This window comes from Bradyrhizobium sp. USDA 3256 (genome assembly GCF_054058275.1).
Map to the genome: position 1 here is coordinate 3,726,569 of NZ_JBSSAE010000002.1, position 55,334 is coordinate 3,781,902.

At 65.3% G+C, this 55,334-nt stretch carries 54 protein-coding genes and 1 pseudogene (1 of these 55 cut by a window edge); 28 read left to right on the forward strand and 27 right to left on the reverse strand.

The window, feature by feature from the left end:
* The first annotated feature begins 61 nt into the window (after positions 1–61).
* Positions 62–850, forward strand: coding sequence for an AraC family transcriptional regulator (locus ACVWY5_RS19280; protein ID WP_038377415.1), 789 nt, complete (start codon positions 62–64; stop codon positions 848–850).
* Here the strand turns inward: ACVWY5_RS19280 and gcvA are convergent.
* Positions 841–1,767 carry a transcriptional regulator GcvA gene (gcvA, locus tag ACVWY5_RS19285; protein ID WP_028333828.1) on the reverse strand — a complete coding sequence of 309 codons (927 nt, stop codon included), beginning with the start codon at positions 1,765–1,767 and terminating at the stop codon, positions 841–843. The two genes, ACVWY5_RS19280 and gcvA, sit on opposite strands and share 10 nt — an antisense overlap.
* Before the next feature lie 185 nt (positions 1,768–1,952).
* Between gcvA and ACVWY5_RS19290 the strand changes: the two genes are divergently transcribed.
* From ACVWY5_RS19290 to ACVWY5_RS19305, 4 genes are all read left to right on the forward strand, one after another.
* Entirely contained in the window at positions 1,953–2,459 is a 507-nt protein-coding gene (locus ACVWY5_RS19290; protein WP_028333827.1) for a PaaI family thioesterase, read from the forward strand.
* The gene (locus ACVWY5_RS19295; RefSeq protein ID WP_080667059.1) at positions 2,456–3,718 is read left to right on the forward strand and encodes an MFS transporter; all 1,263 of its coding nucleotides are present in this window, start codon (positions 2,456–2,458) and stop codon (positions 3,716–3,718) included. Before ACVWY5_RS19290 ends, ACVWY5_RS19295 begins: the two co-directional genes overlap by 4 nt.
* 68 nt (positions 3,719–3,786) lie before the next feature.
* On the forward strand, positions 3,787–4,509 hold the full coding sequence (locus ACVWY5_RS19300) for an AraC family transcriptional regulator (RefSeq protein ID WP_028333825.1): 723 nt from the start codon (positions 3,787–3,789) through the stop codon (positions 4,507–4,509).
* A 170-nt stretch (positions 4,510–4,679) separates the two neighbouring features.
* Positions 4,680–5,345 carry a sulfite exporter TauE/SafE family protein gene (locus tag ACVWY5_RS19305; RefSeq protein ID WP_321176752.1) on the forward strand — a complete coding sequence of 222 codons (666 nt, stop codon included), beginning with the start codon at positions 4,680–4,682 and terminating at the stop codon, positions 5,343–5,345.
* A gap of 41 nt (positions 5,346–5,386) precedes the next feature.
* On the opposite strand, the gene ACVWY5_RS19310 is transcribed toward ACVWY5_RS19305, so the two are convergent.
* The 10 genes from ACVWY5_RS19310 to ACVWY5_RS19355 form a co-directional block, all read right to left on the reverse strand.
* Positions 5,387–5,653, reverse strand: a complete 267-nt coding sequence (locus ACVWY5_RS19310) for a hypothetical protein (RefSeq protein ID WP_021078341.1) — start codon at positions 5,651–5,653, stop codon at positions 5,387–5,389.
* A gap of 1,099 nt (positions 5,654–6,752) precedes the next feature.
* On the reverse strand, positions 6,753–7,175 hold the full coding sequence (locus ACVWY5_RS19315) for a hypothetical protein (RefSeq protein WP_028333824.1): 423 nt from the start codon (positions 7,173–7,175) through the stop codon (positions 6,753–6,755).
* A gap of 30 nt (positions 7,176–7,205) precedes the next feature.
* Complete coding sequence (gene gatB / locus ACVWY5_RS19320; protein WP_028333823.1) at positions 7,206–8,693, reverse strand: Asp-tRNA(Asn)/Glu-tRNA(Gln) amidotransferase subunit GatB; 1,488 nt, start codon at positions 8,691–8,693, stop codon at positions 7,206–7,208.
* 118 nt (positions 8,694–8,811) lie between these two features.
* A complete protein-coding gene (locus tag ACVWY5_RS19325; protein ID WP_028333822.1) occupies positions 8,812–10,173 on the reverse strand; it encodes a patatin-like phospholipase family protein in 1,362 nt (453 codons plus the stop codon).
* A gap of 156 nt (positions 10,174–10,329) precedes the next feature.
* Positions 10,330–10,620 carry a hypothetical protein gene (locus tag ACVWY5_RS19330; protein WP_028333821.1) on the reverse strand — a complete coding sequence of 97 codons (291 nt, stop codon included), beginning with the start codon at positions 10,618–10,620 and terminating at the stop codon, positions 10,330–10,332.
* Positions 10,621–10,623: 3 nt separating this feature from the next.
* Entirely contained in the window at positions 10,624–12,099 is a 1,476-nt protein-coding gene (gene gatA / locus ACVWY5_RS19335; RefSeq protein ID WP_028333820.1) for an Asp-tRNA(Asn)/Glu-tRNA(Gln) amidotransferase subunit GatA, read from the reverse strand.
* Positions 12,096–12,338 carry a hypothetical protein gene (locus ACVWY5_RS19340; RefSeq protein WP_028333819.1) on the reverse strand — a complete coding sequence of 81 codons (243 nt, stop codon included), beginning with the start codon at positions 12,336–12,338 and terminating at the stop codon, positions 12,096–12,098. The genes gatA and ACVWY5_RS19340 overlap by 4 nt, the downstream gene beginning before the upstream one ends.
* Positions 12,339–12,416: 78 nt before the next feature.
* Complete coding sequence (gene gatC, locus ACVWY5_RS19345) at positions 12,417–12,704, reverse strand: Asp-tRNA(Asn)/Glu-tRNA(Gln) amidotransferase subunit GatC (protein ID WP_028333818.1); 288 nt, start codon at positions 12,702–12,704, stop codon at positions 12,417–12,419.
* Positions 12,705–13,065: 361 nt separating this feature from the next.
* Positions 13,066–14,145 (reverse strand): NAD(P)H-dependent flavin oxidoreductase, encoded by a 1,080-nt coding sequence (locus tag ACVWY5_RS19350; RefSeq protein WP_028333817.1) that lies wholly within the window; start codon positions 14,143–14,145, stop codon positions 13,066–13,068.
* An 18-nt stretch (positions 14,146–14,163) separates the two neighbouring features.
* The gene (locus ACVWY5_RS19355) at positions 14,164–15,144 is read right to left on the reverse strand and encodes a nitronate monooxygenase (RefSeq protein WP_028333816.1); all 981 of its coding nucleotides are present in this window, start codon (positions 15,142–15,144) and stop codon (positions 14,164–14,166) included.
* A gap of 118 nt (positions 15,145–15,262) precedes the next feature.
* On the opposite strand from ACVWY5_RS19355, the gene ACVWY5_RS19360 reads away from it, so the two are divergent.
* The 4 genes and pseudogenes from ACVWY5_RS19360 (at position 15,263) to ACVWY5_RS19375 (ending at position 18,634) form a co-directional block, all read left to right on the forward strand.
* On the forward strand, positions 15,263–16,153 hold the full coding sequence (locus tag ACVWY5_RS19360) for a LysR family transcriptional regulator (protein ID WP_028333815.1): 891 nt from the start codon (positions 15,263–15,265) through the stop codon (positions 16,151–16,153).
* A 237-nt stretch (positions 16,154–16,390) separates the two neighbouring features.
* Positions 16,391–16,873 (forward strand): Holliday junction resolvase RuvX, encoded by a 483-nt coding sequence (gene ruvX / locus ACVWY5_RS19365; protein ID WP_028333814.1) that lies wholly within the window; start codon positions 16,391–16,393, stop codon positions 16,871–16,873.
* 2 nt (positions 16,874–16,875) lie between these two features.
* Complete coding sequence (locus ACVWY5_RS19370) at positions 16,876–17,802, forward strand: AEC family transporter (protein ID WP_028333813.1); 927 nt, start codon at positions 16,876–16,878, stop codon at positions 17,800–17,802.
* A gap of 116 nt (positions 17,803–17,918) precedes the next feature.
* Positions 17,919–18,634: pseudogene (locus ACVWY5_RS19375) on the forward strand (IS5 family transposase).
* A 78-nt stretch (positions 18,635–18,712) separates the two neighbouring features.
* Here ACVWY5_RS19375 and ACVWY5_RS19380 read toward each other — a convergent pair.
* From ACVWY5_RS19380 to ACVWY5_RS19410, 7 genes are all read right to left on the reverse strand, one after another.
* Positions 18,713–19,831: a GNAT family N-acetyltransferase gene (locus tag ACVWY5_RS19380; protein WP_283087586.1), complete on the reverse strand. Its 1,119-nt coding sequence runs from the start codon at positions 19,829–19,831 to the stop codon at positions 18,713–18,715.
* Between the two features lie 351 nt (positions 19,832–20,182).
* On the reverse strand, positions 20,183–21,394 hold the full coding sequence (locus tag ACVWY5_RS19385; protein WP_028336366.1) for an ABC transporter substrate-binding protein: 1,212 nt from the start codon (positions 21,392–21,394) through the stop codon (positions 20,183–20,185).
* Between the two features lie 245 nt (positions 21,395–21,639).
* On the reverse strand, positions 21,640–22,413 hold the full coding sequence (locus tag ACVWY5_RS19390) for a CPBP family intramembrane glutamic endopeptidase (protein ID WP_028336367.1): 774 nt from the start codon (positions 22,411–22,413) through the stop codon (positions 21,640–21,642).
* Between the two features lie 10 nt (positions 22,414–22,423).
* Positions 22,424–24,067, reverse strand: coding sequence for an isovaleryl-CoA dehydrogenase (locus tag ACVWY5_RS19395; protein WP_028336368.1), 1,644 nt, complete (start codon positions 24,065–24,067; stop codon positions 22,424–22,426).
* A gap of 160 nt (positions 24,068–24,227) precedes the next feature.
* Positions 24,228–24,680, reverse strand: a complete 453-nt coding sequence (locus tag ACVWY5_RS19400) for a hypothetical protein (protein WP_028336369.1) — start codon at positions 24,678–24,680, stop codon at positions 24,228–24,230.
* Positions 24,681–24,712: 32 nt separating this feature from the next.
* Positions 24,713–25,126 (reverse strand): hypothetical protein, encoded by a 414-nt coding sequence (locus ACVWY5_RS19405; protein ID WP_028336370.1) that lies wholly within the window; start codon positions 25,124–25,126, stop codon positions 24,713–24,715.
* A 229-nt stretch (positions 25,127–25,355) separates the two neighbouring features.
* Positions 25,356–26,090: a M15 family metallopeptidase gene (locus ACVWY5_RS19410; protein WP_028336371.1), complete on the reverse strand. Its 735-nt coding sequence runs from the start codon at positions 26,088–26,090 to the stop codon at positions 25,356–25,358.
* A 268-nt stretch (positions 26,091–26,358) separates the two neighbouring features.
* Between ACVWY5_RS19410 and ACVWY5_RS19415 the strand changes: the two genes are divergently transcribed.
* From ACVWY5_RS19415 to plsY, 3 genes are all read left to right on the forward strand, one after another.
* Entirely contained in the window at positions 26,359–27,312 is a 954-nt protein-coding gene (locus ACVWY5_RS19415; protein ID WP_026192854.1) for an aspartate carbamoyltransferase catalytic subunit, read from the forward strand.
* A 5-nt stretch (positions 27,313–27,317) separates the two neighbouring features.
* On the forward strand, positions 27,318–28,619 hold the full coding sequence (locus tag ACVWY5_RS19420; RefSeq protein WP_028336372.1) for a dihydroorotase: 1,302 nt from the start codon (positions 27,318–27,320) through the stop codon (positions 28,617–28,619).
* Between the two features lie 224 nt (positions 28,620–28,843).
* The gene (plsY, locus tag ACVWY5_RS19425) at positions 28,844–29,440 is read left to right on the forward strand and encodes a glycerol-3-phosphate 1-O-acyltransferase PlsY (RefSeq protein WP_028336373.1); all 597 of its coding nucleotides are present in this window, start codon (positions 28,844–28,846) and stop codon (positions 29,438–29,440) included.
* Between the two features lie 103 nt (positions 29,441–29,543).
* Here plsY and ACVWY5_RS19430 read toward each other — a convergent pair whose 3' ends face one another.
* Positions 29,544–30,782, reverse strand: coding sequence for an amidase (locus ACVWY5_RS19430; protein WP_028336374.1), 1,239 nt, complete (start codon positions 30,780–30,782; stop codon positions 29,544–29,546).
* 136 nt (positions 30,783–30,918) lie between these two features.
* Here ACVWY5_RS19430 and dprA point away from each other — a divergent pair, with 136 nt between their 5' ends.
* Positions 30,919–32,034: a DNA-processing protein DprA gene (gene dprA / locus ACVWY5_RS19435; RefSeq protein ID WP_028336375.1), complete on the forward strand. Its 1,116-nt coding sequence runs from the start codon at positions 30,919–30,921 to the stop codon at positions 32,032–32,034.
* A 151-nt stretch (positions 32,035–32,185) separates the two neighbouring features.
* On the opposite strand, the gene ACVWY5_RS19440 is transcribed toward dprA, so the two are convergent.
* Complete coding sequence (locus ACVWY5_RS19440) at positions 32,186–32,590, reverse strand: winged helix-turn-helix transcriptional regulator (protein WP_028336376.1); 405 nt, start codon at positions 32,588–32,590, stop codon at positions 32,186–32,188.
* Positions 32,591–32,689: 99 nt separating this feature from the next.
* On the opposite strand from ACVWY5_RS19440, the gene ACVWY5_RS19445 reads away from it, so the two are divergent.
* Positions 32,690–33,298 (forward strand): FMN-dependent NADH-azoreductase, encoded by a 609-nt coding sequence (locus ACVWY5_RS19445; RefSeq protein ID WP_028336377.1) that lies wholly within the window; start codon positions 32,690–32,692, stop codon positions 33,296–33,298.
* Between the two features lie 57 nt (positions 33,299–33,355).
* Here the strand turns inward: ACVWY5_RS19445 and ACVWY5_RS19450 are convergent, their stop codons facing one another.
* On the reverse strand, positions 33,356–33,514 hold the full coding sequence (locus ACVWY5_RS19450) for a hypothetical protein (protein WP_092078167.1): 159 nt from the start codon (positions 33,512–33,514) through the stop codon (positions 33,356–33,358).
* A 214-nt stretch (positions 33,515–33,728) separates the two neighbouring features.
* Positions 33,729–34,502 carry an SDR family NAD(P)-dependent oxidoreductase gene (locus ACVWY5_RS19455; RefSeq protein ID WP_028336378.1) on the reverse strand — a complete coding sequence of 258 codons (774 nt, stop codon included), beginning with the start codon at positions 34,500–34,502 and terminating at the stop codon, positions 33,729–33,731.
* Between the two features lie 109 nt (positions 34,503–34,611).
* On the opposite strand from ACVWY5_RS19455, the gene ACVWY5_RS19460 reads away from it, so the two are divergent.
* The 7 genes from ACVWY5_RS19460 (at position 34,612) to rpmG (ending at position 44,174) form a co-directional block, all read left to right on the forward strand.
* The gene (locus tag ACVWY5_RS19460; protein ID WP_028336379.1) at positions 34,612–35,088 is read left to right on the forward strand and encodes a winged helix-turn-helix transcriptional regulator; all 477 of its coding nucleotides are present in this window, start codon (positions 34,612–34,614) and stop codon (positions 35,086–35,088) included.
* 865 nt (positions 35,089–35,953) lie between these two features.
* On the forward strand, positions 35,954–38,725 hold the full coding sequence (gene topA, locus ACVWY5_RS19465; protein WP_028336381.1) for a type I DNA topoisomerase: 2,772 nt from the start codon (positions 35,954–35,956) through the stop codon (positions 38,723–38,725).
* Positions 38,726–41,083: a ribonuclease R gene (gene rnr, locus ACVWY5_RS19470; RefSeq protein WP_028336382.1), complete on the forward strand. Its 2,358-nt coding sequence runs from the start codon at positions 38,726–38,728 to the stop codon at positions 41,081–41,083.
* Positions 41,074–41,511, forward strand: coding sequence for a DUF983 domain-containing protein (locus ACVWY5_RS19475; RefSeq protein WP_028336383.1), 438 nt, complete (start codon positions 41,074–41,076; stop codon positions 41,509–41,511). The genes rnr and ACVWY5_RS19475 overlap by 10 nt, the downstream gene beginning before the upstream one ends.
* A 36-nt stretch (positions 41,512–41,547) precedes the next feature.
* Complete coding sequence (locus ACVWY5_RS19480; RefSeq protein WP_028336384.1) at positions 41,548–42,297, forward strand: NUDIX hydrolase; 750 nt, start codon at positions 41,548–41,550, stop codon at positions 42,295–42,297.
* Between the two features lie 256 nt (positions 42,298–42,553).
* Entirely contained in the window at positions 42,554–43,879 is a 1,326-nt protein-coding gene (locus ACVWY5_RS19485; RefSeq protein WP_028336385.1) for an LLM class flavin-dependent oxidoreductase, read from the forward strand.
* 127 nt (positions 43,880–44,006) lie between these two features.
* The gene (rpmG, locus tag ACVWY5_RS19490; protein ID WP_018271988.1) at positions 44,007–44,174 is read left to right on the forward strand and encodes a 50S ribosomal protein L33; all 168 of its coding nucleotides are present in this window, start codon (positions 44,007–44,009) and stop codon (positions 44,172–44,174) included.
* 53 nt (positions 44,175–44,227) lie between these two features.
* Here the strand turns inward: rpmG and ACVWY5_RS19495 are convergent, their stop codons facing one another.
* A complete protein-coding gene (locus ACVWY5_RS19495; protein WP_028336386.1) occupies positions 44,228–45,460 on the reverse strand; it encodes an MFS transporter in 1,233 nt (410 codons plus the stop codon).
* 133 nt (positions 45,461–45,593) lie between these two features.
* Here ACVWY5_RS19495 and ACVWY5_RS19500 point away from each other — a divergent pair, with 133 nt between their 5' ends.
* Together ACVWY5_RS19500 and ACVWY5_RS19505 are read left to right on the forward strand one after the other, a co-directional pair.
* Complete coding sequence (locus tag ACVWY5_RS19500; RefSeq protein ID WP_028336387.1) at positions 45,594–46,196, forward strand: TetR/AcrR family transcriptional regulator; 603 nt, start codon at positions 45,594–45,596, stop codon at positions 46,194–46,196.
* 147 nt (positions 46,197–46,343) lie between these two features.
* Complete coding sequence (locus ACVWY5_RS19505) at positions 46,344–47,549, forward strand: serine hydrolase (protein WP_028336388.1); 1,206 nt, start codon at positions 46,344–46,346, stop codon at positions 47,547–47,549.
* A gap of 139 nt (positions 47,550–47,688) precedes the next feature.
* On the opposite strand, the gene ACVWY5_RS19510 is transcribed toward ACVWY5_RS19505, so the two are convergent.
* Both ACVWY5_RS19510 and ACVWY5_RS19515 read right to left on the reverse strand, forming a co-directional pair.
* Positions 47,689–49,062, reverse strand: a complete 1,374-nt coding sequence (locus ACVWY5_RS19510; RefSeq protein WP_028336389.1) for a PleD family two-component system response regulator — start codon at positions 49,060–49,062, stop codon at positions 47,689–47,691.
* Between the two features lie 15 nt (positions 49,063–49,077).
* Positions 49,078–49,443: a response regulator gene (locus tag ACVWY5_RS19515; RefSeq protein WP_028336390.1), complete on the reverse strand. Its 366-nt coding sequence runs from the start codon at positions 49,441–49,443 to the stop codon at positions 49,078–49,080.
* A gap of 228 nt (positions 49,444–49,671) precedes the next feature.
* Between ACVWY5_RS19515 and ACVWY5_RS19520 the strand changes: the two genes are divergently transcribed.
* Both ACVWY5_RS19520 and ACVWY5_RS19525 read left to right on the forward strand, forming a co-directional pair.
* Positions 49,672–49,971, forward strand: coding sequence for a DUF3572 domain-containing protein (locus ACVWY5_RS19520; protein ID WP_028336391.1), 300 nt, complete (start codon positions 49,672–49,674; stop codon positions 49,969–49,971).
* Complete coding sequence (locus ACVWY5_RS19525) at positions 49,950–51,266, forward strand: DNA polymerase IV (protein ID WP_051376260.1); 1,317 nt, start codon at positions 49,950–49,952, stop codon at positions 51,264–51,266. The genes ACVWY5_RS19520 and ACVWY5_RS19525 overlap by 22 nt, the downstream gene beginning before the upstream one ends.
* Positions 51,267–51,369: 103 nt before the next feature.
* Here ACVWY5_RS19525 and ACVWY5_RS19530 read toward each other — a convergent pair whose 3' ends face one another.
* On the reverse strand, positions 51,370–51,771 hold the full coding sequence (locus ACVWY5_RS19530; RefSeq protein WP_028336393.1) for a RidA family protein: 402 nt from the start codon (positions 51,769–51,771) through the stop codon (positions 51,370–51,372).
* Positions 51,772–52,009: 238 nt separating this feature from the next.
* Positions 52,010–52,876, reverse strand: coding sequence for a cell envelope integrity EipB family protein (locus ACVWY5_RS19535; protein ID WP_028336394.1), 867 nt, complete (start codon positions 52,874–52,876; stop codon positions 52,010–52,012).
* 264 nt (positions 52,877–53,140) lie between these two features.
* Here ACVWY5_RS19535 and ACVWY5_RS19540 point away from each other — a divergent pair, with 264 nt between their 5' ends.
* From ACVWY5_RS19540 to ACVWY5_RS19550, 3 genes are all read left to right on the forward strand, one after another.
* Positions 53,141–53,608, forward strand: coding sequence for a RidA family protein (locus ACVWY5_RS19540; RefSeq protein WP_016845428.1), 468 nt, complete (start codon positions 53,141–53,143; stop codon positions 53,606–53,608).
* Positions 53,609–53,611: 3 nt separating this feature from the next.
* On the forward strand, positions 53,612–54,364 hold the full coding sequence (locus tag ACVWY5_RS19545; RefSeq protein WP_028336395.1) for a glycerophosphodiester phosphodiesterase: 753 nt from the start codon (positions 53,612–53,614) through the stop codon (positions 54,362–54,364).
* A gap of 165 nt (positions 54,365–54,529) precedes the next feature.
* Positions 54,530–55,334: the 5' portion of a GNAT family N-acetyltransferase gene (locus ACVWY5_RS19550; RefSeq protein ID WP_028336396.1), read on the forward strand. Its footprint extends 446 nt past the window's final position; only the first 805 of its 1,251 coding nucleotides appear in the window; the start codon lies at positions 54,530–54,532; its stop codon lies off the right edge, out of view.

The following is a 55,334-nucleotide window of genomic DNA, read 5'->3' on the forward strand; positions in this document are numbered from 1 at the left end:
ACTACCTGTCGCCCTAACGTCCGTCTCACGCTAGAATGACCTCACCTAGCGAGATTGGGACATGCGAGATGAAGACGTGTTGGACGAGCTGATCACACGGCACCTCGACTATCACGCCACGGCGCGGCCGATGGCGGCGATGGAGATCGACTATCCGAGCGGCGCGTCGACCGGCCTGCACGCGCATCCGCGCGGCCAGCTGCTCTATGCGATCGAAGGCGTGATGGTCGTGCGCTGCGCTGAAGGCACCTGGGTGGTACCGCCCAACCGGGCGGTGTGGCTCGTGGCCGATCTCGCGCACGAGGTCCGGATGTGCGGCGCGGTCAAGATCCGCACCGTGTTCGTGGACGCCGACGCGGCTCCCAATCTGCCGCGGGCCAGCTGCGTGTTCGCGGTCTCGCCGCTGCTGCGCGAATTGTTCGTCGCCGCGATGCGCGTCCCGCTGGACTATGCGCCCGCAACCAGCGACGAGCGCCTGATGCAGGTGCTGCTCGACCAGTTGCGCGAAGTCGATGTGCTGCCCCTGCACCTGCCGATGCCGCGCGACGAAAGGCTCGCGCGGATCTGCGCCGCGCTACTGGCACGCCCTGACGATGCCTCAACCGCCGAGCAATGGGCGCGAAGGCTGAAGCTGACGTCGAAGACCATCCATCGTCTGTTCGCCAGGGAAACCGGCATGACGTTCGGCGAATGGCGTCAGCAGGCCCGCCTGCTGTTTGCGCTCGAGCGCCTCGCGCGCGGCACGCGGGTGGTCGATGTCGCGCTCGATGCCGGCTATGCCAGCCAGAGCGCCTTCACCGCCATGTTCCGCAAGCATTTTGGCGTGCCGCCCAACGCGTTCTATCGATAGGCCGCCACCGGATAGTTAGCGCTCAGCACCGCCGACCGCGCAGCCGGTCCCAGGATCCATTCCCTGAACGCCGCGATCTTCGGAAGCGACTGCCGGTTGTCGGGACAGACGAGATAGTAGGCGAACTCCTCGAGATGCGCGGTCTCGAGCAGCTGGACCAGTTCGCCGCTCGCGATCTCATTTGCCACCATCGCGGCCGGCAGCAGGCCCGCGCCCTGCCCGGTCAGCACGGCCTTCAGCAGGAGGCCGCTGTCATCGAACGAGGGTCCGCGCGGCGTGCGAACCTCCGCGATGCCGTTGGCCTGAAACCACAGGCTCCACCCCTTGCGATCGGCGTCATGCACCTGCGGCCAGCCCGCGAGTTCGCCCGGCGATGCCGGCCGGCCGAGGCGCCCAACCAGCGACGGCGATGCCACCGCCACCATCTCCACCGTGACGACGCGGTCGCTGCGCAGCCCCGGATAGCGGCCAAGGCCGTGGCGCACCGCGACGTCGACGCCGCTGCGCGAGAAATCGACCACCGTGTTGCTGGTGACGATCTGCAGATCGATCTCGGGATGCGTGTTCTGAAACGACGCCATGCGCGGCACCAGCCAGGCCGACGCAAAGAACGGCGTGACGCTCACCGTCAGCGTACCGACATCGACAGATGCCGCGACGCGGCGCGAGGCATCCGCGATCTGGCGAAACGCGTTGCGGATCGACGGCAGATAGTCGCGGCCGGCGTCAGTGAGATAGATGCCGCGCGGCACCCGCTCGAACAGCTTCACGCCGAGATCGGCTTCGAGCGTCTTGAGCATCTGGCTGACCGCGCCCGGCGTCACGCATAGCTCCTCGGCCGCGAGCTTCACCGAGAGATGGCGAGCGGCGGATTCGAACGCCTTGAGCGCGTTCAGGGGTGGAAGCCTGCTTTCCATGATTTAGAATTTCTAATCTGGATTGCTCAGCAAATCTGGTTTGCCAACTCGGCGTTTGGGGCGCCCTATCAGCTTAATCTGACGGTAAAGGCTGCGTCAACGCCGAGAAAGTCGAACCATGGAACTTAGATTTTCTAACGTCCTTTGCCGCTCTGACGGCTCCGTTTTCTTGATGGAGCCAAGCCATGGCTGAGGTCGCAAGCAAGCTCGCCCTCCGCGAGATCGCTGCAGGCGGCGAGACCGGCCCGCTCGTCGACCGCATCAACGCGTCGCAAGCCGGCAGCCTGCCCGGCCTGCTGGGCTTTCAATGGCTCGAAGCCGGACGTGGCCACATCCGCGGCCGCTTCGAGATTGCCGCAAAACACTTCTCGCCGCACGGGCTGCTGCACGGCGCAAGCATCGTCGCATTGGCCGATACCGCATGCGGGTTCGGCTGCCTCGCGTCGTTGCCGGACGGCGCCATTGGCTTCGCCACCGGAGAGTTGAAGACCAACTTCATCGGCGCCGCGCGCGAAGGCGGCGTGAGCTGCGAGGCGCGCCTCGTTCACGCCGGGCGCACCACCCAGGTGTGGGACACCGAGATCCGCAGCGAGGCGACGGGCAAGACCATCGCGCTGTTCCGCTGCACGCAGATGCTGCTCTATCCGCCGAGCAAGGCCGGTGGCCATGCGGCACAGGGAGAACGATCATGAGGAATGCCGTCATGCACGCCGGTTATCAACGAGCCAAGCCGTTCTACGGCTGGTACGTCGTCGCAGCAGCCTTCGTCGTGACGCTGATCGGCTTCGGCAGCGCCTACACATTCTCGTCCTTCGTCGAGTCCCTGCAGCGGGAGTTCGGCGCCTCGCGCGGCTCGGTGTCGCTGGTGTTCTCCTTCGCGGGCTTCCTGTATTTCGGCCTGGGAGTGATCTCCGGTCCGCTAGCCGATCGCTGGGGCGCACGCAGGCTCGCCGGCCTCGGAATGGCGCTGGTCGGTCTCGGCATGGTGCTGGCGGGACAGGCGCAGACCATCCTCCAGGTCTATGCCGCCTACAGCATCGGGATCGGCGCCGGCGTCGGCTGCGCCTACGTGCCGACCTTGGGCGCCGTGCAGCGCTGGTTCGTCAGGCGGCGCGGTTTTGCGTCGGGCCTCGCCGTCAGCGGGATCGGGGTCGGCACACTGGTGATGCCGCCGCTCGCGACCTGGCTGATCACGAGCCTCGGCTGGCGCGATGCCTATGTCGTGCTGGGCGTTGTCGCCGCCGTCGCCGGGATCGGTGCATCGCTGCTGATCGCGGACGATCCGCGCCGCCACGGCACCGGACCGGACGGCGATCCGCTCGATACGGTTTCGGGCGCGCCGCTCCGTCAGGGTGTTGCGATCCGCGCTGCGGTACGGAGCGCGCGCTTCACCGGGCTCTATGCCGCCTGCCTGATCAGCGCATTCGGCGTGTTCGTGCCCTTCGTGCACCTCGTGCCGTTTGCGGTCGATCATCAGGTGGCGCCGACGCTGGCCGTGCTGCTGCTCGGAATGATCGGGGTCGGCAGCACGGCCGGCCGGTTCTTCCTCGGCGGCATCGCCGACCGCGTCGGCCGCGATGCATTCCTGGTCGCGATGTATCTCGGCATGGCCGTCTCGCTCGCGATCTGGGCGATCGCCGGCACCTTCTGGTCGCTCACGGCCTTCGCGCTGCTGTTCGGCCTGTTCTATGGCGGCTGGGTCGCGATCCTGCCCGCTGTCGTCACCGACCATTTCGGCGGCCGCAATGTCGGCGGCATCATCGGCATCCTCTACACCAGCGTCGCGGTTGGCACGTTGCTGGGCCCCAGCGCCGCCGGTTTCGCCTACGACGTCAGCCACAGCTACTTCATTCCGGTGGCGATCAGTGCAGCCGCCAACCTCGTCGCCGCCCTCATCGCAATGGCGACCATGCGCACGGCCTCGCCGATCGCCTCGGTTGCGCAGCGGTGACGTCCCATGACGGTCGGTGATCCCCGTGCTACGCTTGGGGATCACCACCCCATCGGTTCGAGACCTCCGTGATCACTCGCCTCGCCATGACCAATGCCTGGACTTATCGGCGAACCGACAGTGACGGCATCGTCGAACTGGCATCGTGGCGCGGCGCCGGCTCGCTTGGCCTCAAGCCGCACTTCCATGACGAGAGCCAGATCGTGCTGGTGCTGTCGGGGTCGCGCGCCTTTCGCATCGGCGGCGCGACCGTCACCGTGCCTGCCGGCCATGCCGCGCTCATTCCGGCGGGGATGCTGCATGCGCCGATGACGATGTCGGACGAGGAAACGGTCTGCCTGAACGCCTATGTCCCTGCCGGCCGCGTCTGCTCATCGGTGCGGATCAACCGTTTCGGGCAGCATTGGCGGAACGTCGACGAGATCTCGCCTGAGCATGTCAGCGAAATCGCCGACGACATGCTGTCGTGCGCGCCGCCCCACGCCGCCGGGTACACCGACAGGACGAAGCTCGGCATCGCGCTGACCGAAAGCGTCGCGCCGATCGGCGCGATTGCCGCCGGCTTCGGGCGAAGCCGCGAAGGGTTCAGCCGCATGGTCAGCCGCGAGCTCGGCATCCCGCCACATACCTTCCGCCTGCTGGCCCGCCTCAATCTTGCCCGGCAATTGCTGCGCGCCGGCGCGCCGATCGCAGCAGTCGCGGCCGATGCGGGCTTTTCCGACCAGAGCCACCTCACCCGACTGTTCCGCCGCACCTTTGGCACGACGCCTGGCGTCTATTGGCGCGGCTGAAGTGACGTCACAGATGTTCCAGACCGATCGGAGCGCCGCCCGCTAGCCTGCTCACCCTCACGAGGGTGAAGAATGGATATCCAGACAAGTCTTCTGCTGCTGGCGGCCGGGGTTGCCGGAGGCATCATCAATGCGCTGGCGGGCGGCGCGACGCTCATCACCTTTCGGCGATGCTCGCGGCGGGCCTGCCGGCCGTCATCGCCAATGCGTCGAATGCGGTGGCGATCTCGCCGGGACATTTGATCGCTGCGCTCGCCGATCGCGGCAAACTGCCGCCGCCGACGCGGCGCACGATCAGCTACGTCGCGGTCGCCACGGTGGGCGGCGCGGTCGGCGCCGGCGTGCTGTTGCTGCTTCCCGAGCGGCTGTTCCTGCTGCCGGTACCGGCCTTGATTGCATTCGCGACGTTGCTGTTCGGCTTCGCGCCGCAGATCCAGGGATGGACCGTCGGGCGCCACAAGGCCGCGGCCCTGCCTTCGACCGGCGCGAGCGGTGCTATCCTGGGATTGTCGTGCATCTATGGAGGCTTCTTCGGCGCCGGTCTCGGCGTCATCCTGACCGCGGTGCTGTCGATCACCGAGCCCAACGACATCCGGGCGATCAAGGCGTTGAAGAACCTGCTCGCGACCTGCGTGTCGCTCGCTGCCACATTGATCTTTATCTTGCAGGGGGCGGTGCGGTGGCCGGAGACCTTGGCGATGCTGCTCGGCGCCATGGTCGGCGGCTTTGCCGGAGGCTTCCTGATCAGGATCCTTCCCGCCCACATCGTCCGGCAGTTCGTCATCGTGGCCGGAGCGCTGATGACGGTGGTCTACGCGGCGCGATACTGGTTCTAGGTGGAGCGAGGGAGCCGAGGCTCCCATCGATATCGGTTGGCTTAGTGCGTCGTCATCCAGGCGCGGGCTTCACGCTGGGCGGCCGCGATCTCGACATCGGACATCTGCTCGGCGACTTCGCGGCGGTGCGCGATCGCGTCAGTACGTCCCTTGAGCGCCGCCAGGTTGAACCATTTGTGCGCCGCGACGAGGTTGACCACGCCGGAGCGGCCGCTCGCCCAATACATGCCGCGTTCGAACAGCACGTCCTGGATCGCCGTTGCGGCAACCGGGACAGCGCTTTCCTGATCGATGACCCCCTGAAACATTCTCAATCCCCTTTTTGTTGTTGGCCGCCCTCCCCCGAGCGCGGCCCCCGTCCACTGTTAAAACTACCCTGTCATTCCCTGGCTGATCTTTGATCATGCCCGGGCTGATCTTTGATCATGCCCCGCGCCGATCTTTGGGATCACCGCGTGCCGTTTGCCGGCTTGTTGGGATGATCATGGCCCATCAAATTTGAAGAGCGGTTTAAGTATCGCGATGAACGGGATGTAAATCGGCGTCGCCAAGGGCGCCTCCAGGAATCGCAGAAGTACCTGTGCCGCAGGCACTTCCTTGCATTCGTGAACGCCGGTTTACCCTGGTGTTTGGGACAACGATAACCATGGCGGACATTGGCCCCGCGCGACGGCAGGCCCCACCGGCCGATCAGTTTCGAAATTGACGGAGGGTGGCGCGACCAATCGACGAGCCGCGGAGCGGCGTGCGGTCGGGTGCACAGACAAAGCAACGCGAGGCCGTCAGGCCCAACGTCGATCCGCAATGGGGATGGGGAAAGTGGCTGCCGGGCGCGGACTGCGCGGGCCGCCGGAACGAGGGGGTCGGCGAACACGTCAGGACCAGATTTCAGCTCGGCATTCTCGCCGGTGAAATTGCGGAACCAAGCGGGCTCCGCACCGAACGAAGAAATCTCTGTTTCTTCTGCCGGACCGGTTTTGGGAAGGTTGCCCTCTCCGAAATTCGATCCAGCCGTTTGACCTGATGTCTCGCCGACACCCTCTTTCGTCAGCCAGAGCCTTGGGGGTGGGATGTGCCTCTCAGCAGTCCGTCCGCTGGCTCTCGCGACGTGCCGGCGTCAAGCCGCCGGCAATCCTCTCGAGGCGAGAGGCTTACTTCTTCTTGGCGACCTTGCGGGTCTTCTTCGCAGTCTTCTTCACTGCGCTCTTCGCCTTCTTCGCCTTCTTCGCCTTCTTTGCCTTCTTAGCCATGTTGCCCTCCAGTATGTGAGATGGCTCTACTTCGCTGCGTGCACTCGGGAATCGATATGCACTACTTCCCGAATACACCAACAGACCGAAAAAAACAGTGTCCCGCTTAAGGAAGTGTTGACGCAGCGGTGGCAACGCGCACCGCGCGCGGCGCCGTTCAAATCGACGATGCATTCACGCGACGATGCAAGAAGTGCAACAGCCGCCGACATCGGCATTTGTCAACGTTGCAGGAAATGCCTTCTGCTGTAGGCTTTTCTTGAATTCGCATTGAAGCGATCGACGCGAGATCGTCGTTGCGCTGAGTCGCGAGCGAAGACGAAAAGGGGCACGTCGCCGACGCCGAGTCGCAATTTTTGGCAACGAAAAAATTTTCGTGGGAAAGACGGCTTTTGCCTCGTTTGAGGTCGGCCGAGGCGGATTCGCGAACGAATCGCAGCTTCGGCGATTCGGCGCCGATGGCGCCGGCGCGCCACGAACGGAGGGTGTGAGGCAGGATCACGCCGCGTTCACGCGCGCGCGACGACACCGAAGTTGACGGCAACGGAGCATGCAAGGGCGCATGATCCGGCTGGATCATGCGCCAAGGACAACATCATTGTCCTGTTGTTCAGATGCCGAGCTTCGACTTCAGGAGGTCGTTGACCGCCTGCGGGTTCGCCTTGCCGCCTGACGACTTCATCACCTGACCGACGAACCAGCCGACCAGTTGCGGCTTCGCCTTCGCTTGCTCGACCTTGTCGGGATTGGCCGCGATGATGTCGTCGACCACCTTCTCGATCGCGCCGAGGTCGGTGACCTGCTTCATGCCGCGCGCCTCGACGAGCGCGCGCGGATCGCCGCCCTCCCGCCAGACGATCTCGAACAAGTCCTTGGCGATCTTGCCGGAAATCGTTCCCTCGCCGATCAGATCGACGATCGCGGCGAGCTGCTCCGCCGACACCGGCGAGGCTGCGATCTCAACGCCTTCCTTGTTGAGACGACCGAACAGTTCGTTGATCACCCAGTTGGCGGCAAGCTTGCCGTCGCGCGCCTTGTCGGCAAGACCTGACAGCACCGTTTCGTAGAACTCCGCGCTCTCGCGCTCGGCGACCAGCACGCTCGCATCATAGGGCGACAGGCCGAAGCCCGTAATAAAACGGGACTTCTTCTCGTCCGGCAGTTCCGGCAGCTGCGCCTTGAGATCGTCGACGAAGGCCTGGCTGAACTCGAGCGGCAACAGATCGGGATCGGGGAAGTACCGGTAGTCGTGCGCCTCTTCCTTGGAGCGCATCGAGCGGGTCTCGCCCTTGTTCGGGTCGAACAGCCGGGTTTCCTGGTCGATCGAGCCGCCGTCCTCGATGATCTCGATCTGACGCCGTGCCTCGTATTCGATCGCCTGGCCGATGAAGTTGACCGAGTTCATGTTCTTGATTTCGCAGCGGGTGCCGAACGCGGTCTCGCCGTAACGGCGCACCGAGACGTTGACGTCGGCGCGCAAATTGCCCTTCTCCATGTCGCCGTCGCAGGTGCCGAGGTAGCGCAGGATCGAGCGCAGCTTGGTGACGTAGGCCTTGGCCTGCTCGGCGTCGCGGATGTCGGGCTTGGAGACGATCTCCATCAGCGCGACGCCGCAACGGTTGAGGTCGACATAGGACATCGTCGGCGACTGATCGTGCAGCAACTTGCCGGCGTCCTGCTCCAGGTGCAGCCGCTCGATCCCGATCGTGACGCTGCGGCCGCCGTCGAGCTCGAGCGACACCTCGCCCTCGCCCACGATCGGCGACTTGTACTGGCTGATCTGGTAGCCCTGCGGCGAGTCCGGATAGAAATAGTTCTTGCGGTCGAACACCGAGCGCAGGTTGATCTTCGCATTCAGCCCGAGACCGGTGCGCACCGCCTGGCGGACGCACTCCTCATTGATCACGGGCAACATGCCCGGCATTGCGGCATCGACCAGCGAGACATGGGAATTGGGCTCGCCGCCGAACGCGGTCGATGCGCCGGAGAACAGCTTCGCGTTCGAGGTGACCTGGGCATGGATCTCCATGCCGATCACGACCTCCCAATCGCCGGTGGCGCTCTTGATCAGTTTGTGCGGGGCGGCAGATGCGGTCATGGATCTCGGTTTCCGGATAAAAGGATATCTGGGATGGATTGGGCTTCGCGCAACCAATCGCGCCAGTCAAGCCGCCTTGCGGTCCCCTTGCAGCCCGCAGCCGTCGCCCGAGGTGGGATCAGAGACCGCGCCGGAACTGCTGGTAGGCCTTGCTCGAGCGCAGCGCGTCGGCGCCGCCCGCGATCAGCTGGTCGACCTGCTCCGGCGGCAGCGACAGCCGCGTCGGGATGGCGTTCAGGATGCCGGCGCGATCCGGTCCGAGCCGGTCGAAGCCGAGCCGCTCGACATAGATCGCGACGTCACCGCATTTCCAACCAGCGCCGATGCCGAGCCGGCTGCGCTCCGCCGCCGACAGCCCGCAGCGCCAGCGCTTCAGCTTGCCGGACCAGTCCTCGGCGAGCGCCGTGAAGGCGGCGTAGCTGGAGCGCACGCTGGCATCGATCGCGGTGTCGGCGGCCGCGGACACCAGTTCGACGCCGCTCGGCCCTTCGAGCGTCTGCACGAAGTCGCCGGAGATGCCGCGGCCGGCGTCGACCACCAGGAACAGAATGCGTTTCAGCTTGGCCGCCTGCCGTTCGTTCAGCGGCTCGTAGGGACGCTGCGCGGCGAGCAAGCCGATGCTCAGCCCCGACAGGCCGTAATTGTCGACGAGGCCGCCATCGAGCAGCTTGACGTAGCGCATCGAGCCGTCGCGGTAATGTGCCTGGGCCTCGGCGTAGGCGCGCAGCAACGGCTGTGCGTTCGGATCGTTGCGCACCCGCTCGAGCCAGGCCGGCAGCGGCGCGGCGCAGCCGCCGGGATAGGTTTGCAGCACGATCGGGGCGAATGCCAGCGGCACCGCGGCGGATGCCGCCACCGCTTCGGCGACACGATACGATCTGATGTCGCTGCACAAGGCATCGAACGACGTCTTGCCGAACACGAACGGCGTGCGGTTGTAGATATCAGACGCGTTGATCCAGACCCGCGGCCGGCGATCGTCGGCCAATGCGTCGAACCGCGCGCCGTCGAACACATTCTGATCGAGCCAGTCGGTGAACTGGCTGTCGTTGACGCCGCCGCCGAGTGCGCGCCCGATATTGCCGAGCGAGATCCGGGTCTTCAGTCCCTCCTCGGCGTTACGCAGCAGGAAGCGCTGGCGGAAATCGTCGAGCGCCGCTCGGCGCTTCAATCCGAAATAGGCGGCGGTGACCGATCCGCCGGAGACGCCGGAGACGAAGTCGACGCGGTCGAGCAGCGTCTTGGTGCCCGCCGCACTCGAACGCGTGTGGTCAAGCTCCTCCAGCACGCCGAACGAAAACGCCGCCGCGCGGGTGCCGCCGCCGGAGAACGACAGTGCGAGCAGCAGATCATCTTCGTAGGCCGGAATGTCGCGGGCGCTGCTGTTGTCGGCGAGCGCCGCGCCGAGCGGGACGTTGCCGGGCAGATTGTAGACGGAGGCGCAGCCGGCAAGGCCCGCCGCCACCACGGCCACCAGCATTGCTGACAGCCATCCCCCTATGCCCGACCCACGCACGAATACTCTCTTTTGCCGCTGGCCCCCGCCCGGTTCCATTAGCCTATCACGGCCAATCTGGGCAGCGGCATGGCGGCCGAAACAGGGTTAATGCTCGCGGTGCCTCCGCACCGGCGTCCTTTAACCGCGCTGCGCAAGCAGCGTGGCAACGATCCGCTCCCACTCGGCCTCGAGCGTGTCCTTTGCGACCGGCCGGCCGGCCTGGCGATACCAGTAGCCGGCATTGCCAAGATCGCCCTCGACGCGATGCAGATGGGCATGCACCCAGGCCGAATTGGCGTCGCTCTCGTCCTGCACGATGCGGTGCGCCTGGTCCCAATCGCCCTTCTTCGCCCACCACAACGCGGCGAGCGGCGGCGACAGCGCCGCATCGGGCGCGGTGTCGGCGAGACTGGCGCGGAAATCCGCCATCGCTCACCACCATCTGGGCGCCGTGAACCGGCCGGCCGCCTGCTCGATCACCTCGCCGAGCGAGAACAGCGTCTCCTCGTCGAACGGACGGCCGATCAGTTGCAGGCCGAGCGGCAGACCTTGCGTGTCCTTGCCGGCGGGCACGGCGATGCCCGGCAGGCCCGCCATGTTCACGGTCACCGTGAAGATGTCGTTGAGATACATCTCGACCGGATCCGCGCCGCCCTTCTCGCCGATGCCGAACGCCGCCGACGGCGTCGCCGGCGTCAGGATCGCGTTGACACCCTTGGCGAAGCAGTCCTCGAAATCCTTCTTGATCAGCGTCCGGACCTTTTGCGCACGCAGATAATAGGCATCGTAGTAACCGGCCGACAGCACATAGGTGCCGATCAGCACGCGGCGGCGCACCTCGTCGCCAAAACCATCGGCGCGGGTGTTCTCGTACATCTCGATGATGTTCTTGCCCGGATCGCGCAATCCGTAGCGCACGCCGTCATAGCGCGCGAGGTTCGACGAGGCCTCGGCCGGCGCCACGATGTAATAGGCCGGCAGCGCGTATTTGGTGTGCGGCAGCGACACCTCGACGAGCTCGGCGCCGGCGGCCTTCAGCCACTGCGCGCCCTCGCTCCAGAGCTTTTCGATCTCGGCCGGCATGCCGTCGAGCCGATACTCCCTGGGGATGCCGATCTTCATGCCCTTCACGGACTTGCCGATCGCCGCCTCGTAATCTGGCACGGCGATGTCGACCGACGTGGTGTCCTTGGGATCGTGCCCCGCCATCGAGCGCATCAGGATCGCGGCATCGCGCGTCGAGCGCGCGATCGGGCCGGCCTGGTCGAGCGAGGATGCAAACGCGACGATGCCCCAGCGCGAGCAGCGGCCATAGGTCGGCTTGATGCCGACGGTTGCGGTGAACGCGGCGGGCTGGCGGATCGAGCCGCCGGTGTCGGTCGCGGTCGCGCCCATACAGAGAGCAGCCGCCACCGCCGAAGCCGAGCCGCCGGACGAGCCGCCCGGCACCAGCGTGGTGTTGGAGCCTTCGCGCAGCCACGGGTTGGTGACCGGGCCGAAGCACGAGGTCTCGTTCGACGAGCCCATCGCGAATTCGTCATTGTTGAGTTTGCCGAGCAGCACTGCACCGTCGCGCCACAGCTGCGAGGTCACCGTCGACTCGTAGGGCGGAATGAAATTGCCGAGGATATTTGAGCACGCAGTGGTCCTGATGTCGCGGGTCGCGAACAGGTCCTTGATGCCGAGCGGGATGCCGGCGAGCGGTCCGCCCTCGCCTTTTGCAATTTTCGCGTCGGCGGCCTTGGCCATCTCGCGGGCGCGGTCGGGCGTTTCGAGCACATAGGCATTGAGCACACGCGCGGCTTCGATTGCGGCGAGATGCGCGTCGGTCAGTTCGCGGGCGGTGAAAGACTTGCTCGCCAGGCCCTCGCGGGCCTCGGCGATCGTCAGCGATGTCAAATCAGTCATTTATTGATCGGGCTGCAGAAGAACGGAGACAGGGTCTTGTCGTTGGCGGGGTCGTCTTGGCGCGCCAGGTTATTTGCTTTGGCATTTTCCTTGGCGCGGGCGGCGTCAAGCGCCTCGAGATGGTCGAGCACGGCGTCCATCGCCGCGTTGGGATCGGCGACCTTCCCCTTGCGCTCCATGGCATCGAGGAAGTCCATATAGGCCTTGTAGGCCTTCTCATCGTCGCACAGCAGACACATTGAACTTTGTCGCTTTTGTTTGAAGCGTTTTCTTCACGCGAACCGGTATCCACTTCGCTCGAAAACGCGATGCTTACGTTACTCGACCACCTTCGGCACCAGGAAGAAGCCGTTCACGGTGTCGGGCGCGTTGCGGACGATGGCGTCGGCGATCTCGCCGTCATTGACCACGTCGGCGCGCTTCTTCATTTCCATCGGCGTCACCGAGGTCATCGGCTCGACGCCGTCGACATTCACTTCCGACAGCTGCTCCACAAAGGCCAGCATCGCGTTCAGTTCGCCCTGGAGATGGGGAACTTCGGCGTCGCTGACCGCGATCCGCGCCAGATGCGCGATGCGGCGGACGGTCGTGGCGTCTACGGACATTATATAGGGCCTCGGGGCTGAAAGGTCAGCCTGCCGTATAGCAGACGCCGGTTTTGCGCCGCAACCGCGCGGATTTGCCCGCCCAACAGGGCTTTGCGCCCCTCTGGCGACCAGGCAAGACACCCTGCCACGCATTCCGGCTGCGAAACACGGCGACGAAACCACTTCGCGGCCGCCGCGAAGTCGTCTCGAAACATTCACGGCGCCTACTCCACCCAAACAAAAAGTTCGGAGCGCGTCATGTCAATGCTCAACGGCAGCCCCCGCCCGGAGGGCTGGGACCCCGCCCTCTGGTCGATCGGCACGGCGCTGGGGGTCGCGATCCTCTACGTGGCATGCCTGGTCTGAATGAGCCCGCGCGTCAGGCCTGAGACAGAGCCGCCATCCGCGCCAGCGCGGCGCCGGCCAGCGCGCGGGTCAACTCGGCCGCCGGCATTTCCTTGCCCATCCGCACCGCCTGTCCGGCCCACAGATTGGTGAAATCGACCTTCCCCTGTTTTTCGGCAGCCGCCTTCAGCGGTCCGAGGGCGGTTGCTGCGTGCGGGAACGCCGGCGCGTCCGGCGAGATCGGCCCGACCTCGCGCATCACACGGTTGGCGACACCGCGCGCCGGACGGCCGGTCATCACATTGGTGATGACGGTGGATTCGTCGCTCGCCTGCGCCAGCGCGATGCGGGCCTGCGCCGTCACCTTGGACTCCGGGCAGCGCAGATAGGCCGAGCCGACCTGCACGCCGGAGGCGCCGAGGGCGAATGCCGCGGCGATCCCGCGCCCGTCGGCGATGCCGCCGGCCGCGACGACCGGCACCCTCACCGCATCCACCACCTGCGGCAGCAGCGAGAACGTCCCGGGCTGCTCGGCGATGTTGTCGGTCAGGAACATGGCGCGATGGCCGCCGGCGTCGGCGCCTTGCGCGATGATGACGTCAGCGCCGTTCTCCTCGAGCCAGATCGCTTCCTTCACCGTCGTCGCCGACGACATCACGGTGGCGCCGGTGGCTTTCACCCGCTGCAACAGATTTGGCTCCGGCAGGCCGAAATGGAAGCTGACGACCTCCGGCTTCAGCTCCTCGACCACGGCGCAGAACGCCGCATCGAACGGCGCGCGGTTTGCTGCATTGATCGGCGCATTCGGATCGAGACCATGCTCGCGATAGTAAGGCGCCAGCCGCCGCCGCCAGTTCGCCTCGCGCGCCGGATCGGCGTCGACCGCCTTGTGGCAGAAGAAGTTGAGGTTGACCGGCGCAGAGACGCGTTGACGGATGATGTTGACCTGCTCGCGCGCCTTCTCGGCCGACAGCATCGCACATGGCAGCGAGCCGAGCCCGCCCCCTTGCGCCACCGCAATCACCAGCTCCGCATCCATCACGCCGGCCATCGGCGCCAGCACGATCGGGAATTCGGTCTTGAAACGATCGATCAATCGACGGTCCGGCCACATGGTGTGTCTCACGCTTGTTCAGGTCAAAGAGGAAAGAGAGTTGCGCCGGCCCTGCAGCGACTGCTCGGCCTCGGCGACGATGCGGCCGACGATCTCGGCCGCCGGAACGATATCATGGATCAGGCCGACGGACTCGCCGGCAAACACCGCGGCGACATCGAAATTGGTCGCGGCCTTCGCGGCGGCATACTCCACCGCGACCTCGTCGGCGCGCTGCATCAGCTCGATCTCGCGCCCGCTCCAGCGCCGCAGATGATCGTTGGCAAGCGAACGCGCGGTGAACGGCGCCGGCCACATCAGCTTGCGCGACCAGTCGAACACCACGCCGCGCACCGTCTCGCCGCTCTTTGCCGCACAGATCAGCTGCTTCGCCTGCTCGGCCGCGTCGGCCTCGACGCTGGCGTAGAAGCGCGTTCCCATCAGCACGCCGGATGCGCCGAGCATCATCATCGCCGCGAGGCCACGCCCGTCCGCGATGCCGCCGGCCGCGACCACAGGCACGCGCCCCGCCGCGAAATCGATGATCGCCGGCACGATGTCGAGCGTTGTGCGCGATGCGCCGTGACCGCCCGCCTCGGTGCCCTGCGCGATCAGGATGTCGGCGCCGCAATCGAGCGCCCGCTGTGCCATCTCCTCGCTCTGCACCTGGCAGATCAGGAGCGCGCCCGCCGCCTTGATCTTCGGCGCGAACGGCAGGGGATCGCCGAATGACAGCATCACCGCGCGCGGCCGCGCATCCAGTGCGATGTCGATCAGCTCGGGCTGCCTGGCCAGGCTCCAGGTGATGAAGCCGATGCCGAACGGCTTAGCAAAACCCTTCAGCCTCGCGGTCTCGGTCTGCAGCCGCGTCTTGTCGCCGTAGCCGCCGCCCAGAATACCGAACCCGCCGGCCGCGCTGACCGCCTTGACCAGCCCGCTGCCGGCGATCGTGTCCATCGGCGCCAGCAAAATCGGATGCTCGATGCCCAGACGTGCCGTCAATTCGGTGCTGATCGGCATGCGCTTGCTCCCTGTTCTGAACTTGCTGTTCTGGACTTACAGCCTAAGCGGGCCTAACATTCTCGGATAATGAATACTAGAGATCGCTACCATCTCTAAATCAGAACGGTGATCCCAGATGGAATTGACCGACCTGCTCACCTTTTCCACGGTCGCCCGGCTGGGCGGCATCACCCGGGCCGCCGACGAGCTGAACACCGTGCAGTCGAACGTCACCCAGCGCATCAAGGCGCTGGAGGCCGAGATCGGGACCGCGCTGTTCGAGCGCCACAGCCGCGGCATGTCGCTGACCGGCGCCGGCCGCCGCCTGTTGCCTTATGCACAGCGCATGGCGGCGCTGTCGCGCGAAGCCGTGCTCGCCGCGCGCGACGATGGCGAGCCGAAGGGTCCGCTGTCGATCGGCTCGATGGAAACCACTGCCGCGGTGCGGCTGCCGACGCTGCTCGCCGAGTTTCATCGCCGCTATCCAGCGGTGCGCCTGACCTTGCGCACCGCGCCGACCGCAGACCTCGTTGCCGCCGTGCTCGACGGCTCGCTCGACGGCGCCTTCGTCGCCGGTCCGATCGAGCATGCCGAACTGTCAGCGACATCAGCCTTCACCGAGGAACTGGTGCTGGTCACCGCGCAGCGCTGGAAATCGCTGGCCGCCTTGCGCGCCGGCACGCCGGAGTCGGGCCCGACCGCGCTGGTGTTCCGCACCGGCTGCACCTACCGGCAGCGTCTCGAACAGGTGTTCACCGAATTCGGCTGGCCGTCGGCGGTCCGCTTCGAGTTCGGCACGCTCGACGGCATGGTCGGCTGCGTCGCCGCCGACATGGGCGTCACCCTGCTGCCGCGCGCCGTCGTCGAGCGCGATCACGTCCAGCGCGACATCAACATCCACAAGCTCAATCCGCAGCATGCGCATGTCGAGACGCTGTTCATCCAGCGCCGCACCGCGCATCAGTACAGCGCGTTGCAGGGGCTGGCCGCGTGCCTAGGTGGCGACGAGCGGGTGATCGCCGCCTGACCGGCGTTTTCGCATGGACACCACGGCAGTGCCGGGCTTTGCCTCGGCGCGCGGGTGCGTGCTAAGCGCTAGTGTGCTGAATGCGAAGTTCGTGCGATTTCGCGGCAGCCACTTTCACGAACTTCGCATTCATAAAGCACACTAGAATCATAAGTTTGCTAGTGTCCTTATCGAATCCGAAGTTCGCTCCGAAGGTGCGGCAAATGATGCGAACTTCGGATTCGGGACACTAGCGCCATGCCCGCCCCCATCCTTCCCCTGATCGAAGCTGCGCCGCACTGGCCCGAGCGCGGCGCGCTTGTCGGCCTCGACCTCGGCACCAAGACCATCGGGGTCGCCGCCTCCGATCCGGACCGGCGGCTGGCGACCGGCGTCGAGACCATCCAGCGCAAGCAGTTCAAGGTCGACGCGCCGCGGCTGCTCGCGATCGCCGCCGAACGCAATGCCGTCGGCTTCGTGCTCGGGCTGCCGATCAACATGGACGGCAGCGAAGGCCCGCGCGCGCAATCGACCCGGGCGTTTGCCCGCAACCTCGCCGGCCTCACTGCGCTTGCGATCGGGCTGTGGGACGAGCGGCTCTCGACCGCGGCGGTCGAGCGCGAACTGATCGGGATGGACGTCAGCCGCGCCCGGCGCGCCGAGGTGATCGACGAGCACGCCGCGATCTTCATCCTGCAGGGCGCACTGGACCGGCTCGCGAAGCTGCGCGGGGAGCGCTGACCATGGCCGTGGTGATCGCGGCGCTGCTGCCGGTGTTCCTCTTGATCGTGCTCGGCTTCGTCCTCAAGCGCACGCTGATGCCGCTCGATACGCAATGGCACGGGCTGGAGCGGCTGACCTATTACGTGCTGTTCCCGGTGCTCCTGGTGCAGACACTGTTGAAGGCCGACCTGACCAAGGTGCCGGTCGCGGGCGTCGGCGGCGCGCTGCTGCTTGCGGCGCTGGTGATGTCGCTGTTCTGCCTCGCGCTGCGCGGCCCGCTGGCACGCTCCGGCGTCGACGGTCCCGCCTTCACCTCGATCTTCCAGGGCGCGACCCGCTGGCAGACCTATGTCGCGCTGTCGGTATCGCGCAATCTGTATGGCAGTACAGGCCTCGCGCTGGCTTCGGTCGCGATGGTCGCAATCATCCCGCTGGTCAATGTGTTCAGCGTCGCCGTGCTGGCGAATTATGCCTCGTCCGCAAAGCGTTCGACCGGCGCCATCGTGATGACTGTCGTGAAGAACCCGCTGATCTGGGCCTGCGTCATCGGGCTCGTCATCAATGTCGTGCACATCCCGCTGCCACAGATCTGGTATGACGTCGCCGACGCGCTCGGCGGATCGTCGCTGGCGATCGGCCTGCTCGTCACCGGGGCCGGGCTGCATCTGGAAGGCATCCTCCGGCCCAGCCTCGCCGCGAGCATCGCGCTGGTGCTGAAACTCGTGCTGATGCCCGTCCTGACCGTCGCGCTCGCGGTGTGGTTCGGCGTTACCGGGCCCGATCTCGCCATCGTCGCGGCCTGCGCCGCGGTGCCGACCTCGCCGTCAGCCTATGTGCTGGCGCGCCAGATGGGCGGCGACGCGCCGCTGCTCGCCCAGATCATCACGCTGCAGACGATCCTGGCCGCGATCACGATGCCGATCGTGATCGCCGCGGTGGGGCTTTAGGCGGTGTGGACTCTAGGGATTCCCTTTTGAGGCCAAATCAGATTCAAGGCTTCTTTTGGGAGGCGGCCTTGGGTGTGATGGATCGTTTGGTGTTGAGCGACGCGGCTTGGGAGCGCATGGCGCCGCTCATCATTGGCCGGCCCGACCAGAAAGGTTCGACCGGACGCGACAACCGGATGTTCGTGGAAGGGGTGCTCTGGATCGTTCGCACGGGCTCTCCCTGGCGTGATCTTCCGGAGGCGTTTGGGGATTGGAACAGCGTGTTCCGGCGCTTCAGTCGATGGAGCACCAAGGGTGTCTGGTTGCGGATCTTCGAGGCGATGTCCGATGATCCGGACTTCGAATATTTGATCGTCGATTCCACCATCGTCCGGGCGCATCAGCACGCCGCCGGGGCAAAAAAAGGGGGTCTGAAGATCAAGCGATCGGGCGCTCGCGCGGCGGCTTGAGCACCAAGATACATATGGCCGTTCGAGGTTTGGGATGTCCCGTGCGGTTCACCCTCACCGCAGGCCAGAAGGGCGATGCCCCGCAAGCCGCCACGTTGATCGAGGGATTGCCCGCCGAGGTCGTCATGGCCGATGCAGCCTATGACGCCGATCATTTGCGCCAGGCCATCGCAGCCAAAGGCGCGATCGCCGTCATCCCCAACAACCCCTCGCGAGCCCTCAAACATCCGCTCGACAAGCATCTCTATGCCCAGCGCCACCTCGTGGAATGCTGCTTCAGCAAGCTCAAGCAGTTCCGTCGCGTCGCAACCCGCTTCGAAAAGACCGCCCGAAATTACCGAGCCATCGTCACGCTCGCTGCAATCGTCCTATGGATGCGATAAGTGTCAACACCACCTAGAGGGCGTACCCAATCGGACTTGACTGGAGCCGAGGCAGCATGGCGCCGCGCCTATCGGTTGCTACCAGACTTCGCGATAGTTCGCGAACTTGCGCAGGGTCTTGTCATAGCGGGCCGGAACTATCCAGGGCAACAGGAGCCTGAAGATCGCGTTCGGAAGCGGAGAGCGAAGCCGCACATAGAGGTCGAGCGGATCGAGGTCATGCCGCATCCGGAATTTCGGTTCGTAGCTGAGACCCGTGCTTCGAAGCCACCTGTAACCGTTGGCGATCGCCCAATTCATCATGTCGCGAATGGTGTAGTAATAAAGATGAAGGTCGAGTGCGACAGCATAGTCGAGGCCGACATACTCCCAGAACAGACTGTCGCCTTCCACCATGCAAAGGCTGAAGGCGATCACCTTCCCGCCACGGCGCCAGATGAAGAAGCGGACCTTGTCCTTCATGTCGCTGCCGAGCCGGCGGAGATAGTCGGCTGTCAGTTTTTCGAAACGGAATTTCGAACGGTCGAAGACCTGCAGGTAGAGCGGATAGATCTCGTCGACGGCATCCCTTGCGTCGTCAGTGACGGTAAGAGCTATGGTTTCACCGTCGGTTGCCTTGAATTTCTTGCGGAGCTGCCAGCGCGCCGACCGCGGCAGCGCATTTTGCATGTAGGCATCGAAGTCGTCGTGCTCGATATTGAGCGCCGTCATCGGCATGCTGGGCGCGCGGGCGAAGCCGCGCCGGACGAAGCAATCCAGCACCGGCCGGTAGCGCGCGGGGAATTCCTTCAGGACGATGAGCTGCGCCCGGCATGATCGTGCGAGAGTGACGATTTCCCCGCAAAGAATCTCGGCGATCTTGCCGGATGGCACCGTGCTTGATCCGGCAAGATGCCCTTCCCCGGCGAAACATCCGACCATCAGGGTTCGCATTTTGAGAAACCCGGGAACGACGCCTCGGATGCGCGCCAGCAGCGGCTGCCATTGCGCTCCAAGTCCTTCGAGAATGTCCTGGTCGAGCAGAAAAAACGGCTGGACGGCATGGAGACAGCCTGCCCGGTCGATGATCGCGAAGTACCGGTACTCGACGCGCTCGCGGAGCGTATCCTCCAGGATTTCGTAGTAGCGGTGATCCTTGCGCAAGTCGGCGAAGCTGGCAGCCCAAGCGGGACAACCGGCGATTTCGTCGCGCGTCACGATCTTTACGCGAAAAGGCGCTGTAGCAGCTGCCGCGTCCGCTACGCTTGTTGTATCAGCCAGACTGACTGCGTCTGACGCCAACGCAATGCTCCGGGTGATGAAAAGTCTTTCAATACAGTATCAATGTACCTGATTTGGACGCGGGCTCCTGTGCCATCCGCGCAACAAGTCATTACTTTCGAAATCGCGTCTCCTTCGAAGCCCCGTCGGCGCCGAGCGGCGCGCCCTCCCGCAATAGACCGGCCCGCCGGTCCCAGCGACGTAACACCACAACTCGCCCTTGCGCTTCAGCAAGAGCGAGGGCCAGCAACGATTGGGCGCGGCTTGTACGGCTTCTCCTGATCGCCGCTATTTCCCGGCCGAACCGGCGAACGCCGTATCGAGCACATCCCCGATCGGCTGCCAGCTACGGCCATCGAACTGAAGCAACCGCAATTGCTCGACCGGTCGGAACTGAGCGGTGTTGATCTTGATGCCGGGGAGCAAGGCGGACGCCTGATAATCCCTGAGCGCCGCGGCCTGCTTCATGACATTCTCGCGCGACAGGTCGTTGCCGCATTGCCTGAGCACCTCGACCATCGTTTCGGCGGCGGCATAGCCGTAGACTGCGGCCGCGTCATCCTTGCCGCCGGCTTTGGTATACTTGTCCAGGAAGCTGTACCAGGCGCCCTGCTCCGCTCTCCAGGCCGGATCGCTCGCATCCTTCAGGAACGCGGCGGTGATGACGCCGGTCGCATTCTCCGTGCCGGCCCGCTTGAGCACCGTCTCGATCGATGACGCCATCTGGTTCACGACGAACACCGGCCGCCAACCGTGGTCGGCCGCCGCGCGGATCACCTTGGCGGCATTTTCCGGTACTCCGGCAAACACAAAGACCTCGGCGCCCGATTGCTTCAGGATCGAGACGTGGCCGTCCAGGTGCTGATCGTCGACATCATAGGCGATGTCGACCCTGATGTTGTGGGCGACGTCGCCCAGCCCCTGCACCAGTCCCTTGAACAATTCGCGCCCGAACTGGTCATTCTCCCAAAGCGCCACGATTTTCTTGCCGGGATAGAACGCCTGGATGTAGTTGGCGTAGATGCGCCCTTCCTCGCGATACGAGGGCTGCCAGCCCATGGTCCACGGATAGGCCGCCGGCTCGCTGAGCTCGTGATCGCCGGAAGCAACGAAAAGCTGGGGGATCTTCCGTTCGTTGAGATACTTCCGCACCGCGAGATTCCCCGGCGTGCCGAACGAACCGAACATCAAGAGCACATTGTCGGTTTCGACCAGAATGCGCGTGAGATCCATGGCGTTGGAGGGATCCGACAGATCGTCATAGGACATGAAGCGGATCTTGCGGCCATTGATGCCGCCGCGTTCGTTGATCATCTCGAAATAGGCGGCTTCCGCCTTGCCGATCTGGCCGAAAATCTCCAGCGCGCCGCTATACGGCATGACATTGCCGATCCGGATTTCGGTGTCGGTAACGCCCTGGTCGCGCACCTGCTGCGTGATGGCGCCGAGAGACGCCAGCGCGACGACGCCGGCCAGGATTGCTCGGATCAAGATAGCCATGAGAAGAGCTCGCACGACGGCAGCCGCCGCTGCCTAGTTTCGGACCGGCCCGCGCTCATTCATTGATCTGGATCATAGCACTCCGACGGGGGCACCGACATCCCCTTGGTCCACACTCCCGCCATTGCGAGCGAAGCGGAGCAATCCATCTTTCCGCGTGCAAAGACGTCGATTGCTCCGTCGCGGAACCTGTCATCGCGCGCGCGTCCGCGCGACCTGTTGGCTGCTAGCAATTGGACAGGGCGTTACGATCCCGCCAGCCACCAGGTCTGGATCGTCGCCGCGAAATTGTTCAGCCCGTGCAGCAGGATGGTCAGCCAGGTCGAGCCGGTGCGGAAACGCAAATAGCCGAACAGGAGGCCGATCGTCAGCACCTGGCAGAGGAAGAACCAGTCGTATTGCAGGTGCATCACGGTCCAGACGATCGACGACAGCAGGATCGCGCCATAGGGTCCGAGCGCGGATTCCGACCAGCCGCGGTAGAGCCAGCCGCGTGCGAACAGTTCCTCCCAGAGCGGCGCGGCCACGGCGAAGGCGATCATCAGGAGCCACAGTGCGCTGTGCTCCTGCGCCGATTTCAGCACGTCGCCCATGAAGCCCGGCGACACCTCGCGGCCGGCGGCGCGGGACACCATGTCCCAGGCCCCGACCAGTACGACGAGCGCGACGACGCCGATGATCACGTTCTTCCACGACGTCCCGCGCAGCCCGAGATAATCGGCGAACGGGATCCGGGTCCTGCGGATCGCGAACCACAGCACCAGCAACACCATCGGCAGGCCGGCGAGGACCGAGAGCGAGATCGTCAGGCCGTCGGCGACCACGTGGGTGATGCCGGCCGTCGACACCTCCCCGCCCTGCGCGACGATGCGCCAGACGATGACCGTGACCTGGCCGACGAACATCGCGGCGAAAATCAAAAGGCCCCACAGTGCGGTGCCCCAGAATTTCCAGACCCGCGGGGGGAGCGGCGGCGGTTCGACAGCCGATGGCGAAGTATCGGGATTGAGTGCGTCCATCAGCAAACCTTCATGGCAGCGCCCGCGCCAGCAGCGCGCGCTGATCGGTATCGGATAAGTCCACCGCGCCGTACATCCCGGCGTGGCGTTCGGCAAGCCGTGTCGCCGCCAACAGCTCGGCGTTTTTCGGCGAGACCTGGTTGAGCGCCGCAGTTGCCGCCAGGAGCGCCAGCTGCTCGACCGCAAGCCGCGCGACGCGCTCGCTGTCCAGCCGGCGGAACGACTGCCCGATCGAGCCAACGGCCTCGGCGGCGCCCGGCAGGCCCTTGGTCTCCTCGGCGAGCGCGCGCAGCACGGCGAGTGCGGCGTCAGCCTCGCGGCCGAGTGCGCGCAGCACGTCGAGGCACATCACGTTGCCGGACCCCTCCCAGATTGCGTTGACCGGCGACTCCCGGTAGTGGCGCGCCAAAATGCCTTCCTCAACATAGCCATTGCCGCCGAGGCACTCCATTGCCTCATAGAGGAAGCCGGGCGCGCTCTTGCAGGTCCAGTATTTGATCGCCGGCGTCAGCAGCCGCATATAGGCGGCCTCGCCCGCATCGGCCGGCGCGCGATCGAAAGCACGGCAGAGCCGCATCACCAGCGCGATCGACGCCTCGACATGCAGCGCCATGTCCGACAGCACCGCCTGCATCAGCGGCTGGTCGGCGAGGTGTTTCTGGAACACGCTGCGATGCCGCGCGTGATGGAGCGCGTGCGCCAGCCCCGAGCGCATCAGCCCGGCGGATGCGATCGCGCAATCCTGCCGCGTCAGCTGCACCATCTGGATGATGGTGCGGATGCCCTTGCCCTCCTCGCCGATCAGCTCGGCATAAGCGCCGTGGAATTCGACCTCCGACGAAGCATTGGAGCGGTTGCCGAGCTTGTCCTTCAGGCGCTGGAAGCGGATTGCGTTGACCGTGCCGTCGGGCGCAAAGCGCGGCATGAAGAAGCAGCTCAGCCCATTCATCGTCTGCGCCAGCACCAGGAAGGCGTCGCACATCGGCGCCGACATGAACCATTTGTGCCCGGTGATGCGCCAGGCCTCGCCGTCGCGCTCGGCGCGCGTCATGTTGGCGCGCACATCCGTGCCGCCCTGCTTTTCGGTCATGCCCATGCCGAGAGTCATGCCGCGCTTGGTCCACCATGGCGCAAAGCTGGGGTCGTAGGCGCGCGTTCCGATCACCGGCATCGTCTTCGCCAGAATATCCGGCTGCGAGGCCAGCGCCGCGACCGAGGCGCGCGTCATCGTGATCGGGCAGAGATGGCCGGTCTCGACCTGGGAAGCGATGTAGAACCTTGCCGCGCGCACCACCTCGGCCGCCCCGCCGGCCGGCTTGCCGTCGGCGCTCCAGGTCGAGTTGTGCACGCCGGCATGCGCGGAGTGCGCCATCAGCTCGTGATAGGCCGGGTGAAACTCGACCTCGTCGCGGCGATTGCCCCTGGCATCGAACAGCCGCAGCTTCGGCGTGTTCTCGTTGGCAACGCGGCCGCGCTCCGCCATGGCAGCGGATCCCCACTGCTTGCCGAAATCGGACAGCTCAGCCGTTGCCGCCTCCCCGCCATTGGCAGCGACCGCCGCGGCGAGCGGCGCGTCCACCGTGAACAGGTCGACATTTTCGAACGGCGGCGACTGGTTGAAGACGTCGTGGGTGGCAAACGGAGCCTGCGTCATGGTCTCCTCGGCAACTGGTCTGCACGCATGCGGCCTGGACAACAGGCCTTCCCCGGCCGGGATCACGGGCCAGCCGCGGCGCAATGGAATCGGAGGATCATAAGCCTGCGAGCCGGCGCGGGGCAGCGAAAAGTACACGTCCGCCAGATGCTTCTATGCTTTAGACGCTTGCGCGCTTGGGCGCGTGGCGGCCGAGCCAGCGGTCGACCCAGTCATTGACGCGGGTCCGGTTCGCCTCCTTCCTGGAAGCCTGGACCGGAAAAATGTCGCCGCTGCTCAATTGCCGGTTATCGGGATAGGCCGCCAACTGCAGGTTGGACTCATGCGCGGCGCCGTCCACCGGCGAGATGTAGGCAAACCGAATCTCGATCTTGTGCTTGATGTCGGCGCCCTGCCATTTCGGATGATGGCGCGCCAGAAGGTCGGTAAGCTCGCACGGCAACAGATCGGAGGTCGAGCTTCGCGACCCCTCGGTCTTCTCCATGTAGCATTGTTCCTTGACGCTGCTGACGCGCGCGTCGATCGGCCGGAAGTTCAACCGCTTGTCGAGCTCGCTATAGACATAGAAGCTCGCGACGGCGACAGCGATCATAGCGTAGAGGCCAAGGCGCATGGTTGTGCTTCCGTCCTGTCGAACCGCGTCGGTCAGATCGAACGCGTCTTGTCCGCCTTGGTCTTGGAGGCGAGCACAGGAAACACATCCCCGGCGCGCAGCGGCTTGCCATTGGGCAAATAGGACATCTGCAGGCTCGACTGGTGCGTGGCCCCGTCGACCGGCGAGACATAGACGACCTTCACCTCGATCTTGTGCTTCACGTCATAACCCTGCCACTTCGGATGCTCCTTGCGCAGCAGCTCGGCAATCTCGCAACGGGTCAGGTCGGAGGTCGACGTCGTCTTGGTGATGACGCCGCGCTCGACCTTTTCCAGATAGCATTGCTCGCTGACGCCGCTGATGCGGGCATCGACGCGCTGATAGTTCGCGCTCTTGTCGTGTCGATCGTAGATCAAGACGCCGGCGACGCCGACGACAACAATTGCAATGGCTGCGAAACGCATGCTGCATGCTCCCGTGTTGCCCGCACTTCATACGGCCACAATTAAGGAGTGTTGAAAGTGCGCTCGGCTACTTTTGCGATGGCAAGCGTCGTCTTGCGAAAATGCTTCGGATTTGAGGAAAATCCTGCGCAGGAGCTTCGGTTCTGATTGAATCAGAATCGAAGCTCTAGTCTCTTGTTCTGACGCGTTTTCTTCACGCGAACCGGCGTCCACTTCGCTCGAAAACGCTCTAGCGCGCCCGGACGATCGGGAAGTCGTAGGCCGGCCCGCCTGCCCCCGGCAGCGAAAAGTGCCACCATTCCTTGGCATAGTTCGCGAACCCCTGACGGGCCATCGCCGCGACCAGCTTGGTGCGCCAGCGTCTCTGCGCCGGCGTGATCGAGCCGGCCGCGGTGTGGGCCTTCACGTCGGAACAATCGTAGCCGGTGCCCATGTCGACGCTGCCCTCCGGGGCACGCGCGGCGGCCGGCGCGGTGCAGTCGGCATAGTCCCTGGCCGGATCGAACTTGCGCGAATTGTCGGCGCCAAGATCGACCAGCGTGAGATCGACCGCGGCCCCTGTCGAATGCCCCGAATGGGTGGCGATGTAGCCGAGGCGGAACAGGTCGGCCTTCGAGAAGGCCGGGTTGTAGCGCCGCTCGGCGGCGCTCTCGGTGCCGTTTTTCGACCACGCCACCATGTCGGCCACGGCACGGGCCGGCCGGTAGCAATCGAACATCTTCAGCGACAGTCTTTGCCGGGCCAGTTCCTGCTGCACGGCCTTGAGCCTGAGTCCGACCTCCCGCTTCACCACGCATTCCGCCGCGCCATAGCCCGCGAGCGGCCGGCCCATGAAATTGTTCGCGGCGGCGTAGCGGATGTCCTGAATGATGGTCGGATCGATGTTGCGGAGGAACGCGAAGTCGCCGGGCAGGTTCTGAGCGAAGGCAGGCGAGATCGCCCCCGGGATCAACGCGATGGTCATCCATGCGATCACGACAATTTTCACGAGGTCTCGCTCCGGCGTCACGGCCGGGTATAGCCCGTCAGGAGGACGGCGTCGCTGCCGCTCCGCCTATGCCCGGCCATCCACGTCTTGTTCCGGAAAACCCCGCAAAAGCAAGGCGCGGATGTCCCGCGGCGAGCCCCGGCAGGACCGCCGAGAAGGCAACGACATCTTACTCGGGGAAAACTCCCGCGAGCCCTCTTCGCGCTTGCCCCACCGGCCATCCGCGCCTATAGCTCTCGCTTTAATGACCCCATCGTTGAAATCGACTTTTGTCCTCGGTCACCGGCATCTGCTGGGCATCGAGGGCCTTTCCGCTGACGACATCACGGGCCTGCTCGACCTCTCCGAGGAGTATGTCGAGCTCAACCGCCAGGTCGACAAGAAGCGCGCCAGCCTGCGCGGCCGTACCCAGGTCAATCTGTTCTTCGAGGCCTCGACCCGGACCCAGTCCTCGTTCGAGATCGCCGGAAAACGCCTGGGCGCCGACGTCATGAACATGTCGGTGTCGTCGATGTCGACCCGCAAGGGCGAGACGTTGATGGACACCGCGGTGACGCTGAACGCGATGCACCCGGACATCCTGGTGGTACGCCACCACGCCTCCGGCGCGGTCGAGCTCCTGGCACGCAAGGTTGACGGTTCCGTGATCAATGCCGGCGACGGCAGCCACGAGCACCCGACCCAGGCGCTGCTCGACGCCCTGACGATCCGCCGCAACAAGGGCCGGCTCGAGGGGCTGACGATCGCGATCTGCGGCGACGTGCTGCATTCGCGGGTGGCGCGCTCCAACATCTTCCTGCTCAACACCATGGGCGCCCGCGTCCGCGTGGTGGCCCCCTCCACCCTGCTGCCGCCCGGCATCGAGCGGATGGGCGTCGAGGTCGCGCGCGACATGCGCGAGGGGCTGAACGGCGCCGACATCGTGATGATGCTGCGGCTGCAGCGCGAGCGCATGAACGGCTCCTTCGTGCCCTCCTCGGGCGAGTATTTCCACTATTTCGGCCTCGACCAGAAGAAGCTCGGCTATGCCAAGCCGGACGCGCTGGTGATGCATCCGGGCCCGATGAACCGCGGTGTCGAGATCGACACCTTCGTCGCCGACGGCGCGCAGTCGCTGATCCGTGAACAAGTCGAAATGGGTGTGGCAGTGCGCATGGCGGTGCTGGAAGCGCTCGCCCGCAACCTGCCGAACGCGTGAGACCGATGCTGACCGATCGCCGCCCCATCCTGCTCGCCAACGCCCGCGTCATCGATCCGTCGCGCGATTTCGACGGTCCGGGCGATGTTCTGATCGCCGACGGCGTGATCCGTGACGCCAAGCGCGGCATCGGCGCCGCCGGCGTCCCCGAAGGCACCGACATCGTCAATTGCGCCGGCAAGATCGTGGCCCCCGGCCTGATCGACATGCGCGCCTTTGTCGGCGAGCCCGGCGCCAGCCATCGCGAGACTTTCGCCTCCGCCAGCCAAGCCGCCGCGGCCGGCGGCATCACCACCATCATCTGCCAGCCCGACACCTCGCCGGTGATCGACAATTCCGCGACCGTCGACTTCGTGCTGCGCCGCGCCCGCGACACCGCGATCGTCAACATCCATCCGATGGCGGCGCTGACCAAGGGCATGCAGGGCCAGGAGATGACCGAGATCGGCCTGCTCAAGGCCGCCGGCGCCGTCGCCTTCACCGACGGCGACCGCAGCGTCACCAACGCCCAGGTGATGCGGCGCGCGCTGACCTATGCGCGCGATTTCGACGCGCTGATCGTGCATCACACCGAGGACCCGCATCTGGTGGGCGAAGGCGTGATGAACGAGGGCGAATTCGCCACAAGGCTCGGCCTTGCCGGCATTCCCACCGCGGCCGAGTCGATCATGCTCGAGCGCGACATGCGGCTCGCAGGCTTGACCGGCGGGCGCTATCACGCAGCCTCGCTGACCTCGATCGAGTCGCTGGAGATCCTCAAGCGCGCCCGCGACGCCGGCCACAATGTCTCGGCCTCGGTCTCGATCAACCACGTGACGCTGAACGAGAACGACATCGGCCCCTACCGCACCTTCCTCAAGCTGGCGCCGCCGCTGCGCACCGAGGAAGACCGCAAGGCGCTGGTCGCAGCGCTGGCCTCCGGGCTGATCGACGTCGTGATGAGCGACCACAATCCGCAGGACGTCGAGGTCAAGCGGCTGCCGTTCGCGGAAGCGGCGAGCGGCGCAGTCGGCCTGCAGACCATGCTGCCGGCGGCGCTGCGGCTGATCCACAATGGCGAGATGGACTTCAAGACGCTGATCCGGGCGATGTCGACGCGGCCGGCGGAGCTGCTCGGCCTGGCCGGTGGCACGCTGCGCGCAGGTGCACCGGCCGACGTCATCGTGATCGACGCCGACACGCCCTGGGTGCTCGACCGCGACGATCTCAAATCACTGTGCAAAAATACGCCGTTCGACGACGCCCGCTTCTCGGGCCGCGTGACGCGGACGATCGTCGGCGGGCGGACCGTGTACGAGCACGTCTGAAACTGGGGTGGAACTCAGCGCGACGCGAGTTGCGACATCGCTTCCATCGTTGTGCCAACGACGATGGCCGCGACGTAAACGACAAAGAAAAACTGCTCCAGCCGCCTGCGAACAGAAGCCATGATAAGCTCCCTCATTACCAAGGCCATGGTGCGCATTTATGGTTAATATTTCATTGACGGCACTGCCCCGTTTGGGTGGGACCGATCCAGGGAACCACCGCGATGTCTGCTGATGGGCTGCTGCCGCTCGCTTTCTTGATTGGCTACCTGCTGGGCTCGATCCCGTTCGGCATGGTGCTGACCAGGATGGCCGGCACGCAGGATCTGCGCACAGTCGGCTCGGGCAATATCGGCGCCACCAATGTGCTGCGCACCGGCCGCAAGGGCCTCGCCGCGGCGACGCTGCTCGGCGACATGCTGAAGGGCACCGTCGCCGTCATCATCGCCGGCACCATCGATGGCCCGAACGCGGCGATGCTGGCGGCGCTGGGGGCTTTCCTCGGCCACCTCTTCCCGGTCTGGCTCAAATTTCGCGGCGGCAAGGGTGTCGCGACCTATATCGGCGTGCTGCTCGGCCTGTTCTGGCCGGCGGCGCTGATCTTCGCCGTGATCTGGCTCGGCACCGCCTACACCACCCGCTACTCGTCGCTGTCGGCGCTGATCGCCGCGTTCGTGACGCCGCTGTTCCTGTGGTGGTTCGGCCACAACGCGCTCGCCTCGCTGTTCGCCGTGCTGACGCTGCTGCTGTTCTACATGCACCGCGAGAACATCCAGCGCCTGCAGGCCGGCACCGAGGGCAAGATCGGCGAGCGGAAGTGACGTCAGTCATTCCGGGGCATCGCGTCAGCGATGAGCCCGGAATCCAGAGGTTGTGGCGCGAGATTCCGGGTTCGATGCTGCGCATCGCCCGGAATGACGAGGCCTATTTCCTCAGCGCGTCCTCGACAAAGCTCGCCGCCGCCAGCGCCTTCGCATCATCGCCAAAACCCGCGATCACGGTCACGCCGACCGGCAATCCGCCCTCGGCGGCCAGCGTCGGCACGTTGACGCAAGGCACGCCCATCAAGGTCCAGAGCCGGTTGTAACGGGGATCGCCGGTCGACGCCAAACCCTCGGGTGCCGCGCCCGGCGCCGACAGCGTCAGCAGCACGTCGACCTCCGAGAGGATCGTGGCCAGCGCCTGCCGCGCGCGCAGCGTGACGGCCATCGCCGCGTCGTATTCCGCCGGCGTGCCGCCCTTGCTCTCGTCGAGCCGGCCGCGCAGGAGCGGCGGCATCGCATCGTAGTTCTGGCCGTATTCCCAGGCGAACGACTGATGCGCCTCGAACTCCTGCACCACCGGATGGATCCGCCACGCCTCCGCGACGACCTCGGGCATCGCGAGCTCGCGCACGGTCGCACCCGCCTGCTCCGCCGCACGCGCGGCCTTCTGCAACGCCTCCGCGCCGGAAGGTTCCGGCGAACCGGCGAAGGCCTGCGTCACCACGCCGATGCGCGGCGCGGAAACCTTCGACGGCCCCACCAGCTCAGGCCGCCTAGTCATCGCAGCGAGCCCCAGCGCGACGTCGCGCACGCCGGCGCCGAACAGCCCGACGGTGTCGAGCGTCCAGGAGAAGCATTTCACGCCGACGGTCGGCAGCAGGCGGTAGCTCGGCTTGATCGCGGCGACGCCACAGAACGACGCCGGCCGGATCACCGAACCGCCGGTCTGCGTGCCGAGCGCCAGCGGGATCATCCCGGCCGCGACCGCGGCGGCCGAACCCGACGACGAGCCGCCCGGCGTGTGCGCGTGATTGTGCGGATTGAGCGTTGCGGTCGGATCGTTCGCCGCGAATGCCGTCGTCGTGGTCTTGCCGATGATGGTGGCGCCGGCCTGCTTCAGCGCCATCACCACCGGCGCATCGGCGCGCGGCTGATGCCCGCGATAGATCGCGGCGCCCATCTCGGTCGGGAGGTCAGCGGTATCGATGATGTCCTTGATACCGACCGCAATCCCGCGCAGCGGCCCGGCCTGTTGCGCACGCGCCGTCTCGTCGAGGCGAACGAAGGCGCCGATGGTTCTGTCCCGCGCCGCGATGGCGTCCCGCGTCTGCGTGATGGCGGCATCGGTGGACAATTCGCCGGAGGCGATGCGGTGTTGGAGATCGGCAAGCGAAATCATCGGCAGACGTCCTGTTTCTTGATGGTTCTTGACGGTTTTTTGGCAGCTTCTTGCCAAGCGCTTTTAGCGCGTCGCGCGCGGCTGCGCCAATGTCGCAGTTGATCACAATCTCAGGTTGGGCGAAGCTAAGCCCCGCATGCATGACCGCTCGCCCAGCCCTCCAAAACTCACCGACACCGAACGGCTCAACCGCCTGCGGCTGATCCGCTCCGACAATGTCGGCCCGCGCACCTTTGCATCGCTGCTCCGCCATTTTGGCGATGCGGCGCACGCGCTGGAGCGCCTGCCTGACCTCGCGCGCCGCGGCGGCGCCTCCGGCCCCGGACGCATCTGCAGCGAGGCCGACGCTGCGGCAGAGCTCGCAGCCTGCCGCAAATTCGGCATCGATCTCGTCGCGCCGGAGGAAGCGCATTATCCGGCGCGGCTTGCCACCATCGACGATGCGCCGCCGCTGCTTGCCGTGCGCGGCGCGCGCGACACCCTGATGCGGCCGATGATCGCGATCGTCGGCTCGCGCAACGCCTCCGGCGCCGGGCTGAAATTTGCCGGCCAGCTCGCGCGCGATCTCGGTGACGCCGGCTTTGTCGTGATCTCGGGCCTCGCCCGCGGCATCGATCAGGCAGCTCACCGCGCCACCGTTGCCAGCGGCACGGTCGCCGTGCTCGCCGGCGGCCACGACAGGATCTACCCGCCGGAGCACGAGGATCTGCTGGCCGCCCTCCTCGAACACGGCGCGGCGATCTCGGAGATGCCGCTCGGCCATGTGCCGCGGGCGCGCGACTTCCCGCGCCGCAACCGTTTGATCTCGGGCGCCTCGCTCGGCGTCGTGATCGTCGAGGCGGCGCACCGCTCGGGTTCGCTGATCACGGCGCGGATGGCGGCCGAACAGGGCCGCGAGGTGTTCGCGGTGCCGGGCTCGCCGATTGATCCGCGCGCCGCCGGCGCCAACGACCTGATCAAGCAAGGCGCCACGCTGGTCACCGAAGCCGCCGACGTCATCAGCGCGGTCACGCCGATCATGGAACGGCCGGTGATGCCTGGCTTGCGCGAGGACGACGAGCCGCTGGACTTTGCCACTGACAGCGGCGATCGCGCCCGCATCATCGATCTGCTCGGACCGAGCCCGATCAGCATCGACGATCTGATCCGGATGGCCGACGTGTCGCCGGCCGTTGTGCGCGCCGTGCTGCTTGAGCTCGAGCTCGCCGGCAGGCTCGAACGCCACGGCGGCGGGCTGGTGTCGCTGATTTAGTGCTCCGGCTTGACGGCTTACGCCAATCCGTCACCGTGATCCTGAGGAGCCGCGCAGCAGGCGTCTCGAAGGACGGACGGCCCCCGCTGGTGGCCGTCGCCCCTTCGAGACGGCCGCGTTGCGGCCTCCTCAGGGTAACGGACAACACGTTTCAGCCTTCCCTATTCCGCGCATCGAAGTCGTTTCGCGCGCCTTCAATCTCCGGCAGATGCGCGAACGCCCACTGGCCGAGCGCCTTCACGGGTGCCGCCAGTCCGCGGCCGAGATCGGTCAGCTCATAGTCGACCCGCGGCGGGATGGTCGGAAACACCGTGCGCGTCACCAGGCCGTCGCGCTCCAGCCCGCGCAGCGTGAGCGTCAGCATCCGCTGCGAGATACCATTGATCATGCGCTTCAACTCGTTGAAGCGCTTCGGCCCGTCGATCAGCATCATGATCACGAACACGCTCCATTTGTCGCCGACCCGCGCCAGCACGGAGGCGACCGCGCGGCAATCGCTGTGGTCGGGGCTGGGCCGCGGCGGCGGAGCAGTCACATCGATGTTCTCGGGTCTCATTTCTGTGCTCGGGTTTCAAAAATGTGCGTTCTTGCGGAGATTTAGGGCAGTCACTCATATAGCGCCAGTTACAAACCTATACCAAAGGTGACCTCTGCCATGAAACTTCTGCACATCGATTCCTCGGTCCTCGGCCCCCACTCCGTCAGCCGCCAGGTCTCCGCCGCCGCCGTCGAGCGGCTGCGCCAGGCCGATCCCGGCCTCGTCGTCAGCTACCGCGACCTCAGCCAGACCCCGCTCGCCCACCTCTCCGGCCTGCACCTCGCCGCCAGCCAGGGCGCGGCGCCGGACCCGTCGGTGCGCGACGACATCGCGACCGGCCAGGCCGTGCTGGACGAGTTCCTCGCCGCCGACATCGTCGTGATCGGCGCGCCCATGTACAATTTCACGATTCCGAGCCAGCTCAAGGCCTGGATCGACCGCATCCTGGTTGCGGGCAAGACCTTCAAGTATGGCGCCGGCGGCGTCGAGGGACTGGCCGGCAACAAGCGCGTCATCATCGCGATCTCGCGCGGCGGCTATTACGGCGCCGACACGCCGATGGCCGCGCTCGAGCACCTCGAGACCTACCTGCGCGGTGTGTTCGGCTTCATCGGCGTCAGGAATGTTGAGTTCATCCCCGCCGACGGCATCCAGGTCGGCCCCGAGCATCGCGAAAAGGCGGTTGCGGGCGCGCTGCAGGCCGCCGGCAATCTGAACGCAGCCTGATGTGATTCAAAGCGCCTGCCATCGCCCGGCGGCGGCAGGCCGTTCAGGTGGAGGAACTCAGAACCAGACGCCCTGAATGCCGAGGATGACGGCGACCAGCGAAATCAACAGGCCGATGCCGGAGAACAGCGCGACCGTCACGAACTGCGTCGTATCTGAACTTTCGGATGCGGGCGAAACCGGGATCGACGTCGAAATGCGAGCTGCTTTCGGCATGGCGGCACTCCAAATGATTCCGTGGTGAAAAATCCCCCGCCCATTCAAGAGTCCGGCGAGTACGTCAAAGGTTCAAGCATGATCCGGAAAAGTGCGAAGCGGTTTTCCGGAAAGATCATGCTCAGACAACAAACTATTGCGCGATGATAGTCGCAAACGAAATCGGCCGGTATGAAACGCTTCACACCGGCCGTTCGATACAATGAGAAACAAATTATCCGCGATAGATCGGCGCGCCCGCCGGTGATGCGGTTGCACCGCCGTCGATGAACAGCTCCTGCCCTTGCACATGCGCGGCGTCGTCCGACGCCAGGAATAGCACGGTCTTTGAAATGTGATCGGGCTCGCCGATCCGCCCGAGCGGCGTGGTCTTGCCGATCCGCTGCTCAAATGTCTTCTCGGCCTCGGGCGTCGCGATCGCCGCGCCCCAGATCGGCGTGCGCACGGCACCCGGCGCAACCACGTTGACGCGGATGTTGCGCGGCGAGAATTCTGACGCCATCACCCGCGCCATCGCGCGCACGCCGGCCTTGCTCGCGGCATAGGCCGAGTAGCCGGGATTGCCGAGCACGGAAATCACCGAGCCGTTGAGAATGATCGATGCGCCGTCGTTGAGATACGGCGCGACCGCCTGCACCGTGAAGAACACACCGGTGAGATTGGTCCGGATCACATTCTCGAATGCGGCCAGCGTGGTGCCGCCGACCGGCGTCTGGCCGGGAATGCCGGCATTGGCGAACAGCACGTCATACTTGCCGAACTTCTCGGTGCCCTGCTTCACCGCGGCTTCCAGCGCCGCGACGTCGGTGGCATCGGCCGCCACCGCGAGCGCGTTCGGCCCGAGCTCCCTGGATGCCGCCGCAAGCGTCTCCTTGTTGCGCCCGGTGATGACGACCTTGGCGCCCTCCGCCACGAACAGCTTCGCTGTCGCGAGCCCGATGCCGCTGTTGCCGCCGGTGATCAACGCCGTCTTGTTCGCCAGTCTCATGTCCGCCTCCAATTGGTTGCATTATTAAACTTCATTGCCTAGCTAGGGCATACGGTTTAATATTGCAACCACACAAGGTCGTGATGGCCCGAATTCCTGGAGACGGTCGGTGAAACGAACCAGCCTTGCAGGCGACAGCTGTCCCGTCGCACGCGCGCTCGACGTGTTCGGCGACTGGTGGTCGCTCCTGATCATCCGCGACGCCAGCCTCGGCCGGCGCCGCTTCGGCGAATTCCAGGCAAGCCTCGGGCTTGCCAAGAACATCCTTGCCACACGGCTGCGCACGCTGGTCGAGCGCGGCATCCTGAAGACGGTCCCCGCCTCCGACGGCAGCGCCTATCAGGAATATGTGCTGACGCCGAAGGGCCACGGCATCTTTCCGATCCTGGTGGCGCTGCGGCAATGGACCGAGGAATTCGACGAGCATCCAAACGAGATCGCGACCATCCTGGTCGACCGCGACAAGGGCAAGCCGGTGAAGAAGCTCGCGCTCTATTCGCAGGATGGACGCGTGCTTGGCGCGGCCGACACTGCGCTGAAGCCGCGGCCTGCAGCGAAGCGCGCGCGGCGTCTCGCGAGTACGTAGGATGGGTGTTGTTGGTACGACACGACGGGCAACTCAGCAAAAACCTGCCAATGCTTCGCCTGCAAAAATATTTCGCTTTATCCGAAGCGTAACTCAGTGTTATGAATTGCCCGTCTCACCCGATCGAGGGGCGCTTCGCGGTCGTCACGAACGTGGTCACTGACGACCCCACATTCGGTGTCGTCCCTGCGAAAGCAGGGACCCATAACCACCGATGGTCATTGTTGAGCAGTGCTGCAACGACGAATCCCCTCCACAACACCCGCTGCGGCGTGTGGGTCCCTGCTTTCGCAGGGACGACACCGGTCGATGCGGGGCGATCCAGTACGCCGCGGCCGCACCAAGGCCAGGACGACGAATGGAGAGAGCCCCGACCCCTGCATCCCGCGACGCCCCTCACGACAACTTCCTCCGGCTGCGCGAACGCAGTTGCTCGTCGGCCTCCAGGCGGGCCATCGCGAACAGGCGCTCGAGGACTTCGAATTTGTGGCGCTGGGCGAGTTTGGCGAGTTCGGTCGCGGCGGCTGCGATCAGGACCAGGGCATCGTCCGGGCCGCCCTCCCCAGCCGTCTCGTCGCCCGCCGGTCGCCGCCGGCCCGACGCCTTGCGCTTCCGGCCGCCCCTGTGCTGCTCAAAAGGCCTAATCCGATTTCCACCCTATATATAGAGCGATACGCCCTTTCCGGACGCAACTCTACGACGTATTTTGCAACCCCTTGGGATAGAAACTCCACAGCTTGGCGCCTCCCTTCAATATCTGGCGATTTGACAGGGACCGCCCCAGCACCCATGTTCGCCCCGACACGGCGGGCCGCGAGTCTAGCGGAACCCACCTTCAAGTTTTCCCACAAGCTATTGGAATGACATGAATATCGTCATTGTGGAGTCGCCGGCCAAGGCCAAGACGATCAACAAATATCTGGGGTCCTCCTACGAGGTCCTGGCGTCGTTCGGCCATGTTCGCGACCTCCCGGCCAAGAATGGTTCCGTCGATCCCGACGCCAATTTCCAGATGATCTGGGAGGTCGATGCGAAGGCCGCGAGCCGGCTCAACGACATCGCCAAGGCGCTCAAGGGTGCCGACCGTCTGATCCTCGCAACCGACCCTGATCGCGAGGGCGAAGCGATCTCCTGGCACGTGCTGGAGGTGATGAAGGAGAAGCGCGCGCTGAAGGACCAGAAGGTCGAGCGCGTCGTGTTCAACGCCATCACCAAGCAGGCCGTCTCCGAGGCGATGAAGGCGCCGCGCCAGATCGATGGCGCGCTGGTCGACGCCTATATGGCGCGTCGCGCGCTGGACTATCTGGTCGGCTTCACCCTCTCCCCCGTGCTGTGGCGCAAGCTGCCCGGCGCCCGCTCCGCCGGCCGCGTGCAGTCGGTCGCGCTGCGGCTGGTCTGCGACCGCGAGCTCGAGATCGAGAAGTTCGTGCCGAAGGAGTACTGGTCGCTGGTCGCGACCTTGCTGACGCCGCGCGGCGACGCCTTCGAGGCGCGGCTGGTCGGCGCCGACGGCAAGAAGATCGCACGGCTCGACATCGGCTCCGGCGCGGAAGCCGAGGATTTCAAGAAGGCGATCGAGGCCGCCCTGTTCAAGGTCGCGACCGTCGAGGCCAAGCCGGCCCGGCGCAATCCGCAGGCGCCGTTCACCACCTCGACCCTGCAGCAGGAAGCGAGCCGCAAGCTCGGCTTCGCGCCGGCGCACACCATGCGCATCGCGCAACGGCTCTATGAGGGCATCGACATCGGCGGCGAGACCACCGGCCTCATCACCTATATGCGAACCGACGGCGTGCAGATCGCGCCCGAAGCGATCACGCAGGCGCGCAAGGTGATCGGCGAGGACTACGGCAACGCCTACGTGCCGGACGCCCCGCGCCAGTACCAGGCCAAGGCCAAGAACGCGCAGGAAGCCCACGAAGCGATCCGCCCGACCGACCTGTCGCGTCGCCCGGCCACCATCGGCCGAAGGCTCGATGCCGATCAGGCGCGGCTCTATGAATTGATCTGGAAGCGCACCATTGCGAGCCAGATGGAGTCGGCCGAGCTCGAGCGCACCACCGTCGACATCGAGGCCAAGGCCGGCTCACGCGTGCTGGAATTGCGCGCCTCCGGCCAGGTCATCAAGTTCGACGGCTTCCTCGCGCTCTATCAGGAAAGCCGCGACGACGAGGAAGACGAGGATTCGCGCCGCCTGCCCGCGATGAGCGAGGGCGAGGCCGTGAAGCGCCAGAGCCTTGCCGTCACCCAGCATTTCACCGAGCCGCCGCCGCGCTTCTCGGAAGCCTCGCTGGTGAAGCGGATGGAGGAGCTCGGCATCGGCCGCCCCTCGACCTACGCCTCGATCCTGCAGGTCCTGAAGGACCGCGGCTATGTCAAGCTCGAGAAGAAGCGGCTGCACGGCGAGGACAAGGGCCGCGTCGTGGTCGCGTTCCTGGAGAACTTCTTCTCGCGCTATGTCGAATACGACTTCACCGCCGATCTCGAGGAGCAGCTCGACCGCATCTCCAACAACGAGATCGCCTGGCAGCAGGTGCTGCAGGACTTCTGGCGCGGCTTCATCGGCGCGGTCAACGACATCAAGGACCTCCGGGTCGCCGAGGTGCTCGACGCGCTCGACGAGATGCTCGGCCCGCACATCTATCCGCCGCGCGCGGATGGCGGCGATGTCAGACAATGCCCGACCTGCGGCACCGGCCGGCTCAACCTCAAGGCCGGCAAGTTCGGCGCCTTCGTCGGCTGCTCGAACTATCCGGAATGCCGCTACACAAGGCCGCTTGCGGCCGACAGCGCCGAGAGCGCCGACCGCGTGCTCGGCACCGATCCCGACACCGGCTTCGATGTCACGGTGAAGGCCGGCCGCTTCGGCCCCTACATCCAGCTCGGCGAGCAGAAGGATTACGCCGAGGGCGAGAAGCCGAAGCGCGCGGGCATTCCAAAAGGCACCTCCCCGGCCGATGTCGACCTCGAACTGGCGCTGAAGCTGTTGTCGCTGCCGCGCGAGATCGGCAAGCATCCGGAAACCGGGCAGCCAATCACCGCCGGCCTTGGGCGGTTCGGGCCGTTCGTCAAGCACGAGAAGACCTATGCCAGCCTCGAGGCCGGCGACGAGGTCTTCGACATCGGGTTGAACCGCGCCGTCACGCTGATCGCTGAGAAGATCGCGAAGGGCCCGAGCGGCCGCCGCTTCGGTGCCGATCCCGGCAAGCCGCTCGGCGATCACCCGACGCTCGGCGCGGTCGCGCTGAAGAACGGTCGCTACGGTGCCTATGTCGCCGCCGGCGGCGTCAACGCGACGATTCCGAGCGACCGCACCCCCGACCAGATCACGCTCGCCGAAGCAATCGCGCTGATCGACGAGCGCGCGGCCAAGGGCGGCGGCAAGAAGGCCAAGAAGGCGAAGGCGGAAAAGCCCGCCAAGGCGAAGAAAGCCAAGTCCGAGGCGACCGAGACTGACGGCGACGCCGACGCCAAGCCCGCCAAGAAGGCGGCGTCGAAGAAAGCCGCAGCGAAGCCGAAAACGGATGCGACCAGCAAGGCGCGCGCGCCGGTCGCCTCCGGTGCCAAGACGTCGCCTGCAAAATCATCGGCACCAGCGAAAGCACCCGCGAAGAAAAGCGCCGGCAAGGCTCGAGGATAAGTGAAACGAAAACCCGACAATGGCTTTCCGGGCCGGGATGCCATCGTCGCTTTCATCCGCGCCAATCCAGGCAAGCTCGGCACCCGCGAGATCGCGCGCGAGTTCGGCTTGAAGAACGCCGACCGCGTCGAGCTGAAGCGGATCCTCCGCGAGCTCGCCGACGACGGCACAATTGCCAAGCGCGGCCGCAAGATCCACGAGCCGGCGGCGCTGCCGCCTACCGTGCTGGCCGACATCACCGGGCGCGACAGCGACGGCGAGCTGATCGCCACGCCCGCCGAGTGGGACTCGGACGAGAACGGCACCGCCCCGAAAATCCGCATCGAGACGCCGCGGCGGCCGAAGCCCGGCACCACCGCCGGCGTCGGCGACCGCGCGCTGCTGCGCGTCGAAGTCACGGACGAGCAAGACGGCACGCCCTATCGCGGCCGCGTCATCAAGGTGATCGATCACGGGCGCACGCGGATCCTCGGCATCTTCCGTCGCAATCCCGATGGCGGCGGGCGCCTGATCCCGGTCGACAAGAAGCAGGCCGGCCGCGAGCTCAACATCGCCAAGGCCGACAGCGGCGGCGCCGAAGACGGCGATCTCATCAGCGTCGACCTGATCCGCACCCGCGGCTACGGCCTCGCCTCCGCCCGCGTCAAGGAGCGGCTCGGCTCGATTGCCAGTGAAAAGGCGATCAGTCTGATCGCGATCAACACCCACGATATCCCGCAGGTGTTCTCCACTTCTGCGCTGCGCGAAGCTGAAGACGCCAAGCCCGCGACCTTGCAGGGCCGCGAGGACTGGCGCGACGTGCCGCTCGTCACCATCGATCCGCCGGATGCCAAGGATCACGACGACGCGGTGCATGCGGAAGTCGATCCCGATCCCAATAACAAGGGCGGCTTCATCGTCCATGTCGCGATCGCCGACGTCGCCTTCTATGTGCGGCCCGGCTCGGCGCTCGACCGCGACGCGCTGCAGCGCGGCAACTCGGTGTATTTCCCTGATCGCGTCGTGCCGATGCTGCCCGAGCGCATCTCCAACGATCTCTGCTCGCTGGTGCCGGGCGAGCCGCGCGGCGCGCTCGCGGTGCGGATGGTGATCGGCGCCGACGGCCGCAAGCGCTCGCACAGCTTCCACCGCGTGTTGATGCGTTCGGCCGCAAAGCTCCATTATGCGCAGGCGCAGGCCGCGATCGACGGCAGGCCGGACGACACGACGGGCCCTATCCTCGATCCGATCCTGAAGCCGCTGTGGTCGGCCTACGAGCTGGTCAAGCTTGCACGCAACGAGCGCGACCCGCTCGATCTCGATCTGCCCGAGCGCAAGATCCTGCTGAAAGCCGACGGCACCGTCGATCGGGTGATCGTGCCGCAGCGGCTCGATGCGCACCGGCTGATCGAGGAATTCATGATCCTCGCCAACGTCGCCGCGGCCGAGATGCTGGAGAAGAAGGCGCTGCCGCTGATCTACCGCGTGCACGACGAGCCGAGCCAGGAGAAGGTGCACAATCTGCAGGAATTCCTCAAGACGCTCGACCTGCCCTTCACCAAGCAGGGCGCACTGCGTCCCACCCAATTCAACCGCGTGCTGGCGCAGGTCGCCGGCGAGGACTACGAGCCGCTGGTCAACGAGGTGGTGCTGCGTTCGCAGGCGCAGGCCGAATACTCCGCCGAGAACTACGGCCATTTCGGCTTGAACCTGCGCCGCTACGCCCACTTCACCTCGCCGATCCGTCGCTATGCCGATCTGATCGTGCATCGCGCGCTGATCCGCGCGCTCGGGCTTGGCGAAGGCGCCTTGCCGACGGATGAGACCGTGGAGACGCTCGCCGAGATCGCCGCGCAGATTTCCGTCACCGAGCGCCGCGCGATGAAGGCGGAGCGCGAGACCACCGACCGGCTGATCGCGCATTTCCTTGCCGATAAGGTCGGCGCCTCGTTCCAGGGCCGCATTTCCGGCGTGACGCGATCCGGCCTGTTCGTGAAACTCGACGACACCGGCGCCGACGGCCTGATCCCGATCAGAACCATCGGCAGCGAATATTTCAACTACGACGAAACCCGCCACGCGCTGATCGGCACGCGCAGCGGCACCAAGTATCGGCTCGGCGACGTCGTCGATGTGCGTCTGGTGGAAGCCGCGCCGATAGCCGGCGCGCTGCGATTTGAGTTATTATCCAATGGTCAGGCAATTCCGCGCGGCAGAAAACATGACAGCGTAAGGGCCGAGCGCCGCGCCGCCGGATTTGGCAAGGGACCAAAAGGATCAGGCAAGAAGGCGCACAAGGAGCGGAAATCGCGCAAGAAGGATCGCAAGCCGGCGCAGCAGAAGTCCGGCAAATCGAAGCGAGGCAAGTCATGGAAGTGACACCGCCGACGGTGGTCTGGACTCGCGAGGCGGCCGAGCCCGAGAAGCGCGACGCGTGGAGCGCGATGAAGCGCGGGTTCCGCTGCCGCTGTCCGCGCTGCGGAAAAGGCAGACTGTTCCGCAAGTTTCTCAAATGCGACGGCCATTGCCCGGTCTGCGACCTCGACTTCACGCCGCATCGCGCCGACGATCTGCCTGCCTATCTCGTCATCGTTATCGTCGGCCATATCGTGGTACCGATGGCGCTGTGGATCGAGACTAATTATTCGCCGCCGGTGTGGCTGCAGCTTGCGATCTATCTGCCCTTCACGCTGTTAGCATCGCTGGCTTTGTTGCAGCCGGTGAAGGGAGCCGTGATCGGCTTGCAATGGGCCCTGCGCATGCATGGCTTTGACGAGAATCCCCCTAGCGACATCCCGCCGGTCTAGCTAAACCGGGCCGCAAGAAGAAATGAAAGGGATGAAATGACTGAAGCTGCCGCACCCGCCGCTGTCGTCCACCAGGGCGAAAAAGAAGCCGATCATCATGCGTATTTCCGGCCGAAGGATGCCGCGACGCTGATCCTGATCGATCGCTCCGGCGCCAAGCCGAAGGTGCTGGTCGGCAAGCGCCACGACAAGGTCGTGTTCATGCCCGGCAAATTCGTTTTCCCCGGCGGCCGCGTCGACAAGGCCGACAATCGCGTGCCGGTCGCAGCGCCGATCACGCCGGAGCTCGAAGCCAATTTGTTGAAGGGCAGCCCGAAGATCACGCCCGGCCGCGCGCGTGCGCTTGCCAACGCCGCGATCCGCGAGGCCTGCGAGGAGACCGGGCTCTGCCTTGGCCGCAAGGTCGAGAAGCGGCACAAGCTCGACGGGCCCTGGGCGCCGTTCGCCGACGCAGACCTCTTGCCCGATCCGTCCGGCCTGTTCCTGATCGCGCGTGCGATCACCCCGCCCGGCCGCGTCCGCCGCTTCGATACGCGCTTCTTCACTGCCGACGCGTCGACGATCGCCCATCGTGTCGAGGGCGTGGTGCATGCCGATGCCGAGCTCGTCGAGCTGGTCTGGGTCGAGATCGGCTCCGAGCCGCTCGCCGACGCGCATGCCATGACCAAGAACGTGCTCGCCGAGCTCGACCGCCGTCTAGCCACCGGCCCGCTCCGCCACGACGCGCCCGTGCCGTTCTTCCATTTCTACGGCGGCAAGATGCAGAAGGATGTGCTGGGGACGTAGTAGCGCCCCGTCCTTGGGAGAAGCTCGCGACGAAATTGCAAAGCAATTTTGCGCCGAAGCGACGAAGCAATCCACGGTTCAAGAAGCGGTGAGATGGATTGCTTTGCTTCGCTCGCGATGACGACCGTAAGGCGAGCGTGGACTTATCCTCTGACCGGCCCTCAAATTGCAAAAATCTTCTGGCGCCGTCAGGATGGCGCGCCGCGAAACGCCTCCCTATCTGTTCCGCTAACGACATCAAGGACGGAACGGGGCAATGGCGAAGCGTCAACTCAAGCTCGGCGCGTTCATGCGGCCGATCAGCATTCACACCGGTGCCTGGCGCTATCCCGGGGCCTGGCCCGACGCCAATTTCAACTTCGACCACATCAAGACGCTGATCCGCAAGCTCGAGGCCGGCAAGTTCGACGCCTTCTTCATGGCCGACCATCTGGCCGTGCTGAACATGCCGATCAACGCGCTGAAGCGCAGCCACACCGTGACCTCGTTCGAGCCGTTCACGCTGCTGTCGGCGCTCGCCGCCGTGACGGAGAATATCGGCCTGATCGCGACCGGCTCGACCACCTTCGACGAGCCCTATCACGTCGCGCGGCGCTTCGCCTCGCTCGACCACATCTCGGGCGGCCGCGCCGGCTGGAATATCGTCACCACGTCCAATCCCGATGCAGCGCTGAATTTCGGCCTCGACGACCATATGGAGCACGCCGAGCGCTACAAGCGCGCCCGCGAGTTCTACGACGTCGTCACCGGCCTGTGGGATTCCTTCGCCGACGATGCGTTCGTGCGCGATGTCGGGTCCGGGCTGTTCGTCGATCCCGACAAGATGCATGTGCTCAATCACAAGGGCAAATATCTCTCGGTCCGCGGTCCGCTGAACATCGCCCGCCCCGTGCAGGGCTGGCCTGTCATCGTGCAGGCCGGCGCTTCCGATGACGGCAGGCAGCTTGCGGCCGAGACCGCGGAAGCCGTGTTCACCGGCGGCGGCAGCCTGGCCGACGGACAGAAGCTCTACGCCGACATCAAGGGCCGCATGGAGAAGGTTGGCCGCGATCCGGAGCATCTGAAGATCCTGCCCGGCGCCTTCGTCGTCGTCGGTGACAGCGTCGAAGAAGCAAAAGAGAAACGCGCGCTGCTCGACAGCCGCGTGCATTACGACAGCGCGATCGCCTCACTGTCGGTGATCCTCGGCACCGATGCGTCCGGCTTCGATCCCGACGGACAGTTGCCGCCGATCCCCGAAACCAATGCCAGCAAGAGCGGCCGGCAGCGCCTCGTCGATGTCGCAGCGCGCGGCAAGCTCACCGTGCGCCAACTCGCCCAGCGCGTCGGCGGTTATGGCGGGCTCGCCTTCGTCGGCACGCCGCAGACCATCGCCGACCAGATGGAGGAATGGCTGACCGGCCGCGGCAGCGACGGCTTCAACATCATGTTCCCCTATCTGCCGCAGGGCCTGTTCGACTTCGTCGACAAGGTGGTCCCGGAACTGCAAAAGCGCGGGATTTTCCGCAAAGAGTATGAGGGGCGGACCTTGCGCGAGAATTTGGGCCTGCCGCGGCCGAAAAATCAGTTCTTCGAGGGGTAATAGGCCCGGAATCGGGGTGATCTTGGCTCAGAAATCCTTGACTTTGGGCTGTTTCTGGCTAGTTTCCGGGCAAACGCGGGCCGATTTGGCCGGCTCCCGAATTCCCCCGATTTTCGAGGTTTTGCACATGGCCAAGGCGGTCACAATCAAGGTCAAGCTCGTGTCGACGGCCGACACCGGCTTCTATTACGTTGCCAAGAAGAATTCGCGCACCATGACCGACAAGCTGGTCAAGAAGAAGTACGACCCGGTCGCGCGCAAGCACGTCGAGTTCAAGGAAGCCAAGATCAAGTAAGATCGGCTACTTCCGACGTTCAAACGGGGCCCCTTGGGCCCCGTTTTGCGTTTCTATGCGACTTTGAGCAGTGGCGGTTGCGCCGGCCGGATCAGCGCGAAGGCGAGCTGGATGATGCCGCCGGCAAGACCCAGCGCGACGCCGATGCGCCAGGCCATGGCGTAGGAGCCGAGCGAGTCGTAGATCAGCCCTCCTCCGTAAGCGCCGAGGAAGCTGCCGACCTGGTGGCTCATGAAGGCGAGGCCCTGGATCATCGCCTGCCAGCGCAAGCCGAACATCTCGGCCACCGCGCCCGCGACCAGCGGACCGACGCCCATCCAGAGGAAGCCCATGATGGCGCCGAACAGCAGCGTCGAGCCGGGCGTTGCCGGCAGCATGAAGTACCAGGCGAGCGCCAGCGAGCGCAGGATGTAGATCGCGCCGAGCAGCGCCAGCTTGTTCCAGCGCTGGCCGGCCCAGCCGAAGAACAGCGAGCCCAGCACGTTGAAGCCGCCGATCATGCCGAGCGTCTGCGCGCTCAGCATCGGATCGAGCCCGCAGATCGCGAGATACGACGGCAGATGCGTGGTGAGGAAGACAAGCTGCATGCCGCAGACCATGTAGGCGCAGGTCATCACCACGAAGGCTGCGTTGCTGAACGCGGTCTTCGCCGCTGTCGCCGCGGTGGCGTTGCCGATATCGTCGGCCGCGGGCTTCGGCAGCGGGATCTTGTCGACGCGGCCGGCGTACAACGCAGCCGGAATCATGAAGACCGAGAGGATCACGAAGCCGGCAAGTCCGACGCGCCAGCCGAAACCTTCATTGAGCATCTGGCCGATCGGCGCCGACAGCAGCGCGCCGAGCGAGCCCGCGGCGGAGACCATGCCGAGCACGGTCGAGCGTACCGTCTCCGGCACCGCGCGCGCCGAGACCGACATTGCGATCGCATTCGCGGTGCAGGCGAGCGAAAGGCCGATCAGGACACCTGCGCCGATCATGATGGCAACGAGCCCATGCGCCGTGGTCATCAGTACGAGGCCCGCGATGTAGGCCAGCGCGCCGACCACCATGATCGGGCGGAAGCCGTAACGCACCGTCATCGCGCCGGCGACCGGCTGCAGAAAGCCCCAGGCGAGGTTCTGCACCGCGAGCGCCAGCGTGAAGTGGGATATCGAGATGCCGATGTCGTGCGTCAGCGGCTGCATGAAGATACCGAGGCTCTGCCGCAGCCCCATGCTCAGCGTGAGCATGATGGAGGCGCCGATCAGGATGGGAAGCGTGGGACGCAGGACCTGAAACAGGGACATTGTTCTTGTTCTCCCATAACGGCACGGCACGCGTGCCATGGCCTGCGATTCATGCATGTTTTGGTTACACAGACCTGTGTACTTAGGCTATACAGGGGGCCGACTGTCAAGCGAAGAGGATCACGGCTGGCGCATGGCTTCCCCGCCTCCCAAACAGACCATGAAGGAGCGGATCCTCGAGACCGCCGACAGACTGTTCTACCTGCAGGGCATTCGCGCCATCGGCGTCGACACCATCGCGGCCGAGATCGGCATCAGCAAGCGCACGCTCTACAACCACTTCCCATCGAAGGACGCGCTGATCGAAGCCTATCTGCAACGCCGCTTCGTGCAGCCGCGTCCCTCCGACAAGCCGCCGGCCGAGCAGATTCTCGCGACTTTCGATTCGCTGGAGCGGCGCTTCTCGGCGAAGGACTTTCGCGGCTGCCCGTTCGTGAACGCAGTGGCCGAGCTCGGCCCGGAGGACGAGGACCGCACCTTCAGAAACATCGCAATCGCCTTCAAGGAAAGCCGCCGGCTCTGGTTTCGCGACCTGCTGCGGCAGCTCGGCGTCACGGACGCCGAGGGACTTGCGACCCAGCTCACGTTGCTGGTCGACGGCTCGATCGCGCAGGATCTGGTGCGCGACGATCCGGCGATGGCGCGCGCGGCCAGGGAAGCCGCGCGCGTGTTGCTGGCAAATGCAGGCGTCAAGGTCGGCAGCCCCGCCCCCGCGGGCAAGAAACGCGCCGGATAAATCCGGTTGCGTGCCGAAGTCAGGTTTGGTTGTTAACACCGACCGCAGGCCACGGCATTCCCGATTGGATATTCCGTCCGGCGAGATTGACAGCGACCGCGCAAAGACCTGCTCCACAGAAGATCTGCGGCACAACAGGGAACGACCATGGAAGATCTGAAAGTAACGGCCACCGGGTATGATTTCGCGCCGGCGCGCGCGGCCATGCAGCGCTATATCGACAACGATCTCCTGTCCGGCATCTCCTGGACGGTTCTGGTCGGGCGCGACGTCGCTGACACGGGCTGCGTCGGATGGGCCGACAAGGAAGCGCAGATTCCGCTGCGCACCGATCACATCTTCCGCGTCTTCTCCAACACCAAGCTGATCACCTCCTGCGCAGCGCTGCTGCTGGTCGAGGAGGGCCGCTTCCGGCTCGACGATCCGATCGAGACCTTCATCCCGCAACTCAGAAACCGGAAGGTGCTGCGGCCGGGCGCGACGTCGATCGACGACACCGGGCCGGCACAGCGGTCGATCACCATTCGCCATCTGCTGAGTCACTCGGCCGGCCTCAGCTACGGCCTGTTCGATCCAGGCACACCGATCTTCAAGGCCTACAACGAGCGCAAGATCCTCAATCCGATGACGACGCTCGCCGACATGGTCGACGGTCTGTCCGATCTGCCGCTGGTGTTCCATCCCGGCTCGTCATGGGAATATTCGGTTGCGATCGACGTGGTCGCACGACTGGTCGAGGTGGTGAGCGGCCAGCCGTTCGACAAGTTCATCAAGGCGCGCATCCTCGATCCGCTCGGCATGGTCGACACCGGCTTCCATGTTCCGGAGAAGGACCACAACCGGCTCGTCGCCTATTACGCCGGCGCCGATCTGATGGATCCGATGAAGCCGGGCCTGACACGCACCGACAATGCTCCCTATCCGGGCGCTTATTTGCGGCCGGTGCCGCGCTTCAATGGCGGCGGCGGTCTCGTCTCGACGCTCCATGACATGGTCGCGCTGATCCGCAGCCTGCTGCCCGGCGGACCGACGCTGCTGAAGCCGGAGACGATCGCAGAGGCGATGACCAACCAGCTCACACCGGGCCAATGGATCCGCTTCGCGATGATGGGCGAGCAGCCCGGCAAGACCTACGGTCTCGCCGGCGGGTTGATCCTCAACCCCTCCCCGATCGATCATCCCGACGCCGCCGGCGAACTCTATTGGGGCGGCGTCGCAGGCACGCAGTGGTGGATTTCGCCCAAAACGGGCATCGCCGGCGTCATGATGGCGCAGCGCCAGATGGCGTTCGTCCATCCGTTCTCGTTCGAGTTCAAGCGGATGGCCTATGACGCGGTGAAGCGCGGCAGATAGTGCAACTGGGTAAGCCCGGATGGAACCAACGGGTCGCGCGAATGCGCGCCCGATGACAGGCTCCGCGAAATCCGGGTACCGCGCCACATGCACCGGCGTCCCGGATTACGCTTCGCTCCATCCGGGCTACGAGATGCGGCTAGGCTGCGGCCGACACCACGCGGTTGCGGCCGTCGTGCTTGGCGCGATAGAGCGCGGTGTCGGCGCGCTTGAGCACATCGGTGACCTGCTCGCCCTTGCGCTCCAGCGTGGTGAGACCGATCGAGATCGTGACGGTGATCCGCTTGCCGCCCTTGTCGACGGTGAAGGGCTCGCCGGCGATCGAGCGGCGCAGCCGTTCGGCGACCATGCCGGCGACATGCAGGTCGGTCTCGGGCATCACGATGACGAACTCCTCACCGCCATAGCGGCAGGCCAGATCGATGCCGCGGATCGACTTGCGGATACGGACGGCGAATTCGCGCAGCACGTCGTCGCCGGCATCGTGGCCGTAGGTGTCGTTGATCGCCTTGAAGTAGTCGATGTCGAGGATCATCAGCGCCAGCGGCTTGCCGCGGATCGAGGCCTGCTCCGCCAGCGTCGCGAGATGGCTTTCCATGTAGCGCCGGTTATTGAGACCGGTCAGCGCATCCGTGATCGCCATCTCGATCGAGTTCTGCACATTATCGCGCAGATGATCGGTGTAGCGGCGGCGGCGGATCTGGGTGCGCGCACGCGCCAACAGCTCGTTCTTGTCGACCGGACGCAGCAGGTAGTCGTTGACGCCGATCTCGAGCCCGCGCATCAGCCGCGTGTTGTTGTCGGCATCCGAGATGGCGAGGATCGGGACCTGGCGCGTGCGCTCCAGCGAGCGGGCCTGGCTGCACAGCCGCAGGCCATCGTAATTGTCGAGGCTCAGCGACACGATCAGCAGATCGTAATTGCCCTCGGCGGCGTGGAACAAGGCTTCCGACGGATTGATCTCGACGTCGACCGTGTGTTCGGCGGAGAGGATCGGCGCCAGCTTCTCGTAGGACGACGGCCGGTCGTCGACGAGGAGAATGCGGCCGCCGGTGCCCTTGTCGGCGATCGCGCTGCGCTCGGGCGCCTGCATGCCGATCTCGAGCGAGGTGATGGCGCGCATGCGCAGTTCGTCGGTCATCATCTTCAGCCGCGTCAGCGAGCGCACGCGCGCGATCAGCACGACGTCGGATACCGGTTTGGTCAGGAAGTCATCGGCGCCGGCTTCAAGGCCGCGCACGCGATCGGCCGGACTGTCGAGCGCGGTGACGATGACGACCGGAATGAAATGGGTCGCCGGATTCGACTTCAGCCGGCGGCAGACCTCGAAGCCGTCCATGTCGGGCATCATGACATCGAGCAGGATGATGTCGCATTCGGCGCGTGCGCAAATTTCCAGTGCCTCGGTCCCGTTGGAGGCAGTCAGTACATCGAAATATTCGGCTGACAGACGGGCTTCCAACAACTTGACGTTCGCCGGAACGTCATCGACCACGAGGATACGCGCGGACATTGCACCACAACTCCCCTATCCGATAAAGCGTCGGACAGTCTCAATAAATTTGCCGACCGAGATCGGCTTGGACAAATAGGCTTCGCAGCCGCCCTCGCGGATGCGTTCTTCGTCGCCCTTCATGGCGAAGGCGGTGACTGCGACCACCGGAATTGCGCGCAGATCGGGATCGTCCTTGATCCAGCGCGTCACCTCCAGGCCGGAAACCTGGGGTAGCTGGATGTCCATCAGGATGAGGTCGGGGCGCAGCTTGCGGACAAGATCGAGCGCTTCGAAGCCATTGCTGGTGCCCGAAGTCTGATAGCCGTGCGCTTCCAACAGATCGCGAAAGAGCTTCATGTTGAGCTCATTGTCCTCCACGATCAGGACGGTTTTGGCCATCCCGTCCCTCCCAAACCCAGGAGACGGGCCCGGCTGCGGCACCTCACGCACCGCGCTCGGGGCGCGTCGAAAATGTGAATTCAAACTAGCGCCAGAATCGCTCTAACCCGTTAACCCGAACTCCAACTTCCACAGCGTGGTTTCCGTTGCTTGAACACACGCGGAAGACTCGGGCATGATGGGCCTCTCAATAGAGACCATAAGTTAACGGAAAGGCAAACCGGCGCGTTGAAAAAGCCTGTTCACAACCCCCGGGAAGTTGCTGAAATCGTTGCGATTCAGGCGCTCGGCTTCATTGCCGGCGATCCCGAGCGGCTGGGCCTGTTCCTGGCCGAAACCGGAATCGGTCCAGAGACGCTGCGGAACGCCGCGTCCGATCCTCAATTTCTTGCGAGCGTGCTCGATTTCGTGATGCGCGACGACGCCACCGTGACGGCGTTTGCCAAGGCCTCGGAACTGCACCCGACCAACATCGCCGCCGCCCGTCAGGCGCTGGGCGACCCGAAATGGGAGCGCGACGTGCCGTGACGACGGCAGCGGCAGCTTCCGACGGCCCCCTCAGTTTCTGCCGAGACTGCCTCGGCGACCTCGATATCAAGGTGAAGCGGTGCGGCCATTGCGGCTCGCCGCGGCTGGTGCGTCATCGCGCCCTCCCCGCACTGGCGCTGGCGCACATCGACTGCGACGCGTTCTATGCCACCGTCGAGAAGCGCGACAATCCTGACATCGCCGATCGCCCGGTCATCATCGGCGGCGGCAAGCGCGGCGTGGTGTCGGCCGCCTGCTACATCGCCCGCACCTACGGCGTCCGCTCGGCGATGCCGATGTTCAAGGCGCTGGAACTCTGCCCGGACGCGACCGTGATCCCGCCGGACATGGCGAAGTATGTCCGGGTCGGACGCGAGGTGCGGCAGGCGATGCAGGCGCTGACGCCGCTGGTCGAGCCGCTGTCGATCGACGAAGCCTTCCTCGATCTCGCCGGCACGCAGCGCGTCCACGGCATGATCCCGGCCAAGGTGCTCGCCAAATTCGCCCGCGAGGTCGAGCGCGACATCGGAATCACGGTGTCGGTCGGCCTGTCCTGCAACAAGTTCCTCGCCAAGATCGCCTCCGACCTCGACAAGCCGAGGGGCTTTGCCGCGCTCGACCAGGACGAGGCGCGCGAGATGCTGGCCAGCAAACCGGTCGGGTTCATCTACGGCGTCGGCCCTGCGACCCAGGAGAAGCTGGTGCAGCGCGGCTTCCGCATCATCGCCGACCTGCAGCGCGCCGACGAGAACGAATTGATGAAACAGTTCGCGAGCGAAGGCCGCCGGCTGTGGCGGCTGGCACGCGGCATCGACGACCGGAGCGTGGTGGCCGATCGCGGCGCGAAGACAATCTCGAGCGAGACCACCTTCGAGACCGACATCCGCGACTTCGCAACGCTGGAAAGACTGCTCTGGAAACTGTCCGAGAAAGTCTCGGCGCGGCTGAAGACCAGCGAGCTCTCGGGCTGCACGATTACGCTGAAGCTGAAGACCGCGGACTTCCGCCAGCGCACCCGTTCGCAATCGATCCAGACGCCGACCCAGCTTGCGGCCAAGATCTTTGCGGTGTCGCGCGAGATGCTGGTGAAGGAAATCGACGGCACCGCCTTCCGCCTGATGGGCACCGGCGTCAGCGCGCTGCGCCCGGGCGCGCAGGCCAACGATTCCGACATGCTCGACCGCCGCTCGGCGCACGCCGAACGCGCGATGGACAATCTGCGCAAGAAATTCGGCAATGCCGCCGTGATCAGGGGCATTGCCTATGAGGGGCCGCAGAAGAGCGCGGAGGAGTAATCGGTCGTCATGGCCGGGCTTGACCCGGCCATCCATCAACAAGGACTCTTTGAAAGGCGATGGATGCGCTGGTCGGGCCCGCGCATGACGACCGCGCAGCCCGTCAATCCGTGACCGCAATCGCCTCGATCTCGATCAGCCAGTCCGGCGCCGCGAGCGCGGTGACGCCGACCAGCGTAGAGGCCGGCGGCTCCATGCCCTCGAAGAATGCCGAGCGCGCCTTTCCGATGATGGGACGGAGCTCCGGCTTGTAGCCGACGACGAAGGTCGTGATCTTCACAATATTGGAATAGCTGGCCCCGGCGGCCTTCAGCGCCATGCCGAGGTTCTGCATCACCTGCGTCGTCTGCGCGGCGAGATCGCCGGCGCCGACCACGCGGCCCTCCTCGTCGACGGAGACCTGTCCCGAAATGTAGATCGTGCGCGCGCCGGAGGCGACGACGACGTGGGAGTAAGCCGGATTGTGATGCAGGCCGCTGGGGCGAAGATGGTCAAGCTTGCTCATGAGGTGCCTCCCTGACAGGTGCGTTTTGGGAAGCGTACTCGTGTCGGACGGCTACGGCCAGTGCGGTCTCGCGGGGAGCTTGCTCCGCTGTCGTCCCGGCGAGAGCCGCGACCCACAACCACAGGGCCGTGTTGCAACACGACGCTGCGGCCCCAGCGAAGCCCAACTACAAACAACGGTGATTATGGGGCCCGGCTTTCGCCGGGACGACGCTGGGTGGGTGGCGATAGCCAGCCCGTCACTTGCAGGGCTTGGAATCCCTGACGTCGAACTTGTCCAGCGCGCCCGAGATCACAAAATCGTTGTAGTCCAGTACCAGCGCGCGGGAGACGCCGTTCTCGTAAAGCTCGAACGACATCGCGTAAACCGGCGTCTGCTCGCCGTCCTTCGCGCGCGCGTCGCTGTCGTAATAGCTCACCGTCACCGGCCAGCGCGTCATGGCCTTCAACGCATTGCTCGCCGTCGACGGATCGGGCGATGACGGCGCGCGGTCGCCTGTGATCGGCCGGCCGATCACAGTCAGCGTGTTGTAGATCTTCTCGCCGTTGTCGGAGCCGTCATAGACGGTCTGCTCGAGGACAGATTTGCCGTCGCGGGCGGCAGCGATGATGTGCTGGATCTGCTCGGTCGGGAACACGATCTTGCCGTCGATATTGAACGTCTTCTTCACCGGCTGGGTCAGCTTCACGGTGATATGATCGCCGACCCGCTCAGCGATGCCGTCGACCGGCGACGATTCGCTGTCGTTCATCCGCGTGTCGATCTTGAAGCGGTAGCTTTTGCCCGACGCGTCCTCCCAGGACGTGGAGCGAAGATCGGACAGCGTCACCTTGCCCTCGCCGCTGTCGAGCTCGGACACCTGGCGGAATTCGGAGGTGTAGCCTTCGCAGGAGTTGCCGGAGAAATTGTAGAGGATGCGCCCGCGGGCATCGCTGACCGAGTTGGAGCCGCGCGATTTCACCAGGCTGAGGTCGTAGAGCGCCTGATGCGCGAGAAACGGCCCGCTTGCCGCCGCGACCGCGGGCCCCTGAACCAGGCCGGATCCTGCGGCAACGGCGATCGCAAACACCAGGGCACGCGACGGAGTCCGGAACGGCAGGGTCATGTGGTTTCCTCAAGGAGGCAGGGATTCGCCACAATAGTGACGGTGGTATTGCGCCGCAACTGGGGCAAGTCTGACAAAATGGCAATGTACGCAGCGAAGTTGCCGTCATTTTCGGCGGCTTACCGTGCGAATCCGCACCTCATGGCGGCACTATCCTCCCCTTACCGTCGCTTGCAACCGGCGGCACGATGCGCGAAACAATCGAAACAAACTTGGCCCTGACCGCGTTTCAGGCTTCGTGCAATCCAATTGGGGGACCAAAAAATGGCGGGTACCGTCGAACAAAAACTGGCGTCACAGGGCATCACACTTCCCGAGCCGACCTCCCCGGTCGCAAACTATGTTCCCTTCGTCCGCAGCGGAAACCTGCTGTTCGTGTCGGGCCAGGTCTGCTTCAACGCCGAGGGCAAGCTAATCGCCAAGGGCAAGCTCGGCGCCGGCGTCACGCTCGAACAGGGCGCCGCTGCCGCGCGCGGCTGCGCAATCAACCTGCTGGCCCAGATCAAGGCCGCGCTCGGCGACCTCGACAAGGTCGTGCGCGTGGTGCGGCTCGGCGGCTTCATCAATTCGGCGCCCGACTTCTTCGACGGGCCGAAGGTGCTGAACGGCGCCTCCGACCTGATGGTCGAGGCGTTCGGCGACAAGGGCCGCCATGCCCGTACCACCGTCGGCGTCGCCTCGCTGCCCGCGGACGCCGCGGTCGAAGTCGAAGGCGTGTTCGAAGTCGCCTGATCGATGCGCGCTCCTGATTGGCTGACGAAACGGCCGGTCGCCCATCGCGGCCTGCACGATGCCGCACGCGGCATCATCGAGAACATGCCGGCCGCGGCCACCGCCGCGGTCGCCGGCAACTTTGCCATCGAGTGCGATATCCAGCTCACCGCCGACGGCGAGGCCATGGTGCATCACGACGATGCGCTCGGCCGCCTCACCGACGGGGCGGACCTGCTGGCCACCAAGACGGCGGCCGAACTGAAGGCCGTCAAGTTCAAGGACACCGCCGAGCAGATGATGACGCTCGGCGATCTCTGCGCGCTGGTCGCCGGCCGCGTGCCGCTGGTGGTCGAGGTGAAGAGCCATTTCGACGGCGACCGCAAGCTGGTGCAGCGGATGGCCGAGGTGCTGGCGTCTTATTCCGGCCCGGTGGTCGGCATGTCCTTCGATCCCGACCAGGTGCTGGCGCTGCGCGAGATCATGCCGAACCTGCCGCGCGGCATCACCGCCCAGCGCACCTATGACGACGGCCACTGGGACAAGCTGACGCCGGCGCAGCGCGACAGCATGCTGTACCTGCGGCATGGCTTTACGACCGAGCCGCATTTCGTCGCCTATTGGGTCAACCAGCTGCCGGCACCGGAGCCGTGGATCGCCCGCAACGTGTTCGGCTGTCCGCTGCTGGCCTGGACCGTGCGGACGGTGGAACAGCGCGATCGCGCAGCGCGCTACGCCGACCAGATGATTTTCGAGGGGTTCGTGCCGGGAACCTGACATGTTCGAGACGTGCCCTTGCCGTCTTGAACTCGTCGCCGCGACGCACGATGTTGGCGAGGGTTGGTCGTCATCGGCGATGGCGGAATGCGGGGCATGATCCGGAAGTGGAGCCAGCTGTTCCGGAAAGATCATGCTCAAACGAGGCACCGGTCTTCATTCTCGATGGCGTCTTCTGAAATCACCCTAGAGGCTGTAGCTGACATCGGCGGCATTCCGGCCGCCGAATGGGACGCTTGCGCCAATCCCAAGGCGGACGCGGACAGCATCCATCACCTCGACACGCTGGCCTCGCCCGGTTCTGCAAACAATTGCCAGACCGCCGCAAGTTCGAGCTATAACCCATTCGTTTCCCACGCCTTTTTTGCTGCCGCCGAAGCCTCCAACTCGGCCTGCCCGCGGACCGGCTGGGGCCCGCGGCATCTGATCGCAAAGCTCGATGGCCGGATCGTCGGCGTCGTGCCCTGCTATCTGAAATCGCACTCGCAGGGCGAATACGTGTTCGATCGCGGCTGGGCCGAGGCCTATCACCGTGCCGGCGGCAGCTATTACCCGAAGCTTCAGGTGTCCGTCCCCTTCACGCCCGCGACCGGGCCGCGGCTGTTGATCCGCGACGGCGTCGACCGCGAGGTGATCGGCTCGGCGCTGGCACGAGGCCTGCGGGCACTCTGCAACGCCACCGAGGCCTCCTCCGTGCATGTGACGTTCGCCCGCGAGGACGAGGCCAGGTTCCTCGGCGCACACGGTTTCCTGCAGCGGACCGACCAGCAGTTCCACTGGCGCAATGAGGGCTACAAGACCTTCGACGATTTTCTCGGCTCGCTGAACTCGCGTCACCGCAAGGGCATCAAGCGCGAGCGCCGCGAGGCGGTTGGCGCCGGGATCACCATCCACTGGCTCACCGGTTCGGACATCACCGAGGACGCCTGGGATGCGTTCTTCGAGTTCTATATGGAGACCGGCTCGCGCA

Bases quoted from the DNA above. Each gene is read 5' to 3' on its own strand.
- ACVWY5_RS19280 (WP_038377415.1), top strand. From the start codon at position 62: ATGCGAGATGAAGACGTGTTGGACGAGCTGATCACACGGCACCTCGAC.
- gcvA (WP_028333828.1), bottom strand. From the start codon at position 1,767: ATGGAAAGCAGGCTTCCACCCCTGAACGCGCTCAAGGCGTTCGAATCC.
- ACVWY5_RS19290 (WP_028333827.1), top strand. From the start codon at position 1,953: ATGGCTGAGGTCGCAAGCAAGCTCGCCCTCCGCGAGATCGCTGCAGGC.
- ACVWY5_RS19295 (WP_080667059.1), top strand. From the start codon at position 2,456: ATGAGGAATGCCGTCATGCACGCCGGTTATCAACGAGCCAAGCCGTTC.
- ACVWY5_RS19305 (WP_321176752.1), top strand. From the start codon at position 4,680: ATGCTCGCGGCGGGCCTGCCGGCCGTCATCGCCAATGCGTCGAATGCG.
- ACVWY5_RS19310 (WP_021078341.1), bottom strand. From the start codon at position 5,653: ATGTTTCAGGGGGTCATCGATCAGGAAAGCGCTGTCCCGGTTGCCGCA.
- ACVWY5_RS19315 (WP_028333824.1), bottom strand. From the start codon at position 7,175: ATGATCCAGCCGGATCATGCGCCCTTGCATGCTCCGTTGCCGTCAACT.
- gatB (WP_028333823.1), bottom strand. From the start codon at position 8,693: ATGACCGCATCTGCCGCCCCGCACAAACTGATCAAGAGCGCCACCGGC.
- ACVWY5_RS19325 (WP_028333822.1), bottom strand. From the start codon at position 10,173: ATGCTGGTGGCCGTGGTGGCGGCGGGCCTTGCCGGCTGCGCCTCCGTC.
- ACVWY5_RS19330 (WP_028333821.1), bottom strand. From the start codon at position 10,620: ATGGCGGATTTCCGCGCCAGTCTCGCCGACACCGCGCCCGATGCGGCG.
- gatA (WP_028333820.1), bottom strand. From the start codon at position 12,099: ATGACTGATTTGACATCGCTGACGATCGCCGAGGCCCGCGAGGGCCTG.
- ACVWY5_RS19340 (WP_028333819.1), bottom strand. From the start codon at position 12,338: ATGTGTCTGCTGTGCGACGATGAGAAGGCCTACAAGGCCTATATGGAC.
- gatC (WP_028333818.1), bottom strand. From the start codon at position 12,704: ATGTCCGTAGACGCCACGACCGTCCGCCGCATCGCGCATCTGGCGCGG.
- ACVWY5_RS19350 (WP_028333817.1), bottom strand. From the start codon at position 14,145: ATGTGGCCGGACCGTCGATTGATCGATCGTTTCAAGACCGAATTCCCG.
- ACVWY5_RS19355 (WP_028333816.1), bottom strand. From the start codon at position 15,144: ATGCCGATCAGCACCGAATTGACGGCACGTCTGGGCATCGAGCATCCG.
- ACVWY5_RS19360 (WP_028333815.1), top strand. From the start codon at position 15,263: ATGGAATTGACCGACCTGCTCACCTTTTCCACGGTCGCCCGGCTGGGC.
- ruvX (WP_028333814.1), top strand. From the start codon at position 16,391: ATGCCCGCCCCCATCCTTCCCCTGATCGAAGCTGCGCCGCACTGGCCC.
- ACVWY5_RS19370 (WP_028333813.1), top strand. From the start codon at position 16,876: ATGGCCGTGGTGATCGCGGCGCTGCTGCCGGTGTTCCTCTTGATCGTG.
- ACVWY5_RS19385 (WP_028336366.1), bottom strand. From the start codon at position 21,394: ATGGCTATCTTGATCCGAGCAATCCTGGCCGGCGTCGTCGCGCTGGCG.
- ACVWY5_RS19390 (WP_028336367.1), bottom strand. From the start codon at position 22,413: ATGGACGCACTCAATCCCGATACTTCGCCATCGGCTGTCGAACCGCCG.
- ACVWY5_RS19395 (WP_028336368.1), bottom strand. From the start codon at position 24,067: ATGACGCAGGCTCCGTTTGCCACCCACGACGTCTTCAACCAGTCGCCG.
- ACVWY5_RS19400 (WP_028336369.1), bottom strand. From the start codon at position 24,680: ATGCGCCTTGGCCTCTACGCTATGATCGCTGTCGCCGTCGCGAGCTTC.
- ACVWY5_RS19405 (WP_028336370.1), bottom strand. From the start codon at position 25,126: ATGCGTTTCGCAGCCATTGCAATTGTTGTCGTCGGCGTCGCCGGCGTC.
- ACVWY5_RS19410 (WP_028336371.1), bottom strand. From the start codon at position 26,090: ATGACCATCGCGTTGATCCCGGGGGCGATCTCGCCTGCCTTCGCTCAG.
- ACVWY5_RS19415 (WP_026192854.1), top strand. From the start codon at position 26,359: ATGACCCCATCGTTGAAATCGACTTTTGTCCTCGGTCACCGGCATCTG.
- ACVWY5_RS19420 (WP_028336372.1), top strand. From the start codon at position 27,318: ATGCTGACCGATCGCCGCCCCATCCTGCTCGCCAACGCCCGCGTCATC.
- plsY (WP_028336373.1), top strand. From the start codon at position 28,844: ATGTCTGCTGATGGGCTGCTGCCGCTCGCTTTCTTGATTGGCTACCTG.
- ACVWY5_RS19430 (WP_028336374.1), bottom strand. From the start codon at position 30,782: ATGATTTCGCTTGCCGATCTCCAACACCGCATCGCCTCCGGCGAATTG.
- dprA (WP_028336375.1), top strand. From the start codon at position 30,919: ATGCATGACCGCTCGCCCAGCCCTCCAAAACTCACCGACACCGAACGG.
- ACVWY5_RS19440 (WP_028336376.1), bottom strand. From the start codon at position 32,590: ATGAGACCCGAGAACATCGATGTGACTGCTCCGCCGCCGCGGCCCAGC.
- ACVWY5_RS19445 (WP_028336377.1), top strand. From the start codon at position 32,690: ATGAAACTTCTGCACATCGATTCCTCGGTCCTCGGCCCCCACTCCGTC.
- ACVWY5_RS19450 (WP_092078167.1), bottom strand. From the start codon at position 33,514: ATGCCGAAAGCAGCTCGCATTTCGACGTCGATCCCGGTTTCGCCCGCA.
- ACVWY5_RS19455 (WP_028336378.1), bottom strand. From the start codon at position 34,502: ATGAGACTGGCGAACAAGACGGCGTTGATCACCGGCGGCAACAGCGGC.
- topA (WP_028336381.1), top strand. From the start codon at position 35,954: ATGAATATCGTCATTGTGGAGTCGCCGGCCAAGGCCAAGACGATCAAC.
- ACVWY5_RS19475 (WP_028336383.1), top strand. From the start codon at position 41,074: ATGGAAGTGACACCGCCGACGGTGGTCTGGACTCGCGAGGCGGCCGAG.
- ACVWY5_RS19480 (WP_028336384.1), top strand. From the start codon at position 41,548: ATGACTGAAGCTGCCGCACCCGCCGCTGTCGTCCACCAGGGCGAAAAA.
- ACVWY5_RS19485 (WP_028336385.1), top strand. From the start codon at position 42,554: ATGGCGAAGCGTCAACTCAAGCTCGGCGCGTTCATGCGGCCGATCAGC.
- rpmG (WP_018271988.1), top strand. From the start codon at position 44,007: ATGGCCAAGGCGGTCACAATCAAGGTCAAGCTCGTGTCGACGGCCGAC.
- ACVWY5_RS19495 (WP_028336386.1), bottom strand. From the start codon at position 45,460: ATGTCCCTGTTTCAGGTCCTGCGTCCCACGCTTCCCATCCTGATCGGC.
- ACVWY5_RS19500 (WP_028336387.1), top strand. From the start codon at position 45,594: ATGGCTTCCCCGCCTCCCAAACAGACCATGAAGGAGCGGATCCTCGAG.
- ACVWY5_RS19505 (WP_028336388.1), top strand. From the start codon at position 46,344: ATGGAAGATCTGAAAGTAACGGCCACCGGGTATGATTTCGCGCCGGCG.
- ACVWY5_RS19510 (WP_028336389.1), bottom strand. From the start codon at position 49,062: ATGTCCGCGCGTATCCTCGTGGTCGATGACGTTCCGGCGAACGTCAAG.
- ACVWY5_RS19515 (WP_028336390.1), bottom strand. From the start codon at position 49,443: ATGGCCAAAACCGTCCTGATCGTGGAGGACAATGAGCTCAACATGAAG.
- ACVWY5_RS19525 (WP_051376260.1), top strand. From the start codon at position 49,950: ATGGGAGCGCGACGTGCCGTGACGACGGCAGCGGCAGCTTCCGACGGC.
- ACVWY5_RS19530 (WP_028336393.1), bottom strand. From the start codon at position 51,771: ATGAGCAAGCTTGACCATCTTCGCCCCAGCGGCCTGCATCACAATCCG.
- ACVWY5_RS19535 (WP_028336394.1), bottom strand. From the start codon at position 52,876: ATGACCCTGCCGTTCCGGACTCCGTCGCGTGCCCTGGTGTTTGCGATC.
- ACVWY5_RS19540 (WP_016845428.1), top strand. From the start codon at position 53,141: ATGGCGGGTACCGTCGAACAAAAACTGGCGTCACAGGGCATCACACTT.
- ACVWY5_RS19545 (WP_028336395.1), top strand. From the start codon at position 53,612: ATGCGCGCTCCTGATTGGCTGACGAAACGGCCGGTCGCCCATCGCGGC.